This window comes from Nocardia sp. NPDC041819 (assembly GCF_055590505.1).
The window spans coordinates 57,672-114,613 of record NZ_JBVJAP010000018.1; the positions used below are offsets into that span (position 1 = coordinate 57,672).

The following is a 56,942-nucleotide window of genomic DNA, read 5'->3' on the forward strand; positions in this document are numbered from 1 at the left end:
TTCTCCGGCCTGGATCAGGTGCAAGTGGGCTTCCCTGCGTCGCCCGGCAGCGTCCGGTTTGACGAAAAAGCGGCGCCAGGGCCGTTGGTCGAGTACCGGAGGCACATAACTCCAGCCCGCGGCAGCGAGGCGCTCTGATGCCTCCTCGATGACAATGTCCAGATCAGAGACGGACGCCATCACATCAATGATCGGCTTCGCAGCCAGACCTGGAACAGCTGTCGACCCGACGTGCTCAACTCCCTCGACCAACCACGGCGCCAGCAGGTCCACCAGCTGCTCGCACTCCACCTTTGCCCGGGCAGGCCAGCGGGCGTCATACGGGCACACCTGCACCACTTCATAAGCCCACGCCGGCGGCTCCTCAACCACCGCGCCACACTACCGCCCAGCATGTGACGTGCGTGGGTGGCGGCGGCCGGTCAATGCGGGGTTGTCGGTAATCGACGTCGATTTGCTGTCTGAGCGCGTCTAGTGCGGCCGCGAGGTGCGGGGTGTCGCTGGTCGCGAAGATGAGTTGCGTCCGTGCGGCGGCGATCTGCCGTCCCACGCGGAGCAGTTGTTTGCTCAGCTCATCGGCGGTAGCCGCGGCTGACGCGGTAGCGGGACAGCCGCCCGGGTGCACGCACGCGTTCAGCCGGTGCGGCGCAGGATGGCCTGCGGTGCTCATGCGTCGAACGTTGGTCGGCGGGCAGCCGGGCTGTGCCGCCACGCATCCGTCGCCATCACACTCGGTTAGTCCGTCGGCTTCGCGTTCACGAGGTGGATCAGTGCGGCGCCGACCCTGTCGTGCACGTGGAAGATCTCTTCATAGCCGAGTTCGAGCATGCCGACTTCGCGGCCGTCGATCCAGTTGATGGAGGCGGGTACCCAGCCGGTGCCGTAGGCGCCGTAGACGTGGCAGGAGCCGCCTACGAGCCGGATCCAGCCGTTGGAGTAGGTGTCCCACCAGCTGGGGTTGAGAATGGCACGAATGGGCGCTTTCGGCTGCTGTTCCCGATATAGGGGGTGGTCGATAATCTGATCCAGCGCGGCCAGCAGCCCGAGGGCTTGGGCCGGGCGGACAGCGAATCCGGAATGGCCCACGCCACCGTCGCAGCGCGCGAGTAGCTGACCGCCGATGATGTGCGCGGATCGGCTACCGAGCTGCACGCACCAGGGGGCCATGTCGGCGGTGGGGGTGAGGATCGTTCCCACAACGGTCACTCCTGTCTGCGGTAGCGGCGTTGCAGCTGCCGCGGCCGTCTCCGGTTGTCGAGTGGTTTATTCCTGTCGGCGAACAGTTCTCGGTGCGCGGCGCGGGTGCCGTGTCGAGCTTCCTGATCGCGTTTCTCCAGCTTGGACCGTAGCTGGAGAAACGCGGTTGTGCGGTGCGCAGCTGCCGGTAGCGCTGGCCACGGCTCGGTGTGGCTGTGGCGCGACGCTCCCGATTCAGGGGGTCGAGGAGCATCGAAGAAAAGTCCCGCTAAGCGGACAGGGTGAATCCTGTACCGCCACCTCGACCGCCCTCGACCTGGGTCAAAGCCTGACAAGCATCCAAATCCGTTTTGCTCTTCACACCAGTCCGGACGGCAGCTTCGGTTCGGACCTGGCTTTATATCGAAAGTGCGATATCGTTTTAGGTATGAGCGAGGAGGTGGCCCCGTCGCCGGACGAGGAATCGCTGCCGGTGTTGCCCGGGTTCCGGGAGATGGCGTTGCGCAGGATCACGCAGGAACGTGCACGGCTGATCGCTGAGCTGGCGCAGCGGCGCCGGGAGGCGGGGTTGTCGCAGACCGAGGTTGCTGCCCGGATGGGTACCTCGCAGTCGGCGGTGGCGCGGTTGGAAGCGGAAAACGCCGATGTGCGGACCTCGACGCTGCAGCGCTACGCCGCCGCGGTCGACGCCCGTCTCACCTTGCAAGTGACGAGCACGCCTGCTGAATCGAATCGGATCGGAGAACAGCCTTGAGAATCGAGACGGGCACACCCACTTCCCGATGGGAGCCCTGGCCGTCGGAGTTTCCGAACTTCTACCCGGCCAGACCCGCGGAACCGCAGTCTGTTCCGGCCCCGCCGCCGACGCACGTGTGGATCGAACCCCGCCAGATCGAACCGGCGCAAGCGTCACTGGCGCAGCGGACAGTGATCGCGCGCGGGCTGTTGGACGCCGCAGCGGCCACCGATTTGTGCGCTCGGTTGCTCACGCTGGACGCGGAGAGCACCCAACCGATCCGGCTCGAAATGTACGGGCTGCAGGCAGATCTGCTCGACGCCAGCACTCTCACTGATGTACTCGACGTCCTTCGGGCGCCGGTGAGCGCCTATGTGAGCGGCACGCTCGGCGGCGCAGCATTGGGAGTGCTCGCAGCATGTGACCACCGCTACGGCTATAGAAGTGCCCAGTTCGTGTTGCGGGAGCCGTCGGTGCGTCTGGACGGCACGCTCAGTCGTGTCGAACCGACGCTCGAACACGCGCGGGCCATGTTCGACGAACTGCTTGCTCGACTGGCGCAAGTCACCGGGCGCGACACAGGCCGGATCCGTGAGGACCTCCAGCAACAACGGATACTCACCACCACCGCCGCCGCCGAGTACGGGTTGATCGAAGGCCCCGCACTCCGCGAACAGTCGCGCTGAACGCACCAGCTGGTCAGCTTCCTCGTGATCCATGCGCGGGCATTCGATCCCCACGTCCAGTCGGGTCCCCGCCCCCCGCCGCGGCACCCCGAGACCTGGATCTGCCAGCGACTTACGGCATATCCGCCCGATTGCTACCGGACTCCGACTCGGCAACACACGACGGCGATACCGGGTCACAACCCCAAGTCGTCGGTTGGCGCGGAGGTCGGTGTTTCGTTGACGCTCGAAGGAGGGTCGAGGTCGGCCGGCTCCGGCGCACGGTGGACGGATGCTCGGCGCGGCTGTTCGCGCTCACGCTCAGCTTGGGAGAGGGCCGCGCGTCGGCGTTGTTCGGCGCGCAGCTGCTCGAGTTGGCGGTGTAAGCCCTCGTGATCAGCCGAGATCGCAGTCTCGGCCGCAGTGGCAGCTGGGGGCGGGATTCTTCCGGGGTGAGCGAGGATCTCATCCCAGCGCTCGGGTGGTCCTGCAAGGAGTTCGGCGTCGCGGTGGGCGTCCTGTGCTGTGCGTTTGGCGGCGGCCACTGTCTGGATCAGCTGCTGTTTGGTCTGGCTGAGGGCCGCGAGAGCGGTCTGCAGGGGTTGGGCGTCGCCTTTGGCGGAAACGAGTTGGGTGCGTGTGGCTGCGATCTTGCGGCCGATGCTGTGCAGTTGCTTGCCCAGTTCGTCTGCCGCGGCGGCGGCAGAACGCGCGTGGGTGATCGCGTCCGCGGCCGCAACACCCTGCGACCGGGCAGCGCCGGGGTCGGTGACAGGCGGCGCGGGAAGGGTTTCGGCGGCTTTCATGCTGGCGGTCAACGCGATCTGTCGGCGGGTGTGCTCGATGCGGTCGCTCAGTTCCGTGTCCGACATCTCGCGCACCGCTTCGGTCGGCTCGCTACGGGCTTGTTCGGCTTGGGTTTTGAGTCCGTGCTCGAGTACCCAGGTGCGGATGCGGTGGCGGTGGGCGAGAGCGACTCGGCGCCAGTCGCGGTGCAGGAACGCCAACGCTTCCGGCGCCGGTCGGGTCGCGGCGACGTGCGCGCAGCGTGCCTCGATGTACAGGTTGGGGTCGTGGTCGGGTATGCCTGCCACGCCGTGGTCGCGGCAATCGCGGCAGAGCCCGTCATCAGGTTCGGTGTCTCCGGTTGCGGGATCGAATGCGGGTCGGTCGAGAAGGGGGCGTTCGAATCCGCAACCCACGCACGGTAGGTCGCGCGGCGGTTCCAGCAGCGCCTGCAGGTGCTCGTCTCGGCTCGGATCTCCCGCGCGGTGGCGGGAACGGGCGGGTTCGATGTCGTCGAAGCGGTCAGGGTCCTCGCTTCGGTGCAGTGTGGTTCTGCGGACGGGGCGTTCGTCGTCGCTGTCCCCGATCCGGACCGATCTCACGACCCCACCCGATTTGCGGGGAAGGTGTTCGTCGTCGCGCGTGCGGTCATCGGCGTCGGGTTGGATGATGTAGTCGAGATAGCGGGTGGTGTAGTCGTAGACCTCGTCTGGTTCCCCTCGCTGTTGGTCGAGGGGGATTTTGCGGGTGGGATCGATCCACTGGCGTCTGTTGCGGTGGTACCAGGGTTGGCTTGTATCACTGTCGCGGCGGAAGGTTCCGGGGTCGGTGTCGGGGATGCAGGCACGGATCAGTTCGGCACGGTCGGGGAACAGCGTGGCGGCATGTTCCAGGCGTGCGCGGGCGACGGGGAAGGCGTAGCGTCGCAGAGTTTCCTCGACCCGTCGCAGGGTGTCGCGTTCCAGCGGGCTGGCGGCGTCGGTGAGCCGGGCGATGGCGTCGGCCGCGGAGCTGACCTGTCCGGCTTTGATCAGGTTCGCGGCCTCGCGGATCTGACCGGCCAGCGCCACAGGGTCGGGAGAGGCCGTAGCTGGTGGTGGACTGTCGGGTGGATGCGCGGCGGTGGGGTCGGTCGCTGGCCGGGGTGGTGGGTTGTCGTCCATGGTGGCCTCCGGGGGCACGGACAGGGTTTCGGCGATGTGGTCGGGGACCGGGGGGATGTCGGGTTCTGTGGCGGGGTGCTCGTCGAGGTCGGGGGGTTCGCTGGGTGGGGGTGGGTCGGGGTAGGCGGGGACGGCGCGGGTGAGGGCGTCGATGCGCCAGGCCAGCGCGGTGGCGAACTGGTCGGGCCGCAACCGGTCATGGTCGTGGTCGGCGCGGCCGCCGACGAGCAGTTCACTGGCGACTTCGAGCAATTCGCGGGGAGTCCAGCCGGATTCGGCGGCGCGGTCGATGGCGGCGACGACCCTCGGCCACGCCGGGTCGGCCAGCACTCGGTCGGCGGCCTCGGCACCGAGTACCGCCCGCAGTTGCGGTGTCCACGCCGGCGCGAGGGGCGCCTCTGCGTGCGGGGTGTCCAGGGCGCTGGGGCCGAAGGTGATGCGTGACCAGAGCACGGCGGCGGGCATCTCGGCGGGCAGCGGGCGTATCGCGGCGGCGGTGGCCAGCAGGGCGGACACGTCGATGCCGGCGCGGTCGGCGGTGTCGAGCCGTTCGGCGAGGATCGGCCAGAACGGGTCGTCGGTGACGCCGACGGCGATGCGTTTGGCGGCGGGGGACCATTTGTTGACCGCGAGGTTGGCATCGCCGATCGCGTCGTTGGTGCGGGCGGTGAGTAGCTCGTGGTGGTGGCGTTCGGCGGCGACGAACCGGGACGGGCCGGCGGGGCGGCGGTCGAGGTCATCGACATGCGAGGCGGCCCGCCACACCGCGAGGTCGCCCAGAAGACTCGGGTCGGTGCCGAGGAGCGGTCGTGCCCACAGCGGTGCGGTGGCCGGGGTGAACGCGGCAGCCGTAGCGCGGATCTGGTCTGCCAGTTCGGTGATGATGTGGGCGCGGGCGATCAGGAACCGGCCGACATCCGGGTCGGTGTGCAGCGACTGCGGGATGCCAGGAAGCCACGGCAGCGGCCCGGGAGGGGCTGAGTGTGCGCCGGAGGTGTCCAGTCGCCAGTCCAGCACCGCGGCGACATCGTCGGCGGAGCCGAGTTCTCGGGCTTTGATCGCGGCGGCGAGTTCGGCGATGGGGTCGCGGCCGGCCAGCAGTAGCCGCGCCAGATGCTGGCGCAACACGATATAGCCGCGGCTGCGGGTCAGGCCGGGCCACAACACGTCGGCTTCGCGGTCGATGCGCGCCAACACCGAAGCGCCGAGGACGTGATCGATGGCGACGGACAGTGCGTCGAGGTAGATGTCGGTGGCGCGCCCCAGTCGCCGCCACGGGTCCAGCGCGTCTCGCAGTTCGGTGTGGGCGGATTTGTCGGTGTCGGCGCGACCGAGAATGCGGATCAGGCGCTCCAGGCCGGTGCGCGGTAACACTGCTTCTTCGGTCCAGAACGACGGTTCGTCGCCGTCGACGGTGGTGGTGAGATACAGGTGGTTGCCCGCGCGGCCGCGAGTGAGCGCGACATACAACTGGGGGCGGGCCTCGTGGCCGGTCAGCGCGGTGTGGCAGGTGTCGGCGGTGATGCCCTGGGCGGAGCCGATGGTGGCGGCGTACCCCAGCCGCACATGGGCGGCGACGTAGTCGCCGGGCAACCGCACCCGCGCGCCGAGCTGGCGGTGTTCGAGCAACTGGACCACGCTCAGCGATCCGTCAGGGTGTAGGTCGGTGACGATCCACCGGTAGCCGTTGCGGACGTAGTCGTCGGCGCCGACGCTCAAGCGCGGGTTGTTGAGGCCGGTGCGGATCGTGTCACCCACCGACGCGTGCAGGGTGTCGGCCAATGCCACCTGCACGCTCGGTGTTTCGCTGGAGGTTGTGACGCGGTGTTGGCGCGCGAGCCGGTTGAGGTCGGTCACCGTGGCGTGGGTGGCGGCGAGCATGACGCTGTCGCGTCCGGCCGTGTGGTCGGCCAGCCACCCAGCGAATGCGGCGTCGGCGACAGCGGCGGGGCTGCCGACGTGGATGCGGCCGTGGTCGAGATAGTAGGCCAAACCCGCCGGGTCGCCCGCACGCAGCAGCAGGCTGGCCTCGCCCTCGGCGTCGTCGACGAAACGCACGATATGGGTGAGGGTTTGAGTGCGGGACCCGGCGGCATGGATCATGTCCTGCACCGCGCCCCCGGCATCGATCGCGGGCAGCTGCTCGGTGTCACCCACCAGCCGGACCGTCGCCCCGCGCGAGCGCAGGAACATCAGCAACCGCAGCCGGGCGCTGTCGGGGATCTGCACGTGCTCATCGACGATGACCAGCGTGCGGGTGTCGATGTCCAAAACCCATTGCGGCAGCGGCGGTGGTAGCCGGTCGGGTTCGAACAGAAACCGCTCCCGCGTGGGGGTGTGACGTGCCAGCACGTGCAGCAGCTTGTCGACCGTCTCCACCCGCACCCGAATGTCGCCACCGAGGACAGCGGCGGCGCGCGCGGTCGGGGCCAGGCCCAGCACGGTGCCGCCGCCGGCCAGCCACGCGTCGGACAGGACCGCCATGGCGGTCGTCTTGCCCGAACCCGCGGGCGCGTTGGCCATCTGCACTCCCGCACCCGAGGTCGCGAACCCACGGATCATCGCGAGCTGGCCCTCGTTCAACCGCCGCTGCTGGTTGCCGGGATCCGCGCCGAACGCCGCGATCGCCGCATCCACCGTGGTCGCGGGAATCGCGTGACCGTCGCGCGTTCGCGCCATTTCGATCAGATCCGCCTCCGCGGCAAGGACCTTCGGGGAGGTGCAGAGCTGGCCGTCGGCGCTGGTGTAGATCGAACGGCCGTCCGCGCGGCGGAACAACGCGGGCACCACCGCCAGTTCGGGATGGGCGGCCACGTCCGGGTTCCCGCGCGCGACCGACCGCGTCGGCGCGAGCGCTTGTTCCTCGACCGCGGCACTCACGCGCGCCCACTGCGCCACCGGCACCAGCCCGCGGATCACCCGCTCGACTTCGGCACGCACATGCGAACGCCGCCACACCGACCGCTGCGCCGACACCGTCGCGACCACGCGGTCCGCGCACTGGGCAATCCAGTCGGCGTCGATCACCGGCCGCACCGGCGCACCCGGATGCAATGCGGCGGTGATCATCGCGGCCAACGCCGCCTGCCCGCCGAGCACCGCGAGGGCTTGGCGTCGCCACGCGGCGCGTTGTTCGGCCAGCGACCGCGCCGCGGGTTTGGGTCCGCGGGTGTCGAGGATGGCGCGCTGCACCAGCTGATACATCTCCACCGGCAGCGGTTCGCGCCCGTAGGTCGCCTGGTGTGCGACGGTCAGCTCACCCAGGCGCGCGGTGATCGCCGCGTCACGCTGTGACCAGTGGGCGTTCAACGCCGGGTCGACACCGACGATCTCCCGGATCGGGCGCTTGCCGGGATCCAGACCCGCGCGTTCGGCGAACCGCACGCCCAGCAGCCGCTCCAGATGCATTTCCAGGCGCGTGTTGTAGATCTCCGAGGCGGTGACCGCGGCACGGTAGAACACCGCGCCATCCAGCGTCCGCCACTGCCCATCCGCAGCCCGCGAGCGGTTAGCGCACACAACATGCGTGTGCAAATCAGGGTCACCGGCACGCGATTCGCGGTGATCGAATTGCGCGGCGATCAGTCCGTCGACCTCGACCTGGCGGACCCCGTTGCGGCCGACGCGGGTGTAGGTGGCGTGCTGCTCGAGGTAGCGCATCGCATCAGCGACCGCGCAATGATGTGCCTGCTCGATCAGTTTCGACACCGCGCGCGGCGCGACCGCCCACAAGGTCGACACCGACTTCACCGGCGAGAACGTCCAATCGAAACCCGCCACCGCCGTGGTGTGCTGACGAGAGCTACGCGCCACCCACCCCGACAACTCCCGGACATCCAGCGGGGGACGGCCGAAGTTCTCGACGAACATCTCCCGCGCGACCGCGGTGCGGATCACGGCCCGCTGCTCGTCGGGGATCGGCGCATACCGGGGAAGACCGAGGTCGGCGTTGTAGTTGGTGAACGCGACCGCGCACCGTTTGCGGTACTCGCTGGCGCCGTTGTAGATCCGGAACGGCGCACCCAACCTCGACGCCTGCGACGCCGCCCGCTTCGCGTCCTTGCGTTTCGCACCCCGCCTGATTTCCTCGGCGATCACGGCCGCTTCGATCGCATCCGCCTGCGGATGGCGACCCAAACCCAGCAGTGCCTTCATCTGCGGCTCGGTCACCACATCCCCGGCCCGCACCGCCGAGCCGTCCACCGGCATCCCCCGGTAGTGGACCGCGAGCCCCGCCAGCCCGCCACCAGACCATCGCCCCGGCGACTCACCGTGCGCGGAGTAGTAGTCCGCCAGGCTCGAGCGCCCCCGCTCGGCCGCATCATGCGCGGCGATATGCCGCAGGTAGTACTGATAGCCGTCGCCAGCGCTGATCTTGGCGAGGGTAACGGTCACACCTCCATGACAGGACCTACTATCCTTTGTCGGCCAGACAATTCGGTGCTGCAAACGGCATTAATGCATTCCCGCAATACATCGCCGTTATCGAAAAGTTATCCGGGATGCAAGAGGTATGACGGGCGAAAAGAAGAAAAGAAGGGGGAGAAGGCTGTCAAGGGATGGAAGAGAAAAGGTGCTTAGAAGAAGATAATGCGAAGGGGAGATGGAGTAGCGCGTTCGTTGGATGCACGTTGCTCAGGTGCATTGGTCGGCAAGTGACGGAGGCGGATGACAGCGCGAAGCGATTGCGCTCGCCCCTGTCATCGGCTCGCAGCGCGCCCTGTCCGCCACGCCGCGGCGATCCGCTGATCGAGCGGATCGCCGCGGCGGCAGTCGCCTCGGGTGCTCCACAGGTGGAGCACGCCTGACTGCTTCCAGCGCAGAGCGGCGATCGAGATGGTGTCAGGCCGCGCTCTTGGGCGCAGTGAGGAGATTCTGTTCGCCGAGCTTGGTCGCGATGAAGTCGAGCACCGCGTCGCGGTAACGTGCCTCATCGAACTCGCCGATACGAGTCAAGGGCGCGGTGATCGTGCTGGGCCCCCAGCCGGGGATGTCGACAGTGACCTCCGCGGTTTCCGGCGGGAGGTACTCTGACAGGCCGATAGCGCGGATCGACGTTTCCAATTCTGTGCAATAGCCCAACTGTTCGACGCCCACCTTGAGGATGGACCGGACCAACTCACGGCGTGCCGTGTCGACCTCGGTCGAACCGGCCTTCGGGTAGGGCGTGTCGATGCCGCCCCACTCTGCGAGCACCGCATCGACGTCGACAGCGCGGGACTCCACTGCGACGGCCTCGGCGGCGACATCCCCGTCGTAGACCAGGCCGACGTAGTCCCGCACGGCCGAGTTGAGCTGCCGCTCAACGGTCGCGCCGACGTCGTACCGGTCCGGGATCCCGTCGACCGCATACAGCTTGAACTCAGCCTGCTGCGACAGTCTCTCCAGGAACCTCGACAGATCGACTGTAAACGGCAGCTCGCGGCTCGGCATGTAGTCGCGCAGCCCCACCGCATCGAACAACCGCTGGACCCTGCTTTCTTCGCTGCCGTAGCGCCGCCAGCGGAGGGTGCGGGCGACGATGATCTGCTTGTCGGTTTCGACGTTCGGGACGGTCTTTTCGGTGGTCACTATTCAGTCGCTTTCTGGCCGGTTGGTTGGCCGCTGGTGGTGGGTGTACCGGTCTGGCACACTCCACTGGCCACAGACTCAAGAGCCTGTGGCCAGTGGGAAGTGTCAGAACGCTGCTGATCAGGTGGGGCCGCATCGTGGTGGAGGTAGCGGCGTTCGCGCGGCGCAGGTAATGGTTCTGTGGGACTGGCGGATGACGCAGGAACCGATCTGCATATGGGTGCCGCGCGTGCAGCGAGTGCCCCGGGTTTGGGGTAAGAGCCAGGCTGTGGCCCTTACCCCGGACCTGGCTCCTAAGCGGGAGCCTGGATGCGAGTCCATCCACGTGAGTCGCAGCGGTAGTAGCGGTTCTGGATGCCTACACGGTCCTCGACAGACAGCGATCGAAGCCGCTTGTCTCGATACCGTTGAGCGACGCCGGAGGTTCCGATATTGAACAGCTCGAACTGCCGTTCAAGGATGGTGTCGTCAGGCGTACCGTCGGTGACGCCTCTGTCGTAGTAGCTGAACACCAACTCGAAGCAGTCTCGGGGTGGGAAGCCGCGTACATCTTTGATGTTGTCGTAGTGGTAGATCCGGATCAGTATCGGGCGGACCAGGACAGCAATGGCATCACCGAAAGTGCGGAAGATGCCGAGCAATGTAGTGAAGGTGTGGCGGATGACGGACTTGGGCGACATGCCTGGCTACTGGGTGTCGTGACACAGATGGCTGGGCCGCCACGGTGGATGTGGCGGCCCAGCCGGTACGCGGTGAAAGGGTCAGGCGGCGCGGCGTGCTGGGCGCTTTTCGGGTTTGACGATGCCGAGTTCGACTCGGCAGGAGGTGCAGTAGCCGTCGGGGTGGACCGCGGTGTCGCGGACGCAGCCGGTGCAACGGTCGCGTCGCTGGCCCTTGCCGATCACCGGTCCGCGCTGGCGGTTGGATCGGATCGTGCGTGGGCGGGCAGGCTCGGCGGCCTGCTGCTGCGACGCGGCGGGGTTCGGAATCTCGGGGTGAGCCTGCATGAATGCCTGGATGGCCTCGGCGGTGCGGCTACCCCTGCCGGATCGCCGCCACTGGTCGCGAAGAAACGTCCTGGCCAGCGTGGGGTACTCGCGGGCGAGGAATTCACAGTGGGCGGTGACGGTGTCGCTGTAGGTGAGCCCGTCGGGCAGCGCCGGGATGCCTGGGCGTCCGTCAGCGCGGCAGTATTCGCACAGGCCGTCGTCGCTGCGCTGCCGCTCGGAACCGTGCCGGTCGAGGCTGGAGCGTTCGATGAAGCACCAGACGCACCGCCAGCCGGTGACTGGCGGGTTTGCGGCCTTGTCGTGATCGACTTCGATGCCGTCGCCGCGGTGTTCGGGGGCGTCGCGATAGTCGGTGCTGATCCAGATCCCGGTGCGGATGGACGCTCGACGCGTCGAGTCGTCATCAACAGACAGCAGCGGACGAGCGTCGTAGTGGCTGTCGCCCAGCTGTGTCGAGATCTCGTGCACCAGTTCAGGTCTGATCTGGTCGCGGTCGGCTGCGTGCGCGTGGGAGGGCTCGGCGCGGTAGCCGTCGGCGTGGACGGCGGCGGTCGAGCGTGTGTAGCGGGTGTTCTGACGTCGGTAGGCATCGGCGACGACCTCAGCGGCGTTCTCGACACGGGCCGGACCAGCCTTGGGCCGCTGCGGCCGGGGGTCGTCGTGGAGTGCGGTGTAGGCCAGCTGCTCGGCGACGTAGTCGAGATACACGCGATCCCAGTGCTCGGCGACAACATCGGAGGGCAGAGCGCGGCTGCGGCGGATTCGCCAGCTGGGGTCGGCGGCCCGCTGTTCAGCGCGCACGGCTGCCTCGGCGGTCGCGGCGATCCGGAACGGGCGCACGAAGTCGCGCCCTGCGCGAATCGCGGCTTCGTCCCGCTGGATCGGCACCTCGATGATGAGCGCGTTCTCGCGAGCGGTGTTGCGTGAGCGGCGGACCCGGTCGAGGTTGGCCTGCCAATCGGAGAACAGGTGCCACCGGAAGTACTCGGTCACGAGCGGTGGTTCGACGGGTCGGCGGATATGTGCCGCATGGACCGCGACACCGTGGCTGGTGAGGGAGTATTCGTCCGGATACGTCGGGCGGTGGATGATCCCGTCGCGTTCGAGTTCGCCCAGCCGCACGCTGAGGGCCTCGGCGACGGTCTTCGGCAGGACTCGGCGCAGGTCGTACACCTGGCGGGTGCCGTGCGTGTCGAATTCACGCATGATCAAGTGCCAGGCATGACGGCGAGCGCGGTCGGCGATCGCGGCGGGGGCGTGGACTCGACGGTCGGTCTCAGGCTTCGGGCGTGCGCTCAGCAGCGGCGGGCGGAAGGCGTGCCGCAGCGAGGGCCGAGGCATCTCCGCGACGTCGAGGCCGGTGTGAATGATCGGTCCGATGTCTTTGATGTAGAGGCCGGGATCGGTAGTGGGGGTGCAGCTACCGATGCGCTGTTCGTGCTCGGGATGAGCCTTGCCATAGCGCTGGAGCGCTTTGCGTGCCTCGTCGAAGGGCACGCGGCTTAAGCAGCGTGCGAGCACGTTGAGGACATGGCGATCCTCGGGCAGCGCGAACGCCAAGGCGTGTGTCGCGTGTGCGAGTGCCGCTTCGCGACGTCCGGGCAGCAGCCGGTCGATTTCTGCGAGCGCTGCCAGGAAAAGGTTCTCCTGGGGCGGGTCGAGCAGCAGATTGCGGTTCATGAGAGTGCTCACGTGGTGTGGTCCTGTCTACGTGATCAGATGGCGAGATCACCCCGCCGGAAGTGGCCGCTCCCGAAGGGATGTTCGGCTGGTCGGGTGACCAGCCCGAGGGCGTGAAGCCAGGTGGGAGGACGACGCGCGGGAGGGAACGCGCCGTGAGGGCGGCAGCGAATTTCCTGCGCTGAATCGTCATCGCATGCTCCGGCCAGCGCGGCGCGCCCGGGGAAATTCGCTGACGACCGGGCGCGGGCCCGGACGCGCGGCGGCCTCCCACCTGGTAGCCCTCGGATCGGGCTGGTCACACGACCAGACGGGCATCCCGCCCACCCCGCCCACCTCACACCGCACCCCCGCCCCGACCGCCGCCTCCGGCCGGTGCCAGACCGCACGAGCAGCGCAGCAACAACGGCAGGGAGGCCGGGCAGCCTCCATCCCGGAAACGCGAACTGCTCACGGCTATTCGGAAGCCAGTCGTGGTCTCATGGACGCGGGCGGCGAGGAAGGCAGCTGTCGGTGTGAGCGTCGGTGGGGCATGCACAATCGCGGCGACGACACCGGCGGCTGGAGCGTGTCAGATCAGCTTTGCCCTGATCGCGTAGCGGGCGATGGCCGCCGACCGCATGGCGTGGGCAAGTGGCAGTGCTGTTGTGCCGGTAAAGCCGAAGGTGGTTGCGATGTGCGCGGCGACCAGGGTCCGCAGTCGCGAAAATTCCCTGCCGGACAGTTGTGCCACGACGGCTGCCGCGCGTTGTGCGGTGTCCAGACTGGCGAAACGCACGGGCCGATGTTCGCGCCCCTTATCGTGCACGTACAGAAGGCACTGGCCGTCGTCCTCGCAACGGATAACGGCGAACAGCCGAGTTTCGCGACGTACCGGCCGGAAACCGAGAGACCAGTCCACCGGGAACCGGGCTTCGAATCGATGGGGACTGGCTTGGGTGAAAGTCAGCATGAGGCGTACCTTCCGGTGAGATGTGCTGTCGGATAACAAGCAATGGCGAACGGGCTCCGTGACTGCGAAGACGACCATCGATGACGATTTCGACGTGAGAAGTCGCCATGTCCGCGCTGCGGTGCATCCGGCGGCCAGCTTGTCGGCAATGGCGTATGTGGCTGCGCCGCAATGCCGTAGGCCGGAATATGTGCGGTGTACCGAAGGCAAGGTCGCGTGCGAGCGACAGGCGTAGCCACCGGCCGGTCTGGTCGATGGGATGTCGGCGGCTTCCCAGTCGCGAGAAGATCCGGATGGACAGCGGTGCGGCGCCGGGCGCTGCGCGAGTTGGGCGGTGCGCACAGCAGGACGCGAAGCAACCGAAATGCAATGTGCCCGGCATCAGGCCGGGCACATTGGGTCGAGCAGAAGTCCGTGGACTTACCGCCGAGGCGGTTCCCGGCCAGGACTGCCGACATCACCGCCTTCGACAGGACCGAAGAAGACGGTGATGGCAGTCAGTGTATCGGCTCGAGCGCCCACCGCCGCACGCAAGCAGCGCGACGGCAGCGGTTTCGCATGACTAGAATCCGGGGTCGCCCGAGGTGCCACTGGCCCACGGGTCGTCGTGCGCGCCGACACCGACCAGCGCGCTGGCGCGCTCATTGTCGGCAGGCGCGCTGCCTGCGCCGAATCCGCCAGCGCGGGAGGTCTTGTTGACCTTCGCGGTGGCGTAGCGCAGCGACGGGCCGACCTCGTCGACTTCGAGTTCGACGACCGTGCGCTTTTCACCCTCCCGGGTCTCATAAGAGCGCTGTTTGAGCCGACCACTGACGATCACCCTCGACCCGCGTGTCAGCGACTCGGCGACGTTCTCGGCGGTCTCTCGCCAGACATTGCAACGGAGAAACAACGCCTCTCCGTCCTTCCATTCCTGGGCGTTGCGGTCGAAAACCCGAGGGGTTGAGGCGACGGTGAAATTAGCGACCGCTTGCCCGCCAGGGGTAAACCTGAGTTCGGGATCAGCCGTGAGATTTCCGATAACAGTAATGACCGTATCGCCGGGCATCATCTACTCCTTCGCGCTAAAGATACTGTGGGCGAGCGTGTTGCGCACGATTCCGGCTCGGGACCTGAGCAGACGGGCGCGGTCGACTGCCGCCTCGGCACCAGCGGAGCGATCCGCGCGGCACTCGATCTGCCGTGTCGAGCACGGTCGGTGCCGGGCCGTTCCAGGGAATGTCAGTGGCGCTGGGCCGCGCTGGGTGTGTCGGTGACCGTGGGGAGGTGGGGAAGGTCGAGACCGGCGTGCGGATCCGGGAACGCCCGCCCGTCGCGGTCACGTGCCTGCACGGTCTGCTCGATCCGGCGGTTCCACTGCGTACGGTGCTGCTGCGAGTGGGTTCGGTGCAATCTAGCCGAGGTGACGTAGCCGTAGAGCATCGAGCGAAGGTCCGCCCGGACGGACGCGTCCGTGCCCGCTTGTGCGAGCGTGCTGTCCACGAAGTCCAGCGCGTGCTCGTATTCGAAGGTGTCGCTTTCGGCGTTCGGCTCGCCGGTGGCGAGGTCGCGGACGTACTTGTCGATGGCGCGCAGGTTGATCGAATCCGCGTCGTGCGGCGGCCCGTGTTCGTCGATGACGAATGCGTAGACTGGTATGCCTGCGCTTTCGAGGACGCCGGTGAGCAGCGCAGGCACGCCTTCACTGATCGTCATCCCGGCATGGAAGTCGCGCAGCGTGTCATGAGCGCGCATGTGCGCCTCGTTGACGAACCGCACGCGCGGCAGGTCTGTTTCGCCGGAGTCGATGGCCTCGAGCATGTGCCGGACGTGCAGGCGTTCCATCCACAGCAAGCCATCACTGTGGTGGAGCTGGTGAAGGATCGTCGCGCGGTGAGCGCACAACTGTCCGACCAGCCGGTCTACGTGGTCTCGGAAGCCGGCGGGCGCCGATCCGCTCATCGTCGGCTCTTCGGCCAGGTGCTCAGCGCACTTCTGCAACTCCCGCACCGCGGCCGCATAGCCGGTCAACGCATAATCCAGGGCTGGTCGGCTCACCGTGCCCGGCCACAGCGGCGGACAGTCGACGGCGCCGGTGAGGATGGCGTCGCGCCGAGCGGTCGCGAGTCGCTGGTCGGCAGGTGCCAGGACCGCCACTGCCTCCTGGAACACCGGGCCGGTCAGCACCCAGTCGCGGCTGTAGAACAGCTCCCACCGCGTGGGGTCGAGCGCGATCTCCAGTTCGTCGCGCAAGACGCCTCGCTGATCGGCGCCAGGGTCCACGAGCACCGGCGCGTCGGTGAGCATCTCCAGATCGTCGGCCTGCCAGCACAGGTAGTCGAGCACGAACAACGCCCTCGTGCAGTCATGGTCGTCGACACCGGCCGCGCGGAGTCGGGTGCGCAACTGGTCGCGCTCCGGACGCGAGCGGGGGATCACCAGCATGTCGAGCAGACCGGCACTGGCCGTCTCCGGCGGTCGCGCCACCGACAGAATGTGGCGGGCGGCCGCCAGCGCGGCGCGTTCTCGTCGCCACCGCAACGCGTGGCGACGCCATCCCTCTTCGGCTGCGGCATCGAACGTCGAGTCCACCGTGATCACGCGGGCGTCGAGATCGATGACCAATCCGTGTTCTCGCCGGTAGCGCTCCAGCACGCCCGCTATCGCCTGCTGTGCTGCCGTCTCATGCCGCCGGGCGACCAGTTCGCCCAGTGCCGCGGCGAGGTCGTGCTCGCCGGTCGGGTCCCCGGTACCGGACTGGTGGTCGAAGCCATCCAACTCCGCACCAAGATGGGGGGCGGGCGCTTCGTAGCCGCGATACAGCGCTGCCCACGCCAGCAGACACGCCATCTGTTGGCGTTTCCCGAACAGCCGCGGCTCCTGGGCCAGTACCGGGCCGGAAGCCATCGAGCTTGCGGCGCGCGGTTCGGCCGTCATCGCCGGGCGGTCCTCGGTGGCCGCACCGGCGCGGTACTGCTCTACGATCCCCGCCTGCGGGGGTTGGTCGCTACGGGCGGTGGTGGCGGCCGCTGATGTGGTCGGTTCAGGGGGCGAGTGAGGCGCCCGGATGTCGCCGGTGTGCCTCGGCGGCGGGGGTGTTGTGGCGTCGGTGTCGGCGCCGCGGTGGTAAGTCATGCTTGGTCCTTGTCGATCGATGCAGCTGCGTTGGTCGGCCGCGGTGGCGTGCCCGCTGAAGGTGGCGGTCGGATCACCGCTGGGGAACCTCGTGACCCCAAGGAGGTTCAAGGAGTACGAGTGCCTCGCGGGTGAGGACGTCGATGATCTTCTGCCAGCTCGCGGCCTTGAGCTCGTCGTCCTGCCCGTTGGGGCTGGCGATCATGGCCGAGGCGGGATCGGTGGCTTCCCCGGGTGGCCGACCTTGCGGGAAGTGGTAGGTCCGGGCCGGGATTTGCCACAGTCGATGCCAACGGTTGTCGGTCTTGTTGAACGCTTCGACGGCGAAGTCGCTGTGTGATGGGTAGGTGTCGACGCGCAATGTGTAGAGCAGGTGCACGCCGAAGCGGACGACCCTGACCTGAACCTCATTGACCTGTGCCTTACCTCCGACTATGTCGGCGCTGGTCAGTGTCGGGGCGCCGGAACCGGAATCGATCATGAAAATCCCTCGATGATGGAAAGGATGACCGCCGGGAGGACGGAGTCGGCGGAAACTGGTGGGTTAGAGACTGGATGGGTCCGCGTCGCCGCGGGACGAGCAAGGACAGGCGGAGCTGCGGTGTTCTCGATCGGCCCACGCACGCAGGCCGCCGGCGGCGATGGTCGCGATGAAGATCCAGATGAACACCGCGACGGTGGCTGGAGCGATGGCGACGCACACCGCGGCCAAGAGCATCGCAAGGTACAGCGCCACCCAGACACGACGGAAAACGTCCTCCATGATGTGCAAGCGGCGAGCGGTCCGCAGCTGCCGTGGACTGGGTGCGAGGAATCGCGCGGGCGCGCACTTGCGGCACCGCGCCGTGTCGCGGTGGCGGAAGTACAGGACCGGCGCTGCCGCCGTCAGGGGAATGCAGGCCAGCCACACGTAGGCGTGTACGGGAAGATAGACCGACATGGTCGCGATGCCCGCCGCGATGAGCAGAATCTCCGGGCAAGCGCGGCTGATGAGGCAGTCCAGATCCCCACCCGAGGGAGGCCTCACGCGAGATCCGTTGCGGCAGAAGGGTACACAGGAGAAGAAGACAGCACGAAATTCGGGGTCTTTCGATAGCACAGGAAGCCCGCACGCTGGCCTGCGCTTCCCAGCGCGCAGGCACACCCGCGGTGCAATGGATTGGTGGCGGCAACCACGAGCAGTGCGCCAATGTTGACGGATCCGGTATCCGTCACTGGTGCAGGCGGTGGTGGGCTAGGAGACCACAGTGGTGGCCGGGATCAGCGTCGGAAGTGACGCGGCCGGTTGGGAAGCCTGACGGATGCGGGTCGCGAGCTCGGCCAAGGCGTTCGCCGACCAGTCACCGTGCGCTGCAAGCATTTCCAGCAGAGATGCGTCCTGGCGAGCGGGGTCGTGCGGTGGTGGGTCGTCGAAGTACAGTGCGCGGTGCACGCCGACGCCACGCTTGTCGTAGGTCGTGATCTGAATGTGGTCCTCACGGCAGTGGCCGAAGCCTCGGATGTGGATGCGGGTGGCGGCGCGGCGGTCGATGAGGAAACGGTGCGCGGCGTCGGGCTCACTGCCCTCGTGCGGGTGGGCGGTGGTGCCGAGCCCGCCGCCGGCGCTCAACGCCACAGCGAACCCTTCACCGCAGTCGCTGTGCCAGTACCGCGCGCCCGGCCGGATATCGGAGTCATCGACGCTCATTCCGGGCAGCACGGTGACCGCATTGCCCGCCAGCCAGTGCTCGACATACACAAGGCGCCGCTGCTGGGCCAGCATTTGTTCCACACGACCCCACACCGCGGCGAGGACGCCGGGTGCGGTGTAGGCGGTGAACTCCTGCTGCCGGGCGCGGTCGGCGATCGGCATCATGGCAGCTGCCCCTTGCTGAGATCGGGCAGGTCGCCGCTGCTGACAGGCCCGTCTTCGGCGGGGATGATCTCGAACGGGTCGGTCTCGAGCAGCATCAACCTGCGCCCGTTATCCCAGCGGACATCGATCTGGCGGGCGGCCGGGTCGAGACGTTTCACCGTGCCGGTGGCGTCGATCTCGAGGGGATACTTTTCCTCGGGGATGGTTCCGGTGATTCGGACACGGTCACCGATATCGGGCCAGGGCATGGGGCATCTCCTTGAGGATCTATGGACGGATCACTGCTGGTGACCAGCGGAGGGGTGGTGGTTCATGGCGCAACTGTCGCGCAGTCCCCTCCAGGCTTCGCGTGTGCTGGTTGAGTGGTTGCGGGTGTGGAGGCGAACCAACGTCGGCACGTTCTCGTCTTCGGGTGTGTGCAGTGCGGCATAGACGGTTTCGTTGATCTCGGCGCGGTCTGCGCTGAGTGGGGTGTTGGTGGCTTGCACGCGTACGCAGCGAGGTGATCCTGGGTCGATGTAGACCGGAACGAGGCACCACGTCTGGTCACGGTGCGCACCGACGGTGATGGTGGCCAGCGCATACAGTGGGTACGGGCTGTCGGCGGCGAGCGCAGGTGTCAGTTCGTCGAACAACGGAACGTGCACGCGTGGCTTCGGGTGCACGGAGATGACGCGCATGTGCCCGACGATGAGGATGTGGTCGTTACTGGCGGTGAGGCGTGCGCGGTAATGGCCATAAATGTCCATCGAGAGTTCTCCTTTCCACGGCCACACGATGCGGCGGCGCTGATTACGTAGACGGCGACCGGACAGCAGTGACCGCCCCGGCCTCGGAATAAGACCGCGGCGGGACGGGAGCGGAGGGGAGGGAGGGGAGGGGAGGGGAGGTGGTCACCGCGGAATGTCGGCACACCGAAACCGGATGTGGCCGCCCGGAATATCCGCACCGCTTTCAGTCGGCCGACAAGCGTGTGGCCCGCCTCGCATTCACTCACCGCTGCCGCGGTAGTGAGGCGGGTTCGATGGGACAGAGGTTGTCTGAAGTGATATCGGGCCGTGAGTGTGAGCGACGCGCACGCGGCGCGATGCGCGCAGACGTGGGCGGGGCTGATGTGGATGGTTAGTGCGCGGCTGCTGTCGTGACCACGGTTGTCGGCCTCGACACGGCTCCCACCGCTGCCGAATCGGCGAGCGAACATCTCGGCGCTACGGCCCGGGTGATTCACCGGCGCTTGCATTGACCCCGGTGATCGGGAGTGTGTTGAGGTACGGGACGTCGGAAGCCGATGGGGTTCAGTGCCAGAGGCGCGAAGGCTGCTCGCGAGGAGGTCTTTCTACTCCGAAAAGGTGATCAACCTCGCCCGTTCGTAAGTGTCGACGTCACTTTCGGAGCAGAAAGCTGAATCCCCGTCCGAGAAGGCGAGATATCACTCAGGTTGACAGCCCTGTTCTGCGATGATGACGACGTGGGGGAAATAGTGGAAAATCGGCGCATTCTCCTGCTCATCCGGATTGTCGCAATTGTCCACATACCCGCCTTCGGTGAGGCGGCTCAGTTCATGCCCAGATACCTGCGCCAGTGCGATCATGAACTGTGTCACCGCCTCCGCGCTGTCGGCTGTCACCTCGATACCCGCGGCCTTGTCGTGATCATCGGGCAGGACACTAAGAATGCGAGCGTGCTCAGTCGCGGACTGTTCCAGGGCAAAGCGGATATGACGGCCGGTGATCTCGAAAATCTCCGCCGCAGCTGCTTCGGGCACGTCGATGGGCTCTGGGCTGATGGAGGGCCCTACGAACATCGGTGGCTCCTTTCGCTGCGGCCGAAGGTCCACGCGATGGCGCACGGGCGTGAGTTTCGCTTCTCTGTTACGCGGGCTGGCCGATTTGAGCGAGGCAGATTAGTCGCGGCGCAATGGACATCCAGGTCGCCGGTCCGATGAGGAACTGATGTCCCGCGTTCTCGGCAGCGCCGCTCCCACGTCGCTGGCACAGAGGGCGGCACACGCGTGGGTGAGGCGCACACGGGTTCAGGCACACCACGGCTGCCGCACCGGGTCGAAGATTCATCGCCACTACGTGCGGATCAACGCCGGAACTGCTGGCTATGCCCGACCGAGGGGTAGGAAAGCCACTCCTGCGCCGCGACGTCCAACATCGTCGCTGGCTCACACGCCCCTGATATAGCGGCTCGGCACCGCGCCGTGGAGCTATCCGCATCGAGGGCTACGGCAGGGGTGATTCACCGGCCCGACCCGCGCCAAAGGCAGGGGGCAGGCTGACGCTTGGCCGGGACCGGTGAATCCATTCAGGTGGCTTGTGCTGCGGCGATCATCCTCGCCCAGGACTCGAGGATGTCGAAGTCGCGCCCACACAGACCCACGCGAGGGTCGACATGGTGCAGCAACGCCTGCCCATCGTGGTAGTAGCCGACGAAATCCCGGTCGCGTTCACTGATTTCGTCGTCGATCCACGCGAAAGGCCTGCCCGCCGCGTGAGACACAAGATGGCGTGTTTTCCAGAAAGTTTGCTCCGGTCCGGCGTCGTACATGGTGGGCCAGGCCACCACCGGCAGCTCCGGGAGACCGACCTTCGGGGCGATCCAGGTGTTCGCTTCCTCACACCAGCTCGTCGCCCACGTCAGCTCGTAGAGTTCGGCCAGCCGAAGCAACTGGCGACCATGCTCAGGGTTGAGCCAGACTCGTAACTTCACCCGCCGCGCAGGTTCTCCCGGGTACCGGGAGCACCTGCTATCGGTCAGCTTCCGGAAGGTCTCGTAGCCGGCGGGGCGGCGCTCACGTTTGGCGGCGTAGGGGTTGAGCGGCCCATCCACGTCGATGTACAACCGAGGCAGAGTCATTTTGAATCTCCTTCTCCTGCAACGAAGAGCGCACCTGTGTCGGTCAGCCGGGAACGTCGTCGTTACCGGACACGTTGTCCGGTGACGGAGTCGTGGGGCGCAGGAAGCGACGTTTTCGGCGAGCCGCGGCGGCGGCAGGGTCCTGGCGACTAGGGCGGCTGCGCAGCAACCGGCGCCGCGGCGTCGTAGGCGGTAGGTTTCCGGTAGCGAGTGCGTCCGGTTTGGCGGTGTTGATACGGATCGGGTGCAGCAGTCGCAGCTCGTGCCGCTGACCTGCGACATCGACGCGTGTGCAGGGTTGTCCGACTGCGGCCCGGCACTGCTTGTACGGGCAGATAATGGTCAGTCCGAGCTGCCGTAGGTGAAGGTCCTCCTCGAGAAGGCGGACACGATCTCCACGCGGCAGCGGCCTCACGGTAGTGGTGGCAGGCATAGTCGATCCGATCCTGAAAGGGGTGTTCGAGCGACGGGTCTCGGCCGCGCCACAGAGGCAGCGCGCCTACTCGATGTGGCTGACCTCGCGCAGATCCGGCCGGTCACGAGCCGGGGCTCCTTCACCGATCGAACCGCGCGTGCGCAGGCAGTCCGTGGTGCTGGGGAAATGCCCAGCGCAACCCTGGGGCGGACAGTCCGACTGTTTCGGCGGGCGCCGCGCAGGGTGGCGGTGTGGCGGCGGTGGGCGTGGATGGAGATGACGGCACGCGCACGGGATGCGGTCGTGACAATCCCAGCCACACCACGACTGTCGTGCGCAGAGGTCGAGGACCACCGTCAGAGAGGCCCGGTCCGACGCCGGGAACGCGCGCATCCGTGTCGAGCATCGAAACACGTACGGTGTATCGCGCAGCGCGGATCCAGATTTGGGTGCGGGGTCAGCGCTGGCGTCAGGGCGCGTCAGGGGTCAAGCGCCGTAGGCTGTGGGTAGGGGACTGGCAAGGTGATGATCTGGTCAGTCAGGAGTGGAAGATGGAAGGCACAACCGCGCCGCGGAGCGGAGGGCGGCGGCGTCCGATCGTGGTATCGCAGAGACTCGAGAATCGGCGAACTCGCCGTATGGAACGCCATGCTGCCGCACGGGAACGTTTGGCGCGCATCGATGCTGCGGATCGGCAGTTCACCAACGCGTGGGAGTCGATCATGGTGGCTGAGGAATCGCTCGCGCAGGAAATCGCTGCGCTGCAACAGCGCATCGAGAATGCTCGCACACGAACGGCCACCCTGATCGAAGGGCATCGCCGTCAGCAAGCGGAGGCGGCGGCCGCGATCCGCCGCGAAGGGTGCAGCGTGAACGAGGTGGCCGACATTCTCGATATCAGTCCGAAAGAGGTGCGCCAGCTGATCGCCGAGGCTCGCTTGCCCACCGATTTCGACTCGACAGCAGCCGGTGGGCACCATTCCAGTGACGTATCAGTGCAGCCGACGGAGGTGGCGGGTGCTGCGGCCGACCAGGACGCGTTAGCGCAGGGCCCACCACAGAAGCCACGGCAGGCAATAGAGCCGAGGTTCGATCCGCCGCAGACCTCCACATCAAAGGACGGTCTGATCTCGTGAAATTCCCGAAGCGATCGGTTCGCTGACACACGCGTCGGGCCGAAAGGGGGGAATGCGGCTGCGTTGTTGGGCGCAGCCGCACAGGGTCACGCCACGCGTCGGCTCCGATTCGTGGGCTCCGGGGTGTAGGCGTGGGTTATGGTGCTCCGGCGGCGTTCGAGGTCGACTGTGATCACAGGCATGTCGGTGCAGTAGCGGCGTAAGGCCGACACGGTGCCGCCGCGGGTGATGCGCGGGTCGCGCACGGCGACGATCGCGTCCGCATCACCCAGCAGGAGTTGGTTGCGGAGGTCGTAGAACCGGGTGGCGGCGTGGTCGCCGATCACCACCAGCCGTGCCACCTGGTGGAGGAGACCGGCGTGGTCGGCCTGCTGACGCTCGGTCCACCGTTGACTCTGGGCCGCGAACGGCTGGTATCCCCAGAGTCTGAGGCCGGCGGTGGAAGCGGCTTCTGCCCACCATGTATCGGCGCCGGTGGCTAGCCCGCTCGAGGCGGTCTCGGTACCGTGGTGGTCGCGGAGTTTGACGATGATGCGTTCGAGTTCGCCGCGCACCCATGGGTGGGTGTCCGGGTGAATGAGGTGTTCGCGGTGGCCGGTGAGCGCGACGCGCGGCCACCGGTCGGCAGGGTCGCCGCGCAATTCTCGGCGCACCCGCATGAGAGTGCGCCCGAGCATGTTCGCTCCAGCGGGTATCAGCAGGCCCGGACGCAGGCATCGGCCCCAGAAGTCATCGTTCCAATCGTTGCCTTCGATGAGCAACCTGTCCCCGGTCGAGATAAGCAGGTCGCCCAGTTGAGGGTCGAGAGTGAACTTGCTGCGCAGTATTTCGGCCATCACCGCGGGTTTGGCTTGGTCCCAGTCTGGACGCAACTGCACCTGCCGTCCGAGGTCCTTGGCTCGACGTGGTGTGGGGGCCGCCTGGATCCGCGCGATCGACGTCGGATCGGTGGTCTTGGCGGCCGCGAATGCATGCTCGGCCGTGGGAAACCGGACACCGGCATATTCGGCTGGGTGCGCGCGGAAGTTCGACAGATACCCGTAGGTATGCCGGAAGGCATCGATCACCATCCCCTCGGCGTGAATAGCCATGTCTGCACTGTCCTCTCGGAGTCTGAGAAGCGGATTCGCCTGCTACTGCTACAGCGCGCCGCGGATGGAGTCCTGATGCCCCTGTTGCGCGCCAGACCGGACGTACTGCGCGGTCTGCCCCGGCGCAGCGACAGTCGCCGATATCCGCTGCGGTGGCCGAACACGATGGCGTTGTGGTCGCGCCCGCGCGGTCGATCCTCCAGGTGGCTCTCCTGCTCGAGGGACCGTTGTTGCTGTATCGGATCATGTTGATGCGGCGACACAACGCGCTGCCGAGTTCGTGAAATGGGGATCAGGTGATCAACCGGTACGTTGCGGCTCTGTGCGCCGTACTCACCGTGTGCACTGTCAGTGGCTGCTTCCCTGAAGGGACGGTCACTACGGCCGACACCAGCAGCACGGCAACCGCGTCGAGGTCCTCCGTTGCGGCGGGGCCGTCGTGTTCAGACGTGGGCGGAGTGTTCCACCAGAACTACCCGGACGGGCGCGGCACGTGCGTGTCTGCCAATCCGGTCCGTGCCTGCCACAAGACGCTGGCGGAGTACGAATGGTCGGATCCGGACTATCTGGCGGAGTTGACATTGACGCCGCCGGTGTCGTCCGGCTCCGTCGACGCGATCGGGTTGGAGATGATTCGCGCGGCGAGTAACCAGCAGTGCTGGCACCTGCCTCCCGATCATTGAGTCATGGTGAGAGTTCCGCACCGCTTATCGGTCGACGGCGCACGAGCGTGTCGGCCTTTCGTGGCGGGTCGCTGTCGATCGGGTCTTCAGGTGCGTGAATGTCAGGGGTGCTCGGCGCTGCGAGAAGCACATGTCGACAGCCCCCACCTCGGTGCTTTCACCGAACGACGACCTTCGAGTGGCGGTGGCGGTGAGGCGCGAGGCGACCCCGGATGGAGGCGCTGCGCTCGGCGTCAACGGCGGCGGCGAAGCGTTCGCCACAGGTGGCACAACAGGATGATCATGAAAACCGGGATTGCGGCAAGGACCAGCCCTACCGGCCAGGTGATGGCGAGCATCAGGAGGTGAACCTTCTAGTTTGAACAGCGCCTCGACCCGACAGGTGTGATCGCGAGCTGCTGGCTTGTATGAAACATCCACCCCGCCTACAGAATCCGGAGGAACGACACGGCCGGGGGCGTCGTGGACCCTCCTGCTCAGCGAGGCCGACCGGGCCCTCCACGGAGGCCGTTGTGCGGCGCGATACCACGGGCAGGGCGTCGGGGCTCGACCTCGAACGTTGAGAGCGCTAGTGCGGCTTCACCCGGTCGCTGTGGGGCGGTGCGGCGGGTGATCGGTGATCGTGCGGGGAGAATGGAAGGGCAGGGGGCGCTCACCGATCACGTGGTTTGCTGGGGGCATCCATGTTCCGGGCGGATAGTCTCGCCAGACTTGACGGATGACCTGCTCATCGACGTCGTGCCCGCCGCGTTGCGCGCGGTGAGCGACGTTGGCGATGCAGGTCTCGAGCGAGGCGTACACGTCGATCACCAGACAATCGATGCCGCGGTCCGCGGCCAGGGTCTGCCAGCGCTGAACGTGGTCGGGTTCGAGGTTGGTGGCGTCGATGATGACGCTGCAGCCGCGATCGAGATGCTCGATGCATTCCCGCATTTCCAACTCGCTGACGATGTCTTCGTCGCGGTCATCGAGACGGCCTTGCCGGTGAAAATGCCTCTCACGAATGGTGTCTCGGGAGACGATGGCGGTGTGCGGGCTGCTCAAGGCGAGCTGGGCGGCCAGCGTCGACTTGCCCGCACCCATGATGCCCCGCAGGACCACGATCACTGTTGCACCGCGCGCTCTCGGCGCAGCGTTCATCACAAAACCCTCTCAGTAGAAGATGCGCACACAACCGGGTCCGGTTCGACCGGCCGCCACCACGTGGTGGATATCGCCGAAAACCGGCGAGTCGACAGCAGCGAAGCGAGGAAGAATGCTGTATCTCAACTGCTTTCGAGATGAGCTGGCATTCCGGGCTTCTACGCTCGATCGACTGCCGGTAGGTTCTCGGATGTTGGATGCGTGCTTCTGGTCGCTCGGAGCTGGCGAGGTCTCGACATCCGGCGCGCGGCACCGGTGTCCAGGACGATCAACGGCGGTCAGCCGTGTTCAGGACCGGCCCCGCTGGTGCAGTGGCGGAGGCTCGACAGTGCTTCGGCAGTTTCCAGTCTTCGAATGCACCGTTGTCGGGATCGATGGATCCGTACCGGACGATCTGTGAGGCGTTCACGGCGAGGGCGGTCCCGTCACGACCGACAGCCGGGCAGTGGTCCATGGCCACGGCAGCGCAGTCAGCGTGCAGTGGTGCCGCGGTCAGGGCCCATCCGGTGTCGTCGATGATCACCGTGACAGGTGTGTCCGTCGGCACCGCACCGCCGCAGAATTGGCACAGCATCTCGCGTTGAGCCTGTGCCATGCGGTCGGGATCGACCGCTGTCCACAGAGCCCGCTCATGGCCTTGTTCATCGGAGTAGATGGGTGTGAGCCAGGGCACCGGTCGTCCGAGGTGCGGTCGGTCTGTGCCGGTAGGGCCGCGGTCGATCCCGCAGCGTCGCTGCCAGCGGCCCAGCGGCACCTCCGGTGTATCGAGGCAGCTCGGCCGTCGGCAGGTGACATCGCCGGAGGCCAGCTCCAGATCGGGCGGGTGGCCGCAACCCGGGCAGGCCAGGTCGCGGCAGGCAACCCACCGCGCGTCACGGGCGGCGGCCGCAGTCAGGCCGTCGGTGGTCATCGGCTTGTCCTCGTGGTTTCGGTCGCGGCGGCCTCGGTGGCCGAACTGTCGGGCTCTTCGGCTGGAGTGCCATCAATGTGGTTGGTGGGCAGTCGATTTCCATGCTTCCGGTCGTGTGCTGGGATACTTCGCCGCTGGCCTGCTCGGCAGGGAAGGCGATCGGAACGACCACCATGGAAGGTGCGGACCGGCGGTGAGTCAGCGGCTGGCCAGGGGTGTGCGCCGAAGTCGGACCCGATGAGGAATGCGCGGTTCGTTCGACTCGCTGGCCGTGTGAAGGTCAGGGTGTGGCGTTGTTCTCCTCGACGGATGAGGGCGGAGGCAGCGCGGACCACAGCCGGGCGAGATCGTCGCCGTCGAGGTCGCCGATTGTGCTGATCGGGCGCTCTAATTGCTTTGTAGCCCAGCCGAGTACGCCGTCAGGGTCACGCCCCAAGGTGGTGGTCGCGGCAGTGAGGAACTCCTGCACTCGCTCGTTGGTGGCGGTGGCCGCACGGCGGCGACCTGTCGCGGCGCGGGCCGCCCGTTTGGCTGGGGAGGCGGTGGTCGTTGCGGTGTCGCCGGAGAGGGCATTCGCCGGCGCGGGAGCTGGATTCGCGGCGGCGGCACGGCGGCTGACAGGCGCGATCGCGGGTGTGTCGGCTGTGGTCGCGTCCGCCGCCGCCGAGGTGTCGGATGGTGTGCGGGGCGGACCGAGCAAGTCGACAGCGTCCTGCGGGTCGGTGTGCGGGTCGGTGGTGTCGGGGCGGGCGCTGGTGGGCTCGTTGGCGGTGTCTGTGCTGTCGGCCAGGCGCAGCCATCCCAGCTCGCTGGGGAACAAGCGCCGCCAGGCGTCGGCTTCGGCGCACTTGGCCAGCATGTGGCATGGCATTTTCTCCCAGCCCTGGGAGGGGGCGCCGCTGAGGGTGGTTTTGACGAACTCGCAGTAGTGCACGACCGCGTCGACGGTTTCGACGCGGCTGTCGGGGTGGGCGGCGGTGAGCGTGTATTGCGCGGCCACCGGCGGGGTGTCGTAGGGCCAGGCGTCGACCCAGCCGCGGGCTCGGTCGTCGTGGAACAGCGGTTTGGAGCTCTGTAGGAGCAGGCCGAGCTTGCGGGCGGCGCGGCGACCCGCGATCCGGAAGCCGTGGATGGAGGTCTCCACAGACCACCGCTCCTCGATCTGCGTGCCGCGCGCGGTGACGACCGTTTCGCGGCGTTGCAGCAGCCGGATCTGTTTGAGAAACGGATTCAGTCCGGAGGTGACTGCGCCGTAGAACAGCAGATTCAGCGCGGCCGCTGGCGGGTCGGTGCGCCAGCGCGCGATCAGGCGTAGCGCCTCGATCTGGACTTCGGTGAATTCGGTTTGCTCAGGGTCGAGAGCCAATGGTGAGCGCGGCCCCACAACGGTGGGTGTGGACATGAAGCGCACGGTCCTTTCGGTCAATGCCGCAAGCGCAGGTTCGCGCGGCGCGGCAGGCGGATGCGGTGGATGCCGGGGCCGTGGTCGGGCCAGGTGTCGGTACCCACGCAGCGGGCAAAGAGGTTCACCGCGCGCCGGTTCTCCTCGGCGGCCTCAGCGAGGTCACTGGGGTGCAACTCGCAGACGCTGACCACGTGCGGCGCATGCTTGCTGACGGCCGCAAACAGAAAGCGGCGCACCACGAGCCCGCAGCCGGCGATACCCTGCTGGTACCAGTCCTGTTGCAGGTGATAGCCATACCGCAGGACCGACCAAGCGAAATCCTCCGGATCAGCGCTGTCGGTGGTCTTCAGATCCACGACCACCACCCCGCCGTCGACCGAGGGGTGCAGCCAGTCCGGGCGGGCTCGCAGCATCAGCCCGGTCAACGGGTCGGGCCAGTAGAACGACACCTCCTGCCAGCCCTCCGACAACAGCGGCACCAGCGCCGGATGCGTGCGGACCGCGGCGGCCATGGCCTGGGCTTTATCGAAAGTCCGGTGCAGTAGCGGGATGCGTCCGGCCTGGCGGTGCCAGCGGCGCAGCGCCTGGGCACGTTTGGACTTCCAGTCCCGGAACTCGAGCCTCACCACCAGCGGCCCGGACCCCAAGGCCATGGTGTGCACGGCGCGCCCGAACTCGAGGGCCTCGGTGTCGGGGGCACCGTGGAGCTGTTCGTAGCGGAATTGGCAGGGGGTGATCCCCGACCACCACAGCCGCCGCGCCCCCGAACTCGACAAGGACGCCAGGTCCCTGAGGTGATAGACGCGGTCGGGCAACTGCAGGTGGATGCCAGCGGTGGGGGTGGCGGAATGCAGAGCAAGCATCACGATCTCCGACGAAGAAGTCCGGCCTGGCGGTGACACAGCGAGTTCGGTGGGCACACGTCGGGTAGAGGTTTGCGCCGCTGGGATGTCAGGGCGACGCTGTCGCGCCCCTGCGCAGCACAGCAGTGCCAGTACCTTTTCCGCGGGATCGGTGGCGCAGGACCCGCTTGGACGGTCTCGTCCGGTAGAGCCAGCTGCGGACCGACAACAGAGCCTCCTGGGCTGAGCTCATCCGCTGCTGGAGCCGGTGGCCGTTCGGGTACCCATGCCGCCGTCGGTCCAATTTCTTGAGAACGGTGGGTCGGCTGTTGGCTCGTGCCGCCACCGCGGCGGTCGGGCTACCCAGCACTGTCCGGGCCGCTCCCGGGGGTACTCGAGCAGGTACGACGCGGATGCGTGGCTACCGGCGTGGGTGACCTGAGTTGCGGGTGTCAGCGCAGGTGGATGTGGCGGGGGCGGGCGATACCGAAGTCGAGGCCGTCGTTGATGACGCGTTCGGCTTCGCGTTCGGTGAATCCCTCGATGCCGATGTGGGCCTCGGCAGCTGCGCGCAGTACCTGGTGTGCTTCGTCGCGGGTGAGCATCCCGGCTCCGACAAGGCGACCGATCGAGCCGGCGGCCGAGAGCAAAGTGTGGTGACGCTGGCCGCGGGGTGCGGCCAGGATCCGTTCGAACTGCTTGACCAGGGCAGCATGCACATAGGCGTTGACGCGAACTCGGGAAAGGTCGACGGTGGTCGGGGTCGGAAGGGGTGGGGGTGTCAGGGCGGTGATCAGCCAGTCCGGTGGTGAAGCCGGTGACCGGTCATCCAGCAACTGGTAGGTGTCACCGCTGCGAGAGACTGATCCGGCGCCGACTATGTAGCCGCCGACGCCGCGAGTGTCGATGCGCCACCCCAGCCGTCCGGAACTGTTCCCTAATCGCGGTGCTTCGGGAGCGGCGAAGTAGAGGTGCTCACCGCCTGATGTTATCCGCAGGAGAAAAGTTGTTGGTCGGCGTCTTACCTGGTCAGAACCTTGATTCAATAGCAGAAACGAGGGGGCAGGTCGAGCTGTGTTTCATCGGCCGATGCGGGTTGAGTGTGGGGTGGCGCGGGTGCATCGTGGTGGTCGTGCAAGAGACTCCCGAGCTAGATCCCATCGAAGACGGGGTTGCGTGTGCAGACGAGTTGGAGCCGCCTGCGCCGAGGCCGTGCGGTTCGTGTCCTTATCGGCGCGATGTGCTCAGCGGGGTTTGGCATGCCGAGGAGTATGAGAAGCTGGGTCGCTACGACCTTGAGATGGCCTTGCAGCCGCCGGGGTTGTTCCAGTGCCATCAGACCGGCGCTGAAGGGGCTTTGTTCGGGGGGTCGGTTGCTATGGCTCGGATCTGCTCGGGCTGCGTCTGGCCTTGCTGCGAGGTCACAGCAGCGTGGGGACCTTCCAGCCCGCAGTCGACTATCGGCCGCCGGTTCCGCTGTTCGGTTCCAGTAGTGAGGCTGCCGATCATGGGCCGGCCGAGATCGACTGTCCAGGAACGGATGCCGTGCAGGCCATCGACAAGATCAGCCGACGGCGGTCCGATCTCGCCTGAGTGTCTCGTCGTTGTGTGGTTACTGTGTTGACGGTGCTGGGTAAGAGTGGCCGGGCCAGGTGCCTCCGCGGCGGGTCAGCTCCCGGCGGAGGTCGAGGTTCTCGCCGTGGGCTCGTGCGAGAGCGTCGCGCAGCTCGTCGACCTGTTGGCGGTGCAGCTTCTTCAGTTGGGTGATCTGGCTGGTGAGGGCGAGGACGAGGGAGCTTTCGGAGCCCGGGGGCGGAGCTGGGGTGCGGCGAGCGGGCTGGCTTTGGGCGCGCAGGTGCTCGATGCGGGTGCGGAGTTCGGGGTGGTTGTAGAGGAAGGCATGGGAGACGCCGGCTTCGCGTTGGATCGATTGGAATGTGACGGGGTCACCGCGTTTGACGAGCGCCCGGATGGCTTGCTCGGCGTCGCGGGGTTTGTTCTCGGACTTGGCTTTTGCGGCGGCGATGAGGGTGGCTGTGCGTCGGTCACGGGTGTCGTCGGTCAAGGTCGAGTTCTCCGCGGAAAGGTCGGGTTCATGAGCAGCGGGACCGGCCCGGTGACTGCGGTGGGGCAGCCGTGTCCTTGGATGGCGTGGCCGGGTTCGGTGGGCAGGGTGTCGAGCAGCCGGGTGAGGGCTTGTTGTTCGGCGCGGCGTTGGGCCAGCCAGACGTTGTCGTCGGGCATGGGTTGGCCGTGTCGGTTGGCGAATTCGGTTGTGGTGCGGTCGATCAGGGCGGTGGTGTCGTCGATTTGGTGTTGCAGCACGTCGCGGTGGGTGGCGTCGGTGGCGAAGACCGAGCAGGTCAAGCAGGCGTTTCCCTTGTCGCAGGATTGCAGCGGCGGGAGCATGCACCAGCCGTGGGGCAGGATGCGGTCGGCGCGGTCGAACAGGTGCATGGCGTCGTGGTCGTCGCGGGAGAAGCGGACCCGGGTGCCGTCGGCCTTGAACTTTGTGGTGGCGATGAAGGCTTGTTCGGCGTGTTCTTCGCGTTGGGCGACGTAGTGCATCGACATGCTGGGGGTGGCGTGCCCGGCGTAGCGTTGCAGGACTTTGATCGGTAACCCGAGCTCGGCCAGACGGGTCAGCTTCGTGTGGCGGAAGCGGTGGGTGTGACCGAGCGTGACGGGTCGGCCGTTGCTGTCGCGGATCGCGATGAGGTCGCTGAACTTGTTCAGCAGCCGCGTGTAGCTGCCTGCGGCATAGGGTTTGGTCGCGGTGAGGTTGCTTTTGCGGGCGGTGAACAGGTAAGGCGTGGTGGTGGTAGGGAAGCGGTCGCGGATCCAGCGCCGCTGGTCTTCGATGATCGCGACCACCTCGTCGTCGACGAGGATGGTGTCGGGGGCGATGTCGATCTTGCTCTGGGCGTAGCGGAACCGGGTCAGCGACTTACCCTCGCTGTCGTCGGTCGACGCGGGAACTGATGTGAGACAGTCATATTCGCAGAGGCGGACCTCGCTGGCTCGGCGTCCGGTGAGGATCTGCAGCAGGATCATCCGCATCACCTGCGGGTCGCCGAATCCCTCGGCGGTGATGGTGGTGCCGTCGCCGCGGGTGATCGGCATGTGCTGGCCACGAGGAAGCGCGAGGAGCGGCAGTGCCGCGGTGATCTGGGCCAGAGCGTGGTCGTCGACGTAGTGATCGGCGTTGAGCATTGGTTGGTGCCGGATCGGTGTCACCTGGCGGCGCCAGGCGTCGGCGTGCAGTTCCGTGACCGCCGACCATGGCGACTCCCCGAGCACCGTGCGTGCTTCGCGAGGGTTGGCGGCGACGAACGCGAACAGTTCGGACACCGCGCGCAGATCGTCGTTGACCTGTCGAGGATGAACCCGATGTGCGCGGTGATGCTGTTCGGAAGGGCGCATGGCTCGGTTGACCGGGTCGGCGGCCCAGCGGCGGAACTCGGCTGCCTGTGCGGGTGCGGCCAGCGGGTCGGACAGGACCTCGCAAGGATCGTCGAACGCGACGGTGATCCATCGGTCGAACCGGGTGAGCTGGCGGCCTTGACCGATGGTCGACCAGCGCAGCGTTCCGGCTTCGAGTTGGGTGCCGAGGTGCCATTTCACTGCCGCGCGAAGCCATGGCGCGGTGATGTGGGCCGGAATGATGCGCCCGCCGTGGGGCTCGCGGGGGCCGATCGGGATGCGCGGGTCGCAGCGGGGATGCCACTCGTCGAGCTCCCACCAGCGTCCCTGATGGCAGTGCGCGATCAACGCCAAACGGGGAACCTGGAACACCGCGCGCAGCCGGAAGCGGGTATTGGCGGGTGGGAAGCGCTTCCATCGGGTGGTGTAGTACCAGCTCAGCAGCGATTGCCCAGTCTCCCAGTCGATCTGCTGGATCGACAAAGGAAGCTCGCGGCCAGCGTCGCAGGCTCGCCGGTATGCGATAGCGAACTGATTGAGCGGTTGCACCGACACAGGAGTGCCGTCGATCATCTGCTGCCAGTGGGCCATCCATGCCAGCTCAGTAAGGAGCGGCTCGGGCAGCCCGGTCAGAATCAGGTCGTGGATATGGCGTCCCGGCGGGTCGCTCCAGCCGGGGATGTCGGGTCCGATGCGTGGCCCGCGCCAAGCCGGGGGCAGCTCCTCGCGGAGACGGGCGAGCAGATCACCCCGGCTGGTGGGGTGGAGTTCGATAATGTTATCGGCCAAGACGCAGATCCCATCCCGCGGTGAACGCTCTCCAGTCCGCGGCCGCGCGGAGGGCCGCGTCTTCACAGACCCAGCCATACAGATCGAGAGTGGTTTGCACGTGGGCGTGGCCCAGGCGCCGCGATACCACCCAGTCGGGTGTGCCCGCCAGGAGCAGGGCGGTGGCGTGGCTGTGTCGGAACCAGTGCGGCGTCCAGCCGGGCGGACCGATTCCCTTGCGGCGCAGGGCCGTTACCTTGGTCCGGACGGTGCCCTCGGACAGAGCCGCCAACAGCGGCGGACGATCGAGGTTGACCAACAGCGCCGATTCCGCGGTCACCATCAACCCCAATTCCGTTGCCCGGCCGACCATATGAGTGATGTACTCGGCGAACAACCGCTCCAGGTCGGCCCCGACATAGATCCGCCGCGGCCGCATCATCTTCACCCGCGCGCCGCTGGCGTTGTCCTCACGTGGGACGATCTCGATGTAGGCGGTGCGACCGCGCCCCATCACAAAGTCCGCGATCCGCAACCCCAAGACTTCCCCGAGTCGGCAACCAGTTTCAGCGAGCACGGCGAACAGAAACCGGTCGCGCAGATTGCCCACCCACTCCCCGGTATCCGGATCCGGCACCGCGCAGCCGTCCAGGACCGCTTGAATATCGTTCGGCAGCAACACCGGCGGACGATCCTGTCGAGTCCGACGCACCCGCACCAGCGACGACGGTTGCGGCCCCACCCGCGCCGACAGGTGCGCCAGCAGTCCCCGCGCGGGCTTGCGCCGTGGTGCACCACGCAGCAGCCGACCGGCCACCGGCACCGCGGTGACGGCTTCCTGCCACCGGTAGAACGAGATCAACGCCGCCAGCCTGGCCTCGAGCGTGTGCGGCGACGGCTCGGTATCGGCGGTGACGAGGCTATGTTCGACCATGCGGCCGTTACGAAGCCACGACACGAATCCGAGCACGGTCGAGACCTCGGCGTCGTCCCACCGGTCGGCCTCACCGCGTAGCTCGAGGAAGCTCCACCAGTGCGCCAGCGCGGTGGCATATCCGCGCACCGTGTTGGGCGACCACACCGTGCGGTGCGCCTCGAGCCAGCCCTCGATCGGCGCGACCGTGCGGTGCCAACAATCGATCACTGTCCACGTGCGCCGCCCGGACGAGGGCCGCACCGCCAGGGCATACGCCATCCAATTCCCGCCTCGAAAAGCCATGGGGTAGAGCCAGATCGGAGCACACCGTAATCGCTGACCGGTGAACGTGACGGCGGATTCACCCATCCCGAATGCAGATCCACTGGTGAAGGTGACGTATTCGGGTGCGCTATTCCCCACGTAGCCATGCTGGTGTGTTCCGGCGTCGACCGCCGGCTGGCCTCTACCTCACCAAGCGGACGTTGAGTGGTCACCAGGCCGGTGAAAAGTCGTGTCAGCGACGGAAGCGACCGACGAACGCGCGGTAATGCCGAGTTGAGTGCGTTCGGCTGGCTCGCCGTCCGGGCCTGCCCGATCGGGCTGAACCTCCGGGGTTTGCCGATTTGCGTTCTGTGTGGTGGTTTCGGTGTCACTGCTGGTTGGGGTTGTACCGGAGTAGGTTGTTCGAATGACTGTGGCGGGGGCGCGCCGACGATAGGCTTGTTGTTGTCGTCTTGTGTTGGTCCCCAGTCCGTTCCGCTGGGGTTGCCTCGAATCATTTGCGGACGGCGATCCCGGCGTAATGAGCAGAGCAGGAGTACAGATGACCGAGCCGTTCCCCGCCCCACAGCCCAGCTACCTGTCGGCCGTAGGCTCGCCGAAGAAGCAGAAGAAGTGGGTGTGGCTGGTCGGCGCCCCGGTACTGGCTCTCGTCCTGGCGGCACCCGCATGGAACAGCGCTCCGGCAGCGGCCGACGTCGCTCAGCTGGATATCGCGGCGCCCTTATCGACACTTGCGGTCGAATTCTCCCCGGCCAAGCAGGACATCACCTCCAGCCAGCGCAACGCCATCCGGTCTGCCCAGCAGTACCTCGACTACTCTGCCTTCTCCCGCAGCGGTCTGATCCACCAGCTCGAGTACGAAGGCTTCTCTACCGCAGACGCTACGTTCGCGGTGGACAGCCTGAATGTGGACTGGAACGAGCAGGCGGCAAAGAGCGCCAAGCAGTATCTCGAGTACACCTCGTTCTCTCGGTCCGGACTGATCGATCAGTTGGTGTATGAGGGCTTCACGCGCGCCCAGGCCGAGTACGGAGTCAATGCCGCCTACTGACAACCTCTTTCGGCGGCAGGCCCGGACACCGCAGCACCCCTTCCTGGCTCCTCTCGCTCGACGGTGGCGATGTCACGTATCGCGCGCGGGTCCGCGCACCTGCGCCGCATTGGTACGGAGCGCGGGGTGAAACCTATGGTCAGCGCCGACGTACCTGCTGACTGTTTGCTAGAAGCGAGCACTGCGGCGCGAGGCCGGTCGCAGTGCTCAGGTGGGCGCGGCGCGTGGGGTTTTCATCACCACCACAGCGTTCACGTCGGGTGCCCGGGGCTTAATCGGTCTGGCTTCAGTCAGCGGGAGTGAGCTGCGGTAATAGCCGCATACCGCGCTGACCGAACCAGCAAGCGCTGCCCAGCCGGAGCGCTAGTCTTCGTGCCTTGACCGCTCCCATAGACCCAGGGTCGCAACAAGCCTGCCTGCTGACGTCGGTTGCAGCGATGGCGTCGATTCCTCGCAGTTCACTGGGCGTCGTCGTGTTCGAACGACTAGGCGGCTTGCCATCGGTGCCATGAATGATTCCCAAATTGTGTTCCGCAGCAGAACGATGTGCGCTTGGAACCGATCGACCAAGCGATCGTCATCGTGCGGTCCGACGGCAGTTTCGATCACCAGCCGCAGCGCCGCGGGATCAGGCAGGTCGTCGAAGCAGAGCAGGACATCGACGGATTCGAAGTTCGCGTCGCTGCGAAGCACCACGTGGCCGTGACGCCATCCCATTATGGTGTCATGGAACTCAGACGCCTTCGGATCGCCTGAAGCGATGAACAGTTCGCTCAGAGGTATCTTGCGCTTTCTGTCTCCCTGCGCCACCCTCGCGTAGCTCACTACTGCCGATTCCCACAGGGCACGCCGAACGAAAAGGCTGGATGGGGTGGCGGGCGTGCTTCGGTGCGCTTCAAGGGCAGAGTCGGCGTGGATGAGATCGAGCCAAGCGGACCCCCACTTGCGCAGGACGTTTGCATCAACGCTGTCCAATGAAACGCAGTAGTCTGCCAGGCTCATGTGCGTAATGGCAACACATGACGCCACCCGTTGCCAGGGGATTTCACGCGAGGCGTGCCGATCGTGCCTGGCGGGGCGAGGGTGCGAAACCTCGGTCAGGCCGCGCCTGCAGGTCCGGCGCGACCAACCCGAACAGGCTGGCTCCAACGGATGAAAGGGCCAGCCGTCCAGCGACTGTGAATGCCTCCTCAAAGGCTCTGACTCCAGTGGACTCAAGTGCGCGCTCATGCTGCTTACAAGGCCGTTCGGACCAGCCAGGCCGAGCGGGCTGAACGCACCACCATGCGTGCGGGTTCAGGGCGGTCAGCACGCTTGGGGCCGATTCGCCGACCGGATCAGAGCTCTGCGGGGTACGGCGCCCGCCTGGTCTCGTAACGGAGCAGATTGAAGAAGTCTGTCATTGCGACGGCGATGGGCGCGTCGCGGGTCAGGATCGCCGCGGCTGTCTCCGGGATCCCGGTTGGCGCCTGGCCTGACGCGTACGCACGCAGGCGGGACTCGCGCTGATCGCGGCCGGGACCGAAGAGCTCGGTCACCAGCCATTGCCCCGTGTACATGGCGGTATAGCAGCGGTCGTAGTTCCGGTGCCGCTCGAAGAAGGCGAGTTCGTTCTTCGCCAGCTCGAACCGGGAGGAGATCGCCAGTCCGTAGTCGGCGAAGTAGAGGCGCTCGCCGTCGGTGAGGAGATTCTGGAAGTGGGTGTCGAAATGCAGCAAGCCGTTGGCGTTCATGAACGCGATACCTGCCGCCAGGTCCCGATCCGCCATGGCCAACGCGCGGTCAGCGGCCGCACTGTCGGCCCGAAGCTGCTCACCGAGCCAGTCGAATAGGTTCCGCGGGATGTATTCCAGGAACAGCGCGATGCTCGCCGAGGACGAGCGCTGCTCCTCGAGGCGCTGCCGAACCTGTGCCCCGCCTTCCCAGTAGTCGACGACCCGATCGATATCGGCCAGCTCCTCGGGCAGCGGCGTCGTATCCGGCAGGACTCGCCAGTGGTACATCAGCGGGAAGCCCGCGAACTCGCCCGCGAGCGCCCAATTTGTGGTCATGACATGCGCGGCGAGTTCGCGCCACGCTCCGAACCCCGGGCCGCCGATGCCGTAGTGGCAGAACATCGGCAGCTCGAAGAGATTGGCCGTGGAATGGATATTCTCGGGCCGCAGCTCCAAGTCCGTCAGCGGTACCCGCTTGACGAATACCTGCTTCCCGGCGACCTCCAACAACACCGACTTCCCGCCGATGCCCGATCCGACCGGCTCCGCAGCGTTCAGGGCCTGCTTCAGCGCGCGATCGCTGAGCAGAGCCAGGGCCATAGAGACGGAACCATATGCGGCAAGACGCGTTTCGGATCGTAGGGAGGACATGGACATCAGACTGTACTAGCGCTCCAGGACGGTGCACGCTGACCGAATACACGCTCATGCCGCCTACCGCGCGTTTTGGTGATCGCTGGGGAGACAACGATGAAGGTCAATGGTTCCTAATTCGGCGCGGAAACTGCGCGCCGTAGGCGATGCCGTCGTCGATCGTGCGCCGCACCTCCTGCTCGGTGTAGTCGGCGACACCGAGATGTTCAGCGGAAGCAAGTTCCAGAACTGCATGGGCCGTTGATTCGGCCAGTTCACCGGCGGCGACGAGCCGCCCCAACTTCACCGCGGCCCTGAGCAAGGCATCGTGGCGGGAACCGACTTGTGCCCGTGCAACTTTGCGCGATTCGCCGTCGAGAATCGCTCGCAGGTAGGCATCCGCGCGCGGCGACGGTAACTGCATCGGCGGCGTTGCTGTCGGCGGCGGTGCGGGCATCAGCCGATGCGCGAGCCATTGTGGTAGCTCCATGACCTGCGTGTCACGAAGGATGCGGTAACGGCGACCGCCCACGATTGATCCCGGGGCCACGACATACCCGCCATGCGCCCGTGTGTCGATCAGGCGGCCGAGCCTACCTGTGGTGTTGCGTAACTCAAACCCGGCAGGAGCGCGAAAATACAAATGTAACCCGCCCGGGGTGACCACGGTGAAAGTGTCGTCCGGAAACACTGCGCCGACACCAGATGCCAAAGCCGCCAACGTATCAAGGCCGTGACGTTTCCCCGAAGACTCTTGGGGTGAATCACGGGCGAGGTCGTCGTCCAAGTCGACGACGACCAGTCCCGACCTACCGGTGGCAACACCGATGTTGTAGCGCGCTGCGGGGGCCCAAAACCGGTGGACTGCTTCGGGATCGGAGGTTGCGCGATCTTCCCAGGACCGTATCGCCGGCGTCTTCCTGCCCGGAACCAGAGGAAACACACACCACCCACGGGCCGCCGCAGCCAAGGCCGCATCGAGAAGATCACGGCTGGACAAGTACAACCACCCCTTTCAGCCGCCGCACGAAACCGGTGACGTGATCGTCGTTGCCGCCTTGCTGATAACGCTGCAACAACGAAATCGAGTCCGGGACAAGCGCTTCGTCGATGACGTTGTTGCAGTGACCGAACCACCCGCTGATAACCGAGGGGGTGGCGACTGTGTAGGTGGGGCCCGGGTAGGGATGCCCCGCCTCGGCGGCGATCGCGGCGAGCACTTCGCGGCCGTGGGTCAACCCTGTCCACGGGGCGGGCGCTTGCTCGCCGTGAGCGGTGTCCAGGTCGATGACCAGCAGCCTGCTGGGTGCGCAGGCGACACCCACGTTGTAGGGACCTTCCCGCCAGATCTGGCGGATCCGGTCGGGATCGACGGTGGCGTGCCGGAGCCAATGCTTCTCGTAAGCGGGGGTTTTCGCGCGCGGCCGCAGCGGGAACACGTAATGGCCCCGCGCGGCGGCGGTCAGGGCGGCCTGCAACAGGGTGGTGCTGGGGCGGCCGCGGCGAACGGCGACCATCTCGCCAGGGTAGCGCGGGCCGGGATGTGTCCGGGCGCGCCCGGATACAGGCCCGGAGCTCGCTCGGGTCATGGCTGAACACCTCGAAAGAATGGGGCAGGGCAGGGGCAGGGGCGTGGATGCCTCACGCGTGGGTGGCGGCGAATTCCATGGCGGCGACTCCGTGGCTGCCGATTTCGTAGGCGCGGTCGATGTCCTCGACGGTCTGGGCGAAGGAGGTCACCGCGTGCAATACACCCCCGGCTTTGGTGTCACCGCCCCGTATGAAGTGATCGAGGATGCCCTCACGTTCGGCGTTGGTGTAGCCGAATTGATGGGCGACCAATTCGAGGGTCTCGGCCGGTTTGCGCAGCCGGGTGCCGGCGGTCTCGGAGATGGCGTCGACATGGCGCTCGAGCGCGCGCGTGGACAGGAACTCCGCGACGGTGTCGCGCACCTTGGACGCGATGGTGCGCATGTCCAGCTCCCGAGTGTCGGCACCCCAGATGATTCTTCCCTCCTCCAGTTGGCTGCCCAGATGGGTGCGCCGATCGGCGGCGGGGTTGATGGTGACACCGTTGCCGCAGATCTGAACGATGACCTTGGGAGTGAGAGTGGTGGCGCCGTGACCGGTTTCGGAGTTGGTGAACAGCAGCCCGGCGTAGACGATCGGCAAGTCGCATCCGGCTCGGCCGTTGAACGGTGAACGGTAGTCGGCGAGCAAGTCGTAAGCCATGGTCGAGATCTCGGGGGCATGCACGTCGATGTAGAGCCGGTTCGGTGAGATGTCAGCGTGGCGGATGTTGTTCGCGCCGAGCCCTGCCTGCTGGAGACCGTCCAGGAACGCGGTGGCCATGTCATGGTGGTCGCGGATGCTGTAGGAGTCCGACAGCACCGCGCGCACGATCCCGCGGGCTTGACGAGATTCGGTGGATCCCCACATCAGCCGCAGCAGCATCCGTCGCTCATCCTGACGGGCCCAGCCGTTGAGGTTGGCGTCGTACAACGGCAGGTTGGCGGCGCGGCAGCGACGCAGATATTTGACGGGGATCTTCAATTTCTCGGCCAGGTCGGCGTCTGCACTGCTGGTGGGCAGGTAGAGGCCGTTGAGGTCGGCGACGCCGTCAGGTGTGATCAGCATTTTCTGTACGGAGTCCGGCAGCGCGCTGGTGTTGATGCCGTCGATGCGCAGCGAGCCCCGGTCGGCGCGGATCGCCGAGGCGGGGACCACGATGTCGAGCTTGCGGGACTGCTGTTTGGCGAGTTCGGCGAACAGCGTCTCGACGCTCATCTTGCGAACACTGCGGTCGGGAAGCGGCGGAAGGACAGCGGGCGCGGTCATAGCGGAACTCCAGGAAGACGGAAGGGATCGGGACAACGGAAGGATTCGCTGACGACGGGCCGAGGTGCGGGTCAACGGGAAGGCGCGCGGCGGCGTCGTCGACGGCGAGGCGAGGTGGGGACCAGGGTCGAGGCGGTGGTGTCGAAGTCGATCTGGTCCTTATGGATCCAGTAGGGCATCACGAAAACCAAGCGGGGTATCGCCCTCCCGGCGCCGGTCCACACGACCTTGAAATGGCTGGCGCGTTGGCGAGGAAGCTGGGTTCGACCGGCGCCGGCTCCGGTGCGAGGCTTGGCGGGGTCGGTGGCGGCACGGCGCAGCCGTCGCAGGTTGGCACCGAGGCGCCAACCGACTGCGATGAATGCGGTTGTATGGCGGTTGCGGCCAGGTTTGCCAGCACGGCGTTTGCGTGTGCGGCCCGTGTCGGCGTCGGGGCACGGATCGGGGAGGTCGGGTTCTTTGCTGCACAGATACAGCAGGCTGCCCAGGACCGGTCTGAGAACCTGTTGCAGGCAGGAGCGGATCGAAGCCTCGTTGCACCCGGCGGCGGTGACTGCGTCGGCGGACCAGTTGGCGATGCAGCTGTCGAGAAATTCGGCGATGTCGACGCGGTCGGTGCGTAGCGTCATCAGGAACCGATTGACCTCGGGTCCGACGCCGCTGTTGTCGAGGGTCTCCAGCACGGTCATGATCCCGAGGTAGTCGGGATCGTCGTGGGTGCTACACAGCATTCCGTCCCGGTCGCCGGCGATCCCGTGGAGCCCGTAGAGGAAGTACCCGAGCAGTCGTGCGGGGCGGTCGTCGGTGGTGCGGCACGGGATGGGTTCGGCGAACACGACCAGCGGGTCGCGGTAGGGCAACTGGGCCACGATGTCGGTCGGCATCGCTTCGGCTGTCGCGTCGGCACACTCGGCGGCAAGGGTCGGATCGACCAGACACGCGATACGTGAGCCCCGCTGCCATCGAATGCCGACCGCCGCGGTTTGCAGAACATGGTTTCGCTCCGCGGGAGGCAGCAGCGTCCGTCTCGGTGGCGGTACCTGCCGTATCAGCCGCCCGGCGGCGATGTGCGAGACCGCGTGAGTGTCGCCGAATTGGTCGGCGCAGAATCGCTGTGTGCGCACCACATCCTCGATCGCGGTCACCACCGCGGCGGCCGAGTCGAGAGTGACGGTCGCGCCGTCATCAGCCATGGTCGTCCTTGCTTCGTACTCGAAAAGCGCACCGCCGGCGCGGCGAGGCACCTGGCGGCTGGGGTAGGAGAGGCGATGAACTGACGGCGAAAGCTGTTGCTGTGGTCGCCTGCTCACCGGGGCCAGGGCGAGCTGTAGTCCTTGTGCGCTTGCCTGATGGGCGTGGTCGGTGGTGAGGTGTGTTCCGTCCCGGGTGTCGGGACGGAACACACGAGATCAGGGCTCAGGCAGCCGTAGCCGGTATGTGCTCACCGGTGGCCTCGTCCTCGCCACCGATTTCCTCGCCATCGCTGACGAGGTCGGTGTCGAGCTCGGAGGCGACCTCCAAACCAGCGTCTGCGCTTTCAGACGCGATGTCGGTGGTGGCCTCGTCCTCAGTGGTGGAACCCGCGTCCTCGGTGCCAGTGGCGGCCACGGGTTCGGTGATGCCCTCGTAGACCTGGTCGGCGGTGAGTTCGCCGGTGAGGACCCGGTCATACGGTGCGGCGGAGTATCCGTCGGTGGCCAGCAGACCGATATAGTGGGCCCACAGGGGTTCGCGTGCTCCCCGCCAGCCCCTGGCCTTGGCCTCACTGGCCTCGAGATTGGGCAGGATGTCGGCCTCGAGCGCCGCGACGACTCGAACAGCGGTGTAGAGCAGCCCAGCGTTGTCACGCGCCTGCACACCGGCACCTTCGCGAGCGCCGGAGACGTGCGCGCCGAGTTCGGCGGCCAACTGCCGGGCGTGGTAGCGGTCGATGAGATCACCTTTGGCCACGGTGAGCCCGATCAGCGCGCCCATGCCCGCCGGGATCGTCTTCTTGTTGGTGAACCAGTTCTCGACGATCCACTTGCGCCGGACCTTCGCCGCGGCAACCGATTTCATGTTCAACACCCGCGTCCGGTTCACCTTGGCGGCGCGTTCCGCGGCCTCGCGCTCCTCGCGCTCCTCGCGCTCGTAGCGCTGCGCGATGGTCTCCCCGGGGCCTGTGTCACCATCGACGGCGTGATCGCTGCCGTCGTCGGGTTCGGTATCGGCGGGCAGTTCGTTCGGGTCGATGGTGAGGCCGGCGGCGTCGAGGTCGAGGCAGAAGTAGCTGGGGTCGAAAGCTTCTTCCTCGCGCACGTCCCGGATGTGCAGGAGGCCGGGATCGGCGGTCGCTTCCGGGAAGCTGCGGGTGTAGTCGTCGATGGAGTCGGGGTCGACGGGTTCGCCGGTCTCGGCGTGCACGATCCGCTGGGTGAGCACGACCGCGAATGCGTCCGGGTGTGCCATCGCGTCGGCTTCGCCCGCGCGCTCACCGGTGGCGGTCAGCAGCATCTCGAGCGGCAGCCAGTTGTCGGTATCGTCCGGGAACTCGGCGAAGACCGCGAATCCGCGATCAGCGAATCTGGTGGACGCCGTGTCGAGGGCGGCGGCGACGCGCTGGCGGGTGGCCTCGGCTTCGGCGGCGGCCGCTTCGGCGGCGGCCCGCGCGTCGTCTTCGGCGACCATCTCGGCGAAGACGTGGTCGAACAGGCCGTCCAGCTCGGCTTGGATCAGCCGGGCGGTCTTGTCGGGATCGTCGGCGTAGCGGTCGGCTGCGTGTGCGTGGAAGATGTTGAACTGGTGACTGAGGACCCGGGCGGTTGCGGTCGCCGAATTCGCGACTTTCCGATACGCGCGGACTTCTTTGGCCGACATGCCGAGGTTGGCGCCGATCTCCTTCACGGTGGCCTTGACCTCGAACAGGGCCGCGGCCGCGGCGAGGCGGTCGGCGTCATCCTGGGTGAGGCGGTACTTGCCGGTGGAGAACTGCAGGCGCACCCGCTTGATGACGCGCTGCTTCTCGCTGGCGTCGGTGTCGGCAGGCAGGGCGATGATCCACGCCTTGCGGATCTTCTCCTGCGGCTGGTCGCCGGCGGCGCGCTGCAGCGCGCGGGCCCGGTGCCAGCCGTCCTCGACGACCAGCTGTCCGCCGATGACGCTGACGATAATCGGCAAGTAGTTGCCATTGCTGGCCAGATCGGCGTCGAAGTCGGCATCGTCGGGCTTCTCGGGACGGTTGGGACCCCGCACGAGGGTGCGCGGATCGGCGAAGTAGCTCGGGTAGGCCGGTTCGAGGTCGGCGAGCACCTCCAAGGCGGTGCGCGGCTCACCGTCGTCGCCGGGAGCGGGGATCTGGTCGGACTGGGCGGTGTCGTTGTCGGTGGAGGTGTCGTTGCGATCCTCGTCGGGATGCTCGCGGTCCCCGTCGCTGAAGTGCTCGCCGAGACCGAGTCTCTCGGTGGGATCGGTATCCGGTTCGGCCGTGCGGGCGTCGTCGATGAAAGTGGTCATCGGCTCTCATTTCCTTCCATTCGGAATCATTCGGGTTGGTGAGCGGCGCGACCGCGCTGTCGCGCCACTCGTGGGCGGGGGCAGGGAGAGTTCGATAAACGGCGGTCGTGAGGCGCTCGACGGGCGTACGGACCTGCGGAGGGCGAAACCGCTGCGGGCACCCGGCAACACCACTACCGATCGAGGTCACGCCCCTCGCGGAAGCGTTGCTGTGCTGCGCGTTCGCTTACAGCGCCGGCTTCGCCCACTGCCTCGACCAGACCCGGGGTCGCTGTCGTGCGGTCTCTCCGCGCGATGTCGGGTAAGCCACGTCATGGGGCGCGGTTCATCGGGCGTTGTGATCGCAGTCAGCCGAAGATGCTGGACTTCCAGGGTCGGGGGTGGGCGTGTTCGGCGCAGGCCAGACGATCGCAGTCACGGGGCGGTGGGCCGACAACCGGCCGGTGATCGTCCGCCTCCGCTCGCCGGATCCGTTCGTCTCGAGGATGGTGCGATTGCCGCGGACGGTGATCTGGGCCCAGACCGATTTCGTGATGACGCCGCCACGTCGAGATGCTCGTTCAGGTCGTGAACGCGGATCTCGCTGGCGGCACCTGATCACCGGCCGAGAGCGACGGCGACGGCGGCTCCTGGGCTGCCTCATCTGCCCGCGGGTGGGCTCGCCGACGGGAGAAGCGCATCACCCGGGTGAGGACCGCGTTGAGGCGATCGGTGATGGCGTCCACGAGTGCGAACAGTCGTTGCCGGCCGTCCTGTAGTTCGGTGAGATCGGTGAGGTCGTGGATGTTGGTAAGGCCGAGGTCGGAAACTTGGAACAGGTCATCGACCATCATCGACAGCGTCAATTCGCCGTTGTAGAGCAAGAAGCCGTCTTCGTCGCAGCTGAACGCGGCGAAAACCACCAGGGCGACGTCCTCGACATCCAGCCGCCACAGGCCGCTGGGAGCGGCGTCGATGAGGTCGCGTACGAAAACGAGTCCGTTGTGGTCATCGGTCGGTTGCCACTGCTCGAGTTGCTGGGCGATGTCGGCCATCGTGCCGCCGTTGGTGAGCTCAGCGGTGATGCGGTCGCGATCGTAGGTGAGTTCGGACATCAGCGATCCTCTAAGTGCTGTAGGGGGATCCGGAATTGGTTGTTCCAGTGCGGCGCTGAGTTGCGAGATGCGTTGCGGCCACCAGCTGACAGCGGGGTCGGGCGGTGTACTGAACCCGCTTGGCGCTTGTGCACCGGCGAGAACCGGGTAGCGAAAGTCGCTTCGGGCGGTACTGCCGTGTGCGCCAGGCAGGCGGTGCGCGGCGGGGTCAACGCCGACCGCCGGTGGCCGGGTTGTCCTCGTCGCGGAGGTCGACTCGATGTGTTGTGCCGTGGGAGTCGGTAACGTGGAACACCGTGGCCCTCAGTTGCTGGGTCTGCTGGATGCGGTGCGCCTCGCGGGCCGCGGCGAGTGGGGTTTCGGCGGTGATCTCGATGGTCCAGGACACCTGGAATTCCTCGCTATCGGCCGGTGTCCCAGGTCGGTGCCCGTCGCAGCTGGGAGGTCTGCACGGGGTGTGGTCGCCGACGGGGTCCTGACCTTGGGAGGCCTTCGAGGAGGTGACTGGGATGCCGCGGGGGGCGGCGGTGATGTCGGCGGGGGAGGTGATGGTGATGGCGGTGCGGTCGCGGATCATCCGGTTGTTGCCACGGGTGACGGGGTCGGTTTCCGAGCCTGGGTAGGCGAACACGGGACGCGACAGTCGCCGGGCCCACTGGGCTGTGGTGTAGGCACCGCCGCGGTACGGGGATGTGATGACCACGGTGGCGCGTGACAGCGCTGCGACCAATTGAGCCCGATAGTCCTTCCTTAAGCCTTCGAATCGAGTGTTCGGAGGATAGGCGCTGACGATCAGGCCACCGGCTGCGAGTTGTTTGTCGAACAGTTCGCGGTGTTGGTGCGGATGCGGATGGTTCGCGCCGCTGGGCTGGATGGTGAGGGTCGGTGCGCCGACGCGCAGCGCGGTGGACAGCGCACGTGCCCCGGTACCGAATGCGCCGGTGCCACAGAGGCCCCATCCCTGGCGGTGCAGGTGCTCGATGGTCGCGTCGATGACGTCGTGATCGGTGGCCAGGGCGGTACCGACAACGGCGATCGCGCTGTCGGCGAGCTCACGCAGAGACGGTGCGCCCCGCACCCATAGTGCCAGCGGTGCAACAAATCCCGAGCCCGGGTCGGCAACCGGACCTGGAGGCAGCATGTCGGTGGGCCATTCGTCATCATCGGGTGTGACCAGTCGGCCCCCGGCGGCGTAATGGGATGCCAACAGTGGCGCCGCGTGGCTGGCGGCGGCGCGTTGCAGGATCGAACGGTCGACACCGACGGCGTTCTTGCGTGCGAGCATCGCCGCGGTGTCGGTGACGCCGTGTGTGGCGACCAGCTGCCACAACGCGTTCGCCGGTCCGTGGGCGGCCACGGACAACAGAGCCCACGCGAGTCGACGGGGATCCTTGGTCGGGTCACATCCGAGCTGGTACTCAGTGGATTCAATGGTGTTCCTTGGGTCGGGGCCGCAGCGGACAACGTCGGCTCACACAGGGCGCAGACCTCACGTCGATGCGATGGTGTGAGCTGCGCAGAAGGTGAGCTACGCGCGGGCAGCCACCGGCGGTGTCCGCGCCGGGTTGGCGGCGGGCGGCCCGAAGTGGTGGAGGTGGTCTGCAGCGGTCATGTCGAGTTCACGCAGTTGGTCGGAGGCGTGTGCGGCCCAATGGTTTTCGAATCGCGGTTGCTGTTTGTCGGCAACCAGGGCGGGAATGGCGACGTAGAAGCACTCGACTTGCGGGTATGTGGTCGACTGTGGTGGGCGCTGCGCCAGCCATAGCCGGGTGTGGTGATGGGCGTCGGTGACGGTCGGGATCGCGAGAGATTCCGCGAGCCGCCGCAGCATCTGCTGGGTGTGTTCGCGCGTGCCTCGCAGCGCGACGTCGACCGATCGCCAGGCGGTGGCGGGAGCGAAGTAGACCCGCCGCAGCCGATACAGCGCCCACGGGCTGTGGAAGATCTCGTGCTCGGCGAGATCGAGGATCGCGTGCGCACCCGCGGCGCGTAGCCGCTCGGTCAAGGTGTCCTCCGGGCCGAACAGCCCGGATTTCGCGTTCAGTGCGAGGGTGACGTATTCATCGACGACATGCCGAGATGATTCTCCGGGTTCGGCCTGCAGTCGCGCGAGCTGGTCTGGCCATTCGCGTTTCGATACGAAGCAGCATTTTCTCGCCGCAATAATCGTGTCTACACAAGTGTGTGTCCAAGTACCGCGCTTCGGCGCTGGTTGGCCGCGACGGTAGATCGGACGATCGCGTGTCTCGTTTCGGGGTGAGTCAGTGTGCCCAACTTCATGCTGTCCTCGCTCGCTGGGTTGGGCTGCTGGTTGCGCGGTTCAGCGCGGTTCCGCTTCGTGGATTAGTAGGGATGCTGGAAGGACATGGGTTCGGGTGATGATCCAGGTCTGCATCCGTACCTTCTGCTGTGCGGTCAGTCCGACAATGATCGCGATGAACTGGTCGAGATGCAGTTCGGGGTCGTGGACGTGGCGGAGGTAGGAGTTTAGATCGAGTTCGCTGGGTGTCAGGTCTCGGGCGGGGTGTGTATGCCATTCTCCAATCCATTGGCTGCCGTCGGTCTGCCATGCGAGGGTGGCAAGTTGGTTGGCGTGGTCGAGATCGCGGTGAAAGGAGTGAGCCGCTCTGCGTGCCTTGGGTCCCGGTGTGCCCGCGCCGGTGATGAGGATGCCGCCGGTGTGGTCGGTTCCCAGGAGGATGCCGCCGGTTTCGAGGCCGTCGCGGGACTGCTGGGCTGTGTTCGCGATGGTCTCAAGGGCGGTGTTGGTGATTCGGTATGTCATTGGAGCGAGGTCGGGTTGCAGGTGGGGCACGTGGAGCGCGGCGGCGGGATGGTGGCCCACCGGATGTCGGCTGCGTGGGTGAGATCGAATGGCGCTGTCAGGTTGTTTGCGGGATGTAATCCGATGATGGCGTGCTCTCCGAGAAGGCGTTGGGTGTGGTCACCATGTCGGGATTCGAGGATGGTCGCGACAGCGACTTTTGCTGCAAGTGTGCCGATGAGGTGTAGATCTGGGGGAATGGCGGTCATCGGTTGGTGGGTGTGGCCGGTACCGTAGTCGAGTTCCTGGTCTGCTTCGGTGTCGATGGCTCCGAGATTCGCGAGGCGCTGTCGTGAGCACAGCAGGCATCCGAAGCGTGGCGTCGGTCGCAGCCGCAGGACTTCACCGAGCGAGCCGTGGTCGAGTACGCAGGCCAGGACGGCCGGTTTCTCTGCTCGGCGTGCGAGGTGGCTGATGACGCGCCGTGGGGCGATGCCGTCAGCGGTACAGACCACGACGTCGACCGTGCTGATAAGGGAGCGTATGTGGTGGGCGTCCTCGACCACGTCGAGTCGGTGCGCGGCGACGTTCTGCTGCGGCCATAGTTGCTCATGCCGGGATTTGAGGGCATCGACCTTGTGGCGGCCGACGCTTTCGGGACCGAGAAGGTGCCGCACGATGTTGTGCCATAGGAAGCGGTCTGGGTCGACCAGGTGTATGTCTCCGATGCCGTATGCGGCGAGAGCTTGTGCCGCGTAACCGCCGATGCTTCCACACCCGACGAGCATCACCGACGCGGATGCGAGCAGGTCCACGGGCCAGTGGTCTCGAAGCTGTTCGATACCGAGGATCGCCGGTTCGACTGCGACTTGGACGGGTCGGACTCCTTCGCGTTCGATGAGCCATCCGGCAAATTCTGCTGCTCCGGCCGCACGCAGCTGCGGGTCCAGATCTGGATCGTAGGTGATCAACAACCCGAGGCCGGTGCTCGGATCTTTCACTCCGGGCACCATCGCGCGGAACGCTTCGTATTTGATTGCGGTACCGGGGCGGCGCAACATGACGAGATGGTGGAGATGAATGTCGGTGCCGGCCTTGTTCATCCATTGTCCAGCGTGGGACGTGTCGTCCCATCGCAACGCGGTGTAGTCCCGGGGGATGTTGGCCTGAATCCGAGTGTGGCGGGCCTTTTCGACGCTGTGGACGACGTACGTATCCGAGGCTGACGCATAGCGCAGGCTGAGGTCACCGACGGTGATGGTGGAGTCCGCTATGAGCTTCGCCCCGTCGCGGGTCAAGACGATGAACGGGTCAGTGTCGTCCGTCGGCATCGTGGTCCGAGCTTTCTGCGTGGAGGACGGCTGGCCGGTGTGCGGCTTGGGCGATGAGGTGGTCGTGTGAGGGGTCGGACACGATGCCGTTGGTAGACATCTGGTTGATCACCCCGGCTTTCATCAGTGCGTACTCGATTCGCCAGCCTGCTGCTTTCGCGAGGAGTTCGGTGATGCTTGCTTCGGGCAGCCACGCTCCGACCGATCTCAGCAGACACAGTGATCCCCCCGGAGCAACGTGCCATGTGGTCTGGGTCCGCTCTTCGAGTGTTGGTAGTGGATCGAGAGGGTAGATGATCGGTGGCACCATCGGATACGCCGACCGATACGCGACAGTCACTTGTAGTCCGACCGTGCCGATCAAAGCATCCAAGCCTTCGGGGACTGGCCGGTCGAAAGGCCATCGCGGTAGTTCCCCACCCCAACCACCATGCGGAAGTTCGCTATCTGGGTTCGGCGGGTGGTACGTGAGCTGCGGCGCAAAGGCTGCTACCTCAGTCAGATCCCATCGCAAGCGCTCGGGTTCGGCGTCCACCCACAGAATCGGTGCCGTCGATCGGCCGGGGCCCGGCGCAGAGGTGGTCGTGCGGGGCGTTGTACTCCGATCCGTTGCCGACGATGTCGTGCAAGAACCTAGCCGATGCCACCGACAGAGCCGACCAGCGAAATCGAGGCGCACGGCGGTAGCACCAAGCGGGGTGGCGCGGGCGCGGCAGCACAGTTTGTTCGCAAATCGCGTGAAGGGGTGTGGCACGGTCCAGTAGCGTGGCGCCGGTTGTCGGTGACTGTTTCTGGTCTTGCGATGAGATAGGTAGAGACGTGCCAGTTTCGAATCACGAGATGCCGCGGATGACGGTCTCCGCTGCTGGTTCGCCCCTGGGCGGTGGCGGTCTGTGGGAGCTGTTCGCTGATGGCTCGGCGCTGATCAGCATCGGTGCCCTGGCCGCAGGCGGTTTCGCCGTCGAAGCCGCCAAGTCGTTCATGACGAACGAGCCCAAGGGCCGCGTCTGGTTCGTTCTAGCATTGGCGGGTGGTGTCACGGTCATCATCGCCGGGTTCTGGCAAAGGGCGTGGCGACGCCGCCGATCACAGGTCGGGATCGTTGTCACCGCGGCCGACAATCTCGCGACCGCACGGCAGCGGGAGCAGCAGGCCGAAGCGTTCAGCAGCCAGGAATGCGTGCTGACCCTCAAAGCCGCCCTCGACCTGCCCGCCGATCAGCCACAACGACTGGTATTGATGGAAGCGTTGGTAGAGGAGACCATCCAAGCCATCATCACCGCCCAGCGTCTGACGCCAGATGCCGCCCGGATCAACCTCATTCCGACCATGAGGTTACAGATCGCGTTCTGGTACGGCGCCTGCTTGGGCCACACCCACTCCCGCGAAATCGCGGTTTACTCCGTCCGCCAGGGCAACGGCAACCCCGCCTATTTCCACGCCACCGGACTACGTGCCAGCCGAAGCCGCAAACGACTTCTCACCGTTGCCCCTATCGAAACAGTGCCCGGCGGCGACCCTTCGCGTGTCGCATTGGCGCTGGATTTGCAGGGGCGCGGCACCAGTTTCTACGACCAGGTTCTCAACGACTGCCGCAGCCGCGGTATCGGAACTCTCCTGCTGCTCAGCTACCCGAACCCGACTCTGCAGGAGAAGAAGAAGGTCTTCACCGCCGTTACCGACCAAATCTGCCAGGTCTGGCGTGACACTGCATTGCCCGCCGGCGCACGAAACGCACAACACGCGATCTACCTGAGCGGGCCGGTAGCCATCTCGGTAGCTCTGGGTGCACGCTTGGCCGCAGCAGACCGAAACCGGTGGACAGCGCTGTCCTACAACACGGTAACCAGCACATATGAGCCATTTCCGTCGTAGGCGTGACTCCATGTGCCGTCGGTGCAGGGTTGCGCTATCGCCGTCGCGTCCCGGGGGCGTTGACACTATCCGGCTATGAAGCTGGGTCGGACGGTCACGTGTTTCGTATCCGGTCGTAGATGTGTGCTGTAGATCGCACCGTTCTCGGTTGCCGCGGATTCGCGATCTCGGTGTCGACGGTGATGTGGGGCCGCCACTGTGGTCGGGTTGGAGGCCCGGGTGGTTGCGGTGGCCGCGCTGCGGCTCGTCGAGTTCGGTTTGTGTGAACAGTGTTTGGCGTTGCGGGATTCGGTGGAGCGGGTGGCTATGCGGGGGTGGTGGTGGTGAGTTGGCAGGTGCCGTAGCCGTGGGTTGTTTGGGCGCCGATGCCGGTGATGGTGGCGTAGTGGGCGAGTGCGGCGAGGGTGTGGTGGGTGTGGGGTGGTGTGTTGCGGGGGAGGGCGAGGGTGGCGGTGCCGAGGTATCCGGTTTGGTGGCTGGTGTAGGTGGTGCGGGCGCGGACGGTGTGGCCGTCGAGGTGGGTGAGGTGGATGTTGCTGGTGAGGTCTCGGGCGTGGGTGTCGGTGATGTGGGTGGCTGGTGGTGTGTGGTGGTTCCAGCGGTTGATGAGGTTGCGGGTGATGAGGACGGGGTCTGGTAGGGGGTGGTCGCGGCCGTTGCGGGAGAAGTACATGGGGCTGGTGATGGTGAATTCGGCCGACCGTATGGGTGTGGGGGTGGTAGCGAGTTGGAGGTAGGTGTGGTGGGTGTGGTGGTGGTCGAGGATGGTGGCGATGGTGTCGCCGAAGGTGATGGTGGTCGGCAGGGGTGGTGGTGGGGTGTCGGGGAGCCAGCCGAGTTGCCAGGTGGAGGTGGTTTCGCTGGTGGGGATCAGTGGTGTGGTGGCGAAGGGTTTGATCGCGGCGGTGTGGTCGGTGTCGGGGGTTTCCAGGAGTGTGCAGGCGGCACCGTGCAGGCGGGCGGGGTAGGTGTGGAGGTGGGGTGGGTGGTGGAGGTGGAGTTGGATGAGGGTGGGCATCAGGTGGTGTGGGTGTCGGTGGTGCCGTAGAAGGTGGCGGTGTCGGCGCGGGTGGGGGTGAGCGCGATCATCTGGTAGCGGGTGAGGGCGTCGGTGGGGGTGAGGCGGCGTTGCTGGATTTCGCCGGCGCCGGGGGGCCAGGCCATGATGGGGGTGATGGTGAGGTGGTGCACGGGTTCGGGGTCGGGCAGCCAGATTTCGCCGGTGGGGGTGGTGTCGAGGGTGAGTGCGGCGGCCCACCAGTGGGGGTGGTCCAGGCGCAGGCGTAGCCAGTGGTGGGTGGTCCAGGCCCACAGGTGGGTGGTGCGCGGGGGGTGGTGGGGGATGTGGTCGGTGAGGTGGAATCCGTCGGTGTCGGCCCAGGCGGCGTGCATCGGGATGTGGGTGAGGTGGTGCCAGTCGCTGTGGGTGCGGGCTCCGGTGGCGTGCAGTGTCGCGGTGGGTGTCATGGGGTCTCTGGGGTGAGCCGGGCGGGCAGGTCGGTGAGATCGGGTGTGTGGTGGTCGGTGTCGGTGAGGGTTCCGTAGCCGGCGGTGGTGCGGGCGCCGAGGCCGATGAGTCCGTCGTGCAGGTCGGCCACTGCGGCGTCGAGGAGCAGGGTTTCGGCGGGGTCGAGCCCGGTGTCGGTGAGGTCGTCGATGACGAGGTCGAATTCGCCCGCGGTGAGCACGTCGTGGGTGTAGAGGAGTCGGTCGTGGGCGCCGCCGGTGAAGCGGTCGATGGCGACGTGGCGGCGTTGTTCGATGTGGGCGTCGCGGATGTCGGCGTCGGGGATGGCGATGCGGGCGCGGGCGGGGGTGGTGTCGGGTCCGGTAGCGCCGTGGCCGAACAGCAGGCATGGGCGGCAGGTTCCGCAGTCGGCGGTGTCGCAGGCGGGCGCGTTCAGGATGCGGCAGATGTATTCGACGCGTGAGCGTAGTACGCCTTTGAGGGTGCTACCGGGGATGATGGGTACGCCTGCGCGGGTGAGGATTTCGGCGATCTGTTCGTCGCGGTCGCCGGTGCGGGTGGTGCCTGCGCCGATGTGGAGGGCCTCGACGATGCGCAGTGTGTGGCGGCGCAGCGGCCTGGCCGGTGTGGTGGGGGTGATCGGTTCGGGGGTGGGGTAGTCGGCGGGCCCGCTGATCGCGAGCCAGGCGGTGAGGCCGGCTTCGGTGGCCAGGTCGAAGCTGTGGTGCGCGAGTGCGGTCACCTGGGCGCGTCCGGCGCCGAGGGAGGCGCCGGCGCCGATCCGGGGGTTCCAATGGCGCAAAGCCTGGTCGAGGGCGGCGAGCTGGTCGTCGGTGGCGTCGTCCCAGCGCAGGTGGATATCGAATTCTGTGCCGGTGGGCATTGTTTCGGTGCGGTGCAGGGTGTGGGTGCGAGCGGCGGCGCGGTGGCGGTCGATGGCGGTGCGCCCACGGTATTGCGGTGGTGTCGGTGTGCGGGTGATGGCGCCGAGTACCTGGATGGGTGAGCTGGTGCGGACCTCGGCGCCGGGGGCGGGGCCGAAAGCATCGTGCAGGGCGGGGATCGGCTCACAGTGCGCGCGCAGGCTGCCCGCGATGGTGGTTCCGGGCAGGTGGGGTGTGCCGGTGGGGTCGCGGCGCAGCGGGCGGGTGTTGCGCAGGCGTTGTTCGCCGTCGGGGGTTTCGATCGCCTCGATGTGCGCGTCTTCGGGGGCGCTGACCCCGCCCGCGGTCGCCAGGCGCAGCCGCACCGTGAACAAGGTGGATCTCATGTCGGGGTCACTTCCGTCTCGATCCCGGTGAGGACCGCGCGGTAGAGGGTGCGGTCGGTGTGGGCGAACAGGCCGGTCAGGGCGGTCGCCTGTTCGGGGGTGGCGGTTTTGGTGATCGCGGCCAGCAGTCGGGTGTCGGTGGCGGTATCGGGTGGCCAGCTTTGCGCGCGGGCGCGCAGGTGTGCGGCGAGGCGGGGCCAGCCGGGGATGCTGGTGAGTGGTCGGGCGCGGTGTATCCAGAAGGCGAGCGGGCGCGGCGGTTCGGCCACGGTGTAGAGGGCGCCGAATCCTTCGCGGCGCCGGGCACCGATGCCCGCGGTGACCAGCCGCTCCAGGGTGTCGGTGTCCGGGGTGCTGTGGGGGCGAACGAGGTAGGTCGAGCCCGCGGCGACGGCACGTTCGACGGGTTTGGGCAGGCCGCTGGCGGCGTGCCAGCCGCCGACGGCCGTCCACCGGGTCCAGGCCGCCTCGATCTCGGCATCGCAGTTCAGTGCCGCGCGCAGGTGGTGCGGCGAGGGGCGATCGGTCGGGAATCCGTGGTCGTCGAAGAACACCGCGGGGGTGGCCATCCGCAGAATCAGTGCACCGTTGTGGTTTTCGAGGGGTTCGGGTGCGGCGTGCGGGTCGATGGTGATGGTCGCGGCGCCGCTGGTGGAGCGGTTGCCGCCGAGTTTGAGCCGCGGTATCGGCGCGCCGTCGTGGTCGTAGAGGGCGGCCACGGCGGTCCCGGTCACCCATCCCGACAGCTGTATCGACGACGCGAGAGCTGTTGTCCGGAAGAGTTTGTCGTCGATCGCGACGCCGTCGGGGGTCAGGGCCGCGTGGGTGCGTGTCACCCGGGCCGGAGCGGCGAGTGTCTCGCCTTTGCTGTCGGTCAGGTCCTGGCCGCAGTCCGGGCAGCGAGTCTGGTCGTGTGCGTGTGCCCGGTCCCACCACAGTTGTTCGCAGTTGGGGCCGGGGCTGTATTTGTGGACCCGTACCGACAGCGGTATCGGTCGGGTGGCCGGTGCGTGCAGGGGCCCGAATGTGCCGTCGCCGTCGAAGATGTCGGCGAAGGCGGTGTCACCGGCGGCGGGTGGGCCGTGGCGGCGGATCCACGCCGCGGCGCAGGCGCCGCGCAGTACCGCCCCGGGGATGTGGTCGTGGCTGTGGTTGCGGTGGCCGCCGCGTGAGCCCGTGCCGGGGGAGGTGAGCTGGGTCAGGGTAGCGGTGACCAGGACGCGGGCGATGCTCATGCGGGGGCGCCTGTCAGGAAGGTGCGGATCCGGGCAGCGTCGATGGGGTGGGTTTCGCTGGTGATGTGTACCCAGCCGGTGCCGCGGCGTCGTCCCGCGCCGAGTGCGCGGGTCGCGGTCGCGGCGATGGTGAGGATCGCCAGGTGGGTGGCGAGTTCGGGGGCGGGCGGTTCGTCGATCGCGGTGATGGTGAATGTCGCTGCGAGGGTGTGGGTTTGTTCGGCGAAGCCGAGCATGTCGTCGGCGGCGACGTGGTTGTGCACCCGGATGCGGGTTGTGCGTTGCGGTGGCGCCCAGGATGTTTCGGCGGTGGCGTTGCTCCACTCCCACCGGCATTCGTGGCCTGGGGAGCCGAAGACCTGTCCGACGCGGGGGTCGCTCGCGCCGAGTAGCTGGGTGGCGGTGGCCCGCATGACTCCTTTGAGGCTGGTCGCCGGCAGCGGGTCGGTCATATCGATGGCGGCGTCCACGCCGGGGCGCGCGCGGCCGGTGGACACCCGCATCGGTGCGGCGAAGGCGATACGGAATCCCAGCTCGGTCATGCTCGCCACCACCGCACCATCTCCAGCGCCTGCGCCAGACCCACCCCGGCGGCGGGACCGTCCTCGGTATCGAGGAACGGGCGGGTCACCGTGTCCAGTCCCAGCCGGGTCAGCTGGCGGGTCAGGTCGGTGTCGGCGGCGTTGCCCGGCCGCAGCAGCCACGCCAGCTCTTGGCGCTGCGAGCCCGCCAGTCCCGCCAGCGCGCTCAGGTCCCGGCCCTGCTCGACGAGGGTGGTGGTGGCGAACGCCGGACGCCCGCACGGCTCGTCGCCGTCGTGGGTGACACTCTGCCAGGCCACCATCGCTTCACCCGGGCGGGCGGCTTTGGCCGCGCGCAACAGCCCGGCCGCGAGGTCGACCACGGTGCCGAACGGGAAGGACCGGTGATGGATCACCACGCCCGCGGACAGGGTCGGCGGATCGGGGACCCGCGGATGCGCGCGGGTGATGGTGGCCGCGAAAGCGGCGCTCATGGCGGTGAGGAAATCCCAGACCCCGTGGGCGGGGACGCTGAGCAGGATGTCGTCACCGCCGACCAGATGCGCGATCACCGGCAGCGTCGCTTGCCCGGTGTCGATGGCGCCCAGCCCGGCCAGCACCGCCGACCAGGTCGCGGCGTGGATCGTGTCGGGCAGTTCCGCCAGCAGCGCCGGATCGGACGCGGCGATCGCTGCGATGAAGCGGCCCAACGCGTTGCCGTCGGCGTAGATCACCGCCACATGGGTGTCATCACCGGCGGGGCCGAGCCCGAGGCGCGCCAGTTGCGCGAAGTCGTCGGGGGCGGTGCGGTCGCCGCCGAGGCGTTCGAGCAGGTCCCGTTCCGGACCCGGTGGCGTGCGTCGCGAGTGCGCGGCGCCGGCATGGGTGTGCCGCAACCGGCAGTCCGCGCACAACGGTTCACCCCGGCGTCGGGTGTCGTCGGGATCGCTGATCTCGGTCGCCGGGAATACCCGGCACCACGCGCACGGTCTACCCAGCGGCCATTCCGGTACCGCCGCGGGCCAGTCCCGGGCGGATTCGGTGACG

The 56,942-nt window shown here is 66.9% G+C and carries 54 protein-coding genes (2 of these 54 cut by a window edge); 10 read left to right on the forward strand and 44 right to left on the reverse strand.

The window, feature by feature from the left end; translation table 11 throughout:
* Both ACZ6DL_RS32910 and ACZ6DL_RS32915 read right to left on the reverse strand, forming a co-directional pair.
* Positions 1-372: the 5' portion of a GrpB family protein gene (locus tag ACZ6DL_RS32910; protein WP_466056984.1), read on the reverse strand. Its footprint begins 180 nt before the window's first position; 372 of the gene's 552 nt are visible here — the first part of the coding sequence; the start codon lies at positions 370-372; its stop codon lies beyond the left edge, outside the window.
* 363 nt (positions 373-735) lie between these two features.
* Positions 736-1,197: a hypothetical protein gene (locus ACZ6DL_RS32915; RefSeq protein ID WP_466056986.1), complete on the reverse strand. Its 462-nt coding sequence runs from the start codon at positions 1,195-1,197 to the stop codon at positions 736-738.
* A gap of 427 nt (positions 1,198-1,624) precedes the next feature.
* Between ACZ6DL_RS32915 and ACZ6DL_RS32920 the strand changes: the two genes are divergently transcribed.
* Positions 1,625-1,951: a helix-turn-helix domain-containing protein gene (locus ACZ6DL_RS32920; protein ID WP_466056988.1), complete on the forward strand. Its 327-nt coding sequence runs from the start codon at positions 1,625-1,627 to the stop codon at positions 1,949-1,951.
* A 116-nt stretch (positions 1,952-2,067) separates the two neighbouring features.
* The gene (locus ACZ6DL_RS32925) at positions 2,068-2,619 is read left to right on the forward strand and encodes an ATP-dependent Clp protease proteolytic subunit (RefSeq protein WP_466057081.1); all 552 of its coding nucleotides are present in this window, start codon (positions 2,068-2,070) and stop codon (positions 2,617-2,619) included.
* A 176-nt stretch (positions 2,620-2,795) separates the two neighbouring features.
* Here the strand turns inward: ACZ6DL_RS32925 and mobF are convergent, their stop codons facing one another.
* From mobF to ACZ6DL_RS33000, 15 genes are all read right to left on the reverse strand, one after another.
* Entirely contained in the window at positions 2,796-8,942 is a 6,147-nt protein-coding gene (mobF, locus tag ACZ6DL_RS32930) for a MobF family relaxase (RefSeq protein WP_466056990.1), read from the reverse strand.
* Between the two features lie 447 nt (positions 8,943-9,389).
* Positions 9,390-10,118 (reverse strand): hypothetical protein, encoded by a 729-nt coding sequence (locus ACZ6DL_RS32935; RefSeq protein WP_466056991.1) that lies wholly within the window; start codon positions 10,116-10,118, stop codon positions 9,390-9,392.
* Positions 10,119-10,411: 293 nt separating this feature from the next.
* Positions 10,412-10,798: a hypothetical protein gene (locus ACZ6DL_RS32940; protein WP_466056993.1), complete on the reverse strand. Its 387-nt coding sequence runs from the start codon at positions 10,796-10,798 to the stop codon at positions 10,412-10,414.
* 81 nt (positions 10,799-10,879) lie between these two features.
* The gene (locus tag ACZ6DL_RS32945) at positions 10,880-12,820 is read right to left on the reverse strand and encodes a winged helix-turn-helix transcriptional regulator (protein ID WP_466056995.1); all 1,941 of its coding nucleotides are present in this window, start codon (positions 12,818-12,820) and stop codon (positions 10,880-10,882) included.
* Positions 12,821-13,379: 559 nt separating this feature from the next.
* The gene (locus tag ACZ6DL_RS32950; RefSeq protein WP_466056997.1) at positions 13,380-13,760 is read right to left on the reverse strand and encodes a hypothetical protein; all 381 of its coding nucleotides are present in this window, start codon (positions 13,758-13,760) and stop codon (positions 13,380-13,382) included.
* Between the two features lie 562 nt (positions 13,761-14,322).
* Positions 14,323-14,808: a single-stranded DNA-binding protein gene (locus ACZ6DL_RS32955; protein ID WP_466056998.1), complete on the reverse strand. Its 486-nt coding sequence runs from the start codon at positions 14,806-14,808 to the stop codon at positions 14,323-14,325.
* A 173-nt stretch (positions 14,809-14,981) separates the two neighbouring features.
* Positions 14,982-16,874 (reverse strand): hypothetical protein, encoded by a 1,893-nt coding sequence (locus ACZ6DL_RS32960; protein WP_466056999.1) that lies wholly within the window; start codon positions 16,872-16,874, stop codon positions 14,982-14,984.
* 73 nt (positions 16,875-16,947) lie between these two features.
* Complete coding sequence (locus tag ACZ6DL_RS32965; RefSeq protein ID WP_466057001.1) at positions 16,948-17,355, reverse strand: hypothetical protein; 408 nt, start codon at positions 17,353-17,355, stop codon at positions 16,948-16,950.
* A gap of 63 nt (positions 17,356-17,418) precedes the next feature.
* The gene (locus ACZ6DL_RS32970) at positions 17,419-17,901 is read right to left on the reverse strand and encodes a hypothetical protein (protein WP_466057003.1); all 483 of its coding nucleotides are present in this window, start codon (positions 17,899-17,901) and stop codon (positions 17,419-17,421) included.
* 207 nt (positions 17,902-18,108) lie between these two features.
* Complete coding sequence (locus tag ACZ6DL_RS32975) at positions 18,109-18,729, reverse strand: hypothetical protein (RefSeq protein WP_466057004.1); 621 nt, start codon at positions 18,727-18,729, stop codon at positions 18,109-18,111.
* Entirely contained in the window at positions 18,726-18,977 is a 252-nt protein-coding gene (locus ACZ6DL_RS32980; RefSeq protein WP_466057005.1) for a hypothetical protein, read from the reverse strand. Before ACZ6DL_RS32980 ends, ACZ6DL_RS32975 begins: the two co-directional genes overlap by 4 nt.
* A 30-nt stretch (positions 18,978-19,007) precedes the next feature.
* Entirely contained in the window at positions 19,008-19,478 is a 471-nt protein-coding gene (locus tag ACZ6DL_RS32985; protein ID WP_466057006.1) for a hypothetical protein, read from the reverse strand.
* 680 nt (positions 19,479-20,158) lie between these two features.
* Complete coding sequence (locus tag ACZ6DL_RS32990) at positions 20,159-20,533, reverse strand: hypothetical protein (protein WP_466057008.1); 375 nt, start codon at positions 20,531-20,533, stop codon at positions 20,159-20,161.
* A 506-nt stretch (positions 20,534-21,039) separates the two neighbouring features.
* A complete protein-coding gene (locus ACZ6DL_RS32995) occupies positions 21,040-21,576 on the reverse strand; it encodes an HAD domain-containing protein (RefSeq protein ID WP_466057010.1) in 537 nt (178 codons plus the stop codon).
* Between the two features lie 58 nt (positions 21,577-21,634).
* A complete protein-coding gene (locus ACZ6DL_RS33000) occupies positions 21,635-22,024 on the reverse strand; it encodes a zinc finger domain-containing protein (RefSeq protein WP_466057012.1) in 390 nt (129 codons plus the stop codon).
* Between the two features lie 620 nt (positions 22,025-22,644).
* Between ACZ6DL_RS33000 and ACZ6DL_RS33005 the strand changes: the two genes are divergently transcribed.
* Positions 22,645-23,142 (forward strand): hypothetical protein, encoded by a 498-nt coding sequence (locus ACZ6DL_RS33005; protein ID WP_466057014.1) that lies wholly within the window; start codon positions 22,645-22,647, stop codon positions 23,140-23,142.
* 86 nt (positions 23,143-23,228) lie between these two features.
* On the opposite strand, the gene ACZ6DL_RS33010 is transcribed toward ACZ6DL_RS33005, so the two are convergent.
* The gene (locus tag ACZ6DL_RS33010; RefSeq protein ID WP_466057015.1) at positions 23,229-24,233 is read right to left on the reverse strand and encodes an NADAR domain-containing protein; all 1,005 of its coding nucleotides are present in this window, start codon (positions 24,231-24,233) and stop codon (positions 23,229-23,231) included.
* 152 nt (positions 24,234-24,385) lie between these two features.
* On the opposite strand from ACZ6DL_RS33010, the gene ACZ6DL_RS33015 reads away from it, so the two are divergent.
* From ACZ6DL_RS33015 to ACZ6DL_RS33025, 3 genes are all read left to right on the forward strand, one after another.
* Positions 24,386-24,517 carry a hypothetical protein gene (locus ACZ6DL_RS33015; RefSeq protein WP_466057017.1) on the forward strand — a complete coding sequence of 44 codons (132 nt, stop codon included), beginning with the start codon at positions 24,386-24,388 and terminating at the stop codon, positions 24,515-24,517.
* Between the two features lie 165 nt (positions 24,518-24,682).
* Positions 24,683-24,916 carry a hypothetical protein gene (locus ACZ6DL_RS33020; RefSeq protein ID WP_466057019.1) on the forward strand — a complete coding sequence of 78 codons (234 nt, stop codon included), beginning with the start codon at positions 24,683-24,685 and terminating at the stop codon, positions 24,914-24,916.
* A gap of 212 nt (positions 24,917-25,128) precedes the next feature.
* Positions 25,129-25,278, forward strand: a complete 150-nt coding sequence (locus ACZ6DL_RS33025) for a hypothetical protein (RefSeq protein WP_466057021.1) — start codon at positions 25,129-25,131, stop codon at positions 25,276-25,278.
* A 217-nt stretch (positions 25,279-25,495) separates the two neighbouring features.
* Here ACZ6DL_RS33025 and ACZ6DL_RS33030 read toward each other — a convergent pair whose 3' ends face one another.
* From ACZ6DL_RS33030 to ACZ6DL_RS33050, 5 genes are all read right to left on the reverse strand, one after another.
* Positions 25,496-26,056, reverse strand: a complete 561-nt coding sequence (locus ACZ6DL_RS33030) for a P-loop nucleotide/nucleoside kinase family protein (protein WP_466057023.1) — start codon at positions 26,054-26,056, stop codon at positions 25,496-25,498.
* Positions 26,057-26,327: 271 nt separating this feature from the next.
* Positions 26,328-26,732, reverse strand: a complete 405-nt coding sequence (locus tag ACZ6DL_RS33035; protein WP_466057025.1) for a hypothetical protein — start codon at positions 26,730-26,732, stop codon at positions 26,328-26,330.
* A 517-nt stretch (positions 26,733-27,249) separates the two neighbouring features.
* On the reverse strand, positions 27,250-28,371 hold the full coding sequence (locus ACZ6DL_RS33040; RefSeq protein ID WP_466057026.1) for a recombinase RecT: 1,122 nt from the start codon (positions 28,369-28,371) through the stop codon (positions 27,250-27,252).
* Positions 28,372-28,391: 20 nt separating this feature from the next.
* Positions 28,392-29,237, reverse strand: a complete 846-nt coding sequence (locus ACZ6DL_RS33045; protein ID WP_466057028.1) for a PD-(D/E)XK nuclease-like domain-containing protein — start codon at positions 29,235-29,237, stop codon at positions 28,392-28,394.
* A gap of 431 nt (positions 29,238-29,668) precedes the next feature.
* The gene (locus ACZ6DL_RS33050) at positions 29,669-30,262 is read right to left on the reverse strand and encodes a bifunctional DNA primase/polymerase (protein WP_466057030.1); all 594 of its coding nucleotides are present in this window, start codon (positions 30,260-30,262) and stop codon (positions 29,669-29,671) included.
* Between ACZ6DL_RS33050 and ACZ6DL_RS33055 the strand changes: the two genes are divergently transcribed.
* On the forward strand, positions 30,202-30,840 hold the full coding sequence (locus ACZ6DL_RS33055; protein ID WP_466057032.1) for a DUF6283 family protein: 639 nt from the start codon (positions 30,202-30,204) through the stop codon (positions 30,838-30,840). The two genes, ACZ6DL_RS33050 and ACZ6DL_RS33055, sit on opposite strands and share 61 nt — an antisense overlap.
* Here ACZ6DL_RS33055 and ACZ6DL_RS33060 read toward each other — a convergent pair.
* From ACZ6DL_RS33060 to ACZ6DL_RS33070, 3 genes are read right to left on the reverse strand one after another with little or no spacing between them, the layout of a single operon-like run.
* On the reverse strand, positions 30,829-31,281 hold the full coding sequence (locus ACZ6DL_RS33060; protein ID WP_466057033.1) for a DUF6262 family protein: 453 nt from the start codon (positions 31,279-31,281) through the stop codon (positions 30,829-30,831). The genes ACZ6DL_RS33055 and ACZ6DL_RS33060 overlap by 12 nt on opposite strands.
* Positions 31,278-33,428 (reverse strand): tyrosine-type recombinase/integrase, encoded by a 2,151-nt coding sequence (locus ACZ6DL_RS33065; RefSeq protein ID WP_466057035.1) that lies wholly within the window; start codon positions 33,426-33,428, stop codon positions 31,278-31,280. Before ACZ6DL_RS33065 ends, ACZ6DL_RS33060 begins: the two co-directional genes overlap by 4 nt.
* Positions 33,418-34,602 carry a tyrosine-type recombinase/integrase gene (locus tag ACZ6DL_RS33070; protein WP_466057037.1) on the reverse strand — a complete coding sequence of 395 codons (1,185 nt, stop codon included), beginning with the start codon at positions 34,600-34,602 and terminating at the stop codon, positions 33,418-33,420. The genes ACZ6DL_RS33065 and ACZ6DL_RS33070 overlap by 11 nt, the downstream gene beginning before the upstream one ends.
* Before the next feature lie 547 nt (positions 34,603-35,149).
* Between ACZ6DL_RS33070 and ACZ6DL_RS33075 the strand changes: the two genes are divergently transcribed.
* Together ACZ6DL_RS33075 and ACZ6DL_RS33080 are read left to right on the forward strand one after the other, a co-directional pair.
* Positions 35,150-35,659, forward strand: coding sequence for an Ltp family lipoprotein (locus tag ACZ6DL_RS33075; RefSeq protein WP_466057039.1), 510 nt, complete (start codon positions 35,150-35,152; stop codon positions 35,657-35,659).
* A 552-nt stretch (positions 35,660-36,211) separates the two neighbouring features.
* The gene (locus ACZ6DL_RS33080) at positions 36,212-36,415 is read left to right on the forward strand and encodes a hypothetical protein (protein ID WP_466057041.1); all 204 of its coding nucleotides are present in this window, start codon (positions 36,212-36,214) and stop codon (positions 36,413-36,415) included.
* A gap of 581 nt (positions 36,416-36,996) precedes the next feature.
* On the opposite strand, the gene ACZ6DL_RS33085 is transcribed toward ACZ6DL_RS33080, so the two are convergent.
* From ACZ6DL_RS33085 to ACZ6DL_RS33140, 12 genes are all read right to left on the reverse strand, one after another.
* Entirely contained in the window at positions 36,997-37,974 is a 978-nt protein-coding gene (locus ACZ6DL_RS33085; RefSeq protein ID WP_466057042.1) for a BUD32 family EKC/KEOPS complex subunit, read from the reverse strand.
* A gap of 157 nt (positions 37,975-38,131) precedes the next feature.
* Positions 38,132-38,794 (reverse strand): bifunctional DNA primase/polymerase, encoded by a 663-nt coding sequence (locus ACZ6DL_RS33090; RefSeq protein WP_466057044.1) that lies wholly within the window; start codon positions 38,792-38,794, stop codon positions 38,132-38,134.
* 199 nt (positions 38,795-38,993) lie between these two features.
* On the reverse strand, positions 38,994-39,524 hold the full coding sequence (locus ACZ6DL_RS33095) for a bifunctional DNA primase/polymerase (RefSeq protein ID WP_466057046.1): 531 nt from the start codon (positions 39,522-39,524) through the stop codon (positions 38,994-38,996).
* 124 nt (positions 39,525-39,648) lie between these two features.
* Complete coding sequence (locus ACZ6DL_RS33100; RefSeq protein WP_466057048.1) at positions 39,649-40,794, reverse strand: hypothetical protein; 1,146 nt, start codon at positions 40,792-40,794, stop codon at positions 39,649-39,651.
* A 122-nt stretch (positions 40,795-40,916) separates the two neighbouring features.
* Positions 40,917-42,038 (reverse strand): AcrVA2 family anti-CRISPR protein, encoded by a 1,122-nt coding sequence (locus tag ACZ6DL_RS33105; RefSeq protein WP_466057050.1) that lies wholly within the window; start codon positions 42,036-42,038, stop codon positions 40,917-40,919.
* Positions 42,039-42,261: 223 nt separating this feature from the next.
* The gene (locus ACZ6DL_RS33110) at positions 42,262-44,337 is read right to left on the reverse strand and encodes a hypothetical protein (protein WP_466057052.1); all 2,076 of its coding nucleotides are present in this window, start codon (positions 44,335-44,337) and stop codon (positions 42,262-42,264) included.
* A 560-nt stretch (positions 44,338-44,897) separates the two neighbouring features.
* Entirely contained in the window at positions 44,898-45,431 is a 534-nt protein-coding gene (locus tag ACZ6DL_RS33115) for a hypothetical protein (RefSeq protein WP_466057054.1), read from the reverse strand.
* A 208-nt stretch (positions 45,432-45,639) separates the two neighbouring features.
* Complete coding sequence (locus tag ACZ6DL_RS33120; RefSeq protein ID WP_466057056.1) at positions 45,640-46,788, reverse strand: DNA-processing protein DprA; 1,149 nt, start codon at positions 46,786-46,788, stop codon at positions 45,640-45,642.
* Positions 46,789-46,959: 171 nt separating this feature from the next.
* On the reverse strand, positions 46,960-47,436 hold the full coding sequence (locus tag ACZ6DL_RS33125) for a hypothetical protein (RefSeq protein WP_466057058.1): 477 nt from the start codon (positions 47,434-47,436) through the stop codon (positions 46,960-46,962).
* Between the two features lie 315 nt (positions 47,437-47,751).
* The gene (locus ACZ6DL_RS33130; RefSeq protein ID WP_466057059.1) at positions 47,752-48,246 is read right to left on the reverse strand and encodes a Mov34/MPN/PAD-1 family protein; all 495 of its coding nucleotides are present in this window, start codon (positions 48,244-48,246) and stop codon (positions 47,752-47,754) included.
* Positions 48,213-49,526: a HesA/MoeB/ThiF family protein gene (locus ACZ6DL_RS33135; RefSeq protein WP_466057061.1), complete on the reverse strand. Its 1,314-nt coding sequence runs from the start codon at positions 49,524-49,526 to the stop codon at positions 48,213-48,215. The genes ACZ6DL_RS33130 and ACZ6DL_RS33135 overlap by 34 nt, the downstream gene beginning before the upstream one ends.
* Positions 49,507-49,890, reverse strand: coding sequence for a hypothetical protein (locus tag ACZ6DL_RS33140; RefSeq protein WP_466057063.1), 384 nt, complete (start codon positions 49,888-49,890; stop codon positions 49,507-49,509). The genes ACZ6DL_RS33135 and ACZ6DL_RS33140 overlap by 20 nt, the downstream gene beginning before the upstream one ends.
* A 485-nt stretch (positions 49,891-50,375) precedes the next feature.
* On the opposite strand from ACZ6DL_RS33140, the gene ACZ6DL_RS33145 reads away from it, so the two are divergent.
* A complete protein-coding gene (locus tag ACZ6DL_RS33145) occupies positions 50,376-51,401 on the forward strand; it encodes an SAVED domain-containing protein (protein WP_466057065.1) in 1,026 nt (341 codons plus the stop codon).
* A 304-nt stretch (positions 51,402-51,705) separates the two neighbouring features.
* On the opposite strand, the gene cas6 is transcribed toward ACZ6DL_RS33145, so the two are convergent.
* The 6 genes in view from cas6 to ACZ6DL_RS33175 are tightly spaced (each overlapping or abutting the next) and all read right to left on the reverse strand, a layout consistent with a single transcriptional unit that may run on beyond the window.
* A complete protein-coding gene (cas6, locus tag ACZ6DL_RS33150) occupies positions 51,706-52,419 on the reverse strand; it encodes a CRISPR system precrRNA processing endoribonuclease RAMP protein Cas6 (protein WP_466057067.1) in 714 nt (237 codons plus the stop codon).
* Positions 52,419-52,868, reverse strand: a complete 450-nt coding sequence (locus tag ACZ6DL_RS33155) for a hypothetical protein (protein WP_466057068.1) — start codon at positions 52,866-52,868, stop codon at positions 52,419-52,421. Before ACZ6DL_RS33155 ends, cas6 begins: the two co-directional genes overlap by 1 nt.
* Complete coding sequence (locus ACZ6DL_RS33160; RefSeq protein ID WP_466057070.1) at positions 52,865-54,139, reverse strand: RAMP superfamily CRISPR-associated protein; 1,275 nt, start codon at positions 54,137-54,139, stop codon at positions 52,865-52,867. The genes ACZ6DL_RS33155 and ACZ6DL_RS33160 overlap by 4 nt, the downstream gene beginning before the upstream one ends.
* Positions 54,136-55,374: a type III-B CRISPR module-associated Cmr3 family protein gene (locus tag ACZ6DL_RS33165; RefSeq protein WP_466057072.1), complete on the reverse strand. Its 1,239-nt coding sequence runs from the start codon at positions 55,372-55,374 to the stop codon at positions 54,136-54,138. Before ACZ6DL_RS33165 ends, ACZ6DL_RS33160 begins: the two co-directional genes overlap by 4 nt.
* Complete coding sequence (locus ACZ6DL_RS33170; protein WP_466057074.1) at positions 55,371-55,916, reverse strand: RAMP superfamily CRISPR-associated protein; 546 nt, start codon at positions 55,914-55,916, stop codon at positions 55,371-55,373. The genes ACZ6DL_RS33165 and ACZ6DL_RS33170 overlap by 4 nt, the downstream gene beginning before the upstream one ends.
* Positions 55,913-56,942: the 3' portion of a Cas10/Cmr2 second palm domain-containing protein gene (locus ACZ6DL_RS33175; RefSeq protein ID WP_466057076.1), read on the reverse strand. It continues 320 nt past the right edge of the window; only the last 1,030 of its 1,350 coding nucleotides appear in the window; the start codon falls outside the window, past its right edge — the gene reads right to left on this strand; the stop codon is at positions 55,913-55,915. Before ACZ6DL_RS33175 ends, ACZ6DL_RS33170 begins: the two co-directional genes overlap by 4 nt.

Coding starts and splice junctions, on each gene's coding strand:
- ACZ6DL_RS33075 (WP_466057039.1), top strand. CDS start 35,150: ATGACCGAGCCGTTCCCCGCCCCACAGCCCAGCTACCTGTCGGCCGTA.
- ACZ6DL_RS33145 (WP_466057065.1), top strand. CDS start 50,376: ATGACGGTCTCCGCTGCTGGTTCGCCCCTGGGCGGTGGCGGTCTGTGG.
- ACZ6DL_RS32950 (WP_466056997.1), bottom strand. CDS start 13,760: ATGCTGACTTTCACCCAAGCCAGTCCCCATCGATTCGAAGCCCGGTTC.
- ACZ6DL_RS33025 (WP_466057021.1), top strand. CDS start 25,129: ATGGAGGCGCTGCGCTCGGCGTCAACGGCGGCGGCGAAGCGTTCGCCA.
- ACZ6DL_RS33045 (WP_466057028.1), bottom strand. CDS start 29,237: ATGCTTGCTCTGCATTCCGCCACCCCCACCGCTGGCATCCACCTGCAG.
- ACZ6DL_RS33005 (WP_466057014.1), top strand. CDS start 22,645: ATGGAACGCCATGCTGCCGCACGGGAACGTTTGGCGCGCATCGATGCT.
- ACZ6DL_RS33085 (WP_466057042.1), bottom strand. CDS start 37,974: ATGGCCCTGGCTCTGCTCAGCGATCGCGCGCTGAAGCAGGCCCTGAAC.
- ACZ6DL_RS33055 (WP_466057032.1), top strand. CDS start 30,202: ATGTTATCCGCAGGAGAAAAGTTGTTGGTCGGCGTCTTACCTGGTCAG.
- ACZ6DL_RS33170 (WP_466057074.1), bottom strand. CDS start 55,916: ATGACCGAGCTGGGATTCCGTATCGCCTTCGCCGCACCGATGCGGGTG.
- ACZ6DL_RS33165 (WP_466057072.1), bottom strand. CDS start 55,374: ATGAGCATCGCCCGCGTCCTGGTCACCGCTACCCTGACCCAGCTCACC.
- ACZ6DL_RS32940 (WP_466056993.1), bottom strand. CDS start 10,798: ATGTCGCCCAAGTCCGTCATCCGCCACACCTTCACTACATTGCTCGGC.
- ACZ6DL_RS32965 (WP_466057001.1), bottom strand. CDS start 17,355: ATGATCGATTCCGGTTCCGGCGCCCCGACACTGACCAGCGCCGACATA.
- ACZ6DL_RS33010 (WP_466057015.1), bottom strand. CDS start 24,233: ATGGCTATTCACGCCGAGGGGATGGTGATCGATGCCTTCCGGCATACC.
- ACZ6DL_RS33115 (WP_466057054.1), bottom strand. CDS start 45,431: ATGTCCGAACTCACCTACGATCGCGACCGCATCACCGCTGAGCTCACC.
- ACZ6DL_RS33095 (WP_466057046.1), bottom strand. CDS start 39,524: ATGGTCGCCGTTCGCCGCGGCCGCCCCAGCACCACCCTGTTGCAGGCC.
- ACZ6DL_RS33160 (WP_466057070.1), bottom strand. CDS start 54,139: ATGAGATCCACCTTGTTCACGGTGCGGCTGCGCCTGGCGACCGCGGGC.
- ACZ6DL_RS33100 (WP_466057048.1), bottom strand. CDS start 40,794: ATGAGCGTCGAGACGCTGTTCGCCGAACTCGCCAAACAGCAGTCCCGC.
- ACZ6DL_RS33070 (WP_466057037.1), bottom strand. CDS start 34,602: ATGGCGTATGCCCTGGCGGTGCGGCCCTCGTCCGGGCGGCGCACGTGG.
- ACZ6DL_RS32985 (WP_466057006.1), bottom strand. CDS start 19,478: ATGGACATTTATGGCCATTACCGCGCACGCCTCACCGCCAGTAACGAC.
- ACZ6DL_RS32975 (WP_466057004.1), bottom strand. CDS start 18,729: ATGATGCCGATCGCCGACCGCGCCCGGCAGCAGGAGTTCACCGCCTAC.
- ACZ6DL_RS32955 (WP_466056998.1), bottom strand. CDS start 14,808: ATGCCCGGCGATACGGTCATTACTGTTATCGGAAATCTCACGGCTGAT.
- ACZ6DL_RS33110 (WP_466057052.1), bottom strand. CDS start 44,337: ATGACCACTTTCATCGACGACGCCCGCACGGCCGAACCGGATACCGAT.
- cas6 (WP_466057067.1), bottom strand. CDS start 52,419: ATGCCCACCCTCATCCAACTCCACCTCCACCACCCACCCCACCTCCAC.
- ACZ6DL_RS32990 (WP_466057008.1), bottom strand. CDS start 20,533: ATGTTCGTAGGGCCCTCCATCAGCCCAGAGCCCATCGACGTGCCCGAA.
- ACZ6DL_RS32980 (WP_466057005.1), bottom strand. CDS start 18,977: ATGCCCTGGCCCGATATCGGTGACCGTGTCCGAATCACCGGAACCATC.
- ACZ6DL_RS33135 (WP_466057061.1), bottom strand. CDS start 49,526: ATGCCGACGGACGACACTGACCCGTTCATCGTCTTGACCCGCGACGGG.
- ACZ6DL_RS33000 (WP_466057012.1), bottom strand. CDS start 22,024: ATGCCTGCCACCACTACCGTGAGGCCGCTGCCGCGTGGAGATCGTGTC.
- ACZ6DL_RS33105 (WP_466057050.1), bottom strand. CDS start 42,038: ATGGCTGATGACGGCGCGACCGTCACTCTCGACTCGGCCGCCGCGGTG.
- ACZ6DL_RS32920 (WP_466056988.1), top strand. CDS start 1,625: ATGAGCGAGGAGGTGGCCCCGTCGCCGGACGAGGAATCGCTGCCGGTG.
- ACZ6DL_RS33030 (WP_466057023.1), bottom strand. CDS start 26,056: ATGAACGCTGCGCCGAGAGCGCGCGGTGCAACAGTGATCGTGGTCCTG.
- ACZ6DL_RS33155 (WP_466057068.1), bottom strand. CDS start 52,868: ATGACACCCACCGCGACACTGCACGCCACCGGAGCCCGCACCCACAGC.
- ACZ6DL_RS33040 (WP_466057026.1), bottom strand. CDS start 28,371: ATGTCCACACCCACCGTTGTGGGGCCGCGCTCACCATTGGCTCTCGAC.
- ACZ6DL_RS32960 (WP_466056999.1), bottom strand. CDS start 16,874: ATGACTTACCACCGCGGCGCCGACACCGACGCCACAACACCCCCGCCG.